The organism is Streptomyces sp. NBC_00075 (assembly GCF_045041225.1).
GTDB lineage: Bacteria > Actinomycetota > Actinomycetes > Streptomycetales > Streptomycetaceae > Streptomyces > Streptomyces adonidis.
The window spans coordinates 1-57,671 of sequence record NZ_CP108243.1; the positions used below are offsets into that span (position 1 = coordinate 1).

Annotated in this window: 46 protein-coding genes and 3 pseudogenes (1 of these 49 running past the window's edge); 22 read left to right on the forward strand and 27 right to left on the reverse strand. The window is 68.6% G+C overall.

From position 1 onward, the window contains the following. Positions 1-494: 494 nt before the first annotated feature. Positions 495-1,203: pseudogene (locus OG787_RS00005) on the reverse strand (IS256 family transposase); the annotation flags it as partial. A gap of 244 nt (positions 1,204-1,447) precedes the next feature. Beyond that, a complete protein-coding gene (locus tag OG787_RS00010; protein ID WP_405533848.1) occupies positions 1,448-2,062 on the reverse strand; it encodes an alpha/beta hydrolase family protein in 615 nt (204 codons plus the stop codon). A 1,266-nt stretch (positions 2,063-3,328) separates the two neighbouring features. On the opposite strand from OG787_RS00010, the gene OG787_RS00015 reads away from it, so the two are divergent. After that, the gene (locus tag OG787_RS00015; RefSeq protein ID WP_405533849.1) at positions 3,329-3,604 is read left to right on the forward strand and encodes a hypothetical protein; all 276 of its coding nucleotides are present in this window, start codon (positions 3,329-3,331) and stop codon (positions 3,602-3,604) included. After that, on the forward strand, positions 3,601-5,268 hold the full coding sequence (locus OG787_RS00020; RefSeq protein WP_405533850.1) for a sodium:solute symporter family transporter: 1,668 nt from the start codon (positions 3,601-3,603) through the stop codon (positions 5,266-5,268). Before OG787_RS00015 ends, OG787_RS00020 begins: the two co-directional genes overlap by 4 nt. A gap of 79 nt (positions 5,269-5,347) precedes the next feature. On the opposite strand, the gene OG787_RS00025 is transcribed toward OG787_RS00020, so the two are convergent. Genes OG787_RS00025 through OG787_RS00060 form a run of 8 tightly spaced genes read right to left on the reverse strand, consistent with a single transcriptional unit; the run spans position 5,348 to position 11,057 of the window. After that, positions 5,348-5,605, reverse strand: coding sequence for an ATP-binding protein (locus OG787_RS00025; protein WP_405533851.1), 258 nt, complete (start codon positions 5,603-5,605; stop codon positions 5,348-5,350). Beyond that, a complete protein-coding gene (locus OG787_RS00030) occupies positions 5,496-6,875 on the reverse strand; it encodes a sensor histidine kinase (protein WP_405533852.1) in 1,380 nt (459 codons plus the stop codon). Before OG787_RS00030 ends, OG787_RS00025 begins: the two co-directional genes overlap by 110 nt. Continuing rightward, a complete protein-coding gene (locus tag OG787_RS00035) occupies positions 6,872-7,615 on the reverse strand; it encodes a response regulator transcription factor (RefSeq protein ID WP_405533853.1) in 744 nt (247 codons plus the stop codon). The genes OG787_RS00030 and OG787_RS00035 overlap by 4 nt, the downstream gene beginning before the upstream one ends. 28 nt (positions 7,616-7,643) lie before the next feature. Further along, positions 7,644-8,222 carry a hypothetical protein gene (locus tag OG787_RS00040; protein WP_405533854.1) on the reverse strand — a complete coding sequence of 193 codons (579 nt, stop codon included), beginning with the start codon at positions 8,220-8,222 and terminating at the stop codon, positions 7,644-7,646. Further along, positions 8,209-8,940 (reverse strand): hypothetical protein, encoded by a 732-nt coding sequence (locus OG787_RS00045; RefSeq protein WP_405533855.1) that lies wholly within the window; start codon positions 8,938-8,940, stop codon positions 8,209-8,211. Before OG787_RS00045 ends, OG787_RS00040 begins: the two co-directional genes overlap by 14 nt. A gap of 30 nt (positions 8,941-8,970) precedes the next feature. After that, on the reverse strand, positions 8,971-9,831 hold the full coding sequence (locus OG787_RS00050) for an ArnT family glycosyltransferase (RefSeq protein WP_405533856.1): 861 nt from the start codon (positions 9,829-9,831) through the stop codon (positions 8,971-8,973). Positions 9,832-9,877: 46 nt separating this feature from the next. Then, positions 9,878-10,792 (reverse strand): GtrA family protein, encoded by a 915-nt coding sequence (locus OG787_RS00055; RefSeq protein WP_405533857.1) that lies wholly within the window; start codon positions 10,790-10,792, stop codon positions 9,878-9,880. 19 nt (positions 10,793-10,811) lie between these two features. Continuing rightward, complete coding sequence (locus OG787_RS00060) at positions 10,812-11,057, reverse strand: glycosyltransferase (protein ID WP_405533858.1); 246 nt, start codon at positions 11,055-11,057, stop codon at positions 10,812-10,814. A gap of 745 nt (positions 11,058-11,802) precedes the next feature. On the opposite strand from OG787_RS00060, the gene OG787_RS00065 reads away from it, so the two are divergent. Further along, positions 11,803-12,162, forward strand: a complete 360-nt coding sequence (locus OG787_RS00065) for a hypothetical protein (protein ID WP_405533859.1) — start codon at positions 11,803-11,805, stop codon at positions 12,160-12,162. 270 nt (positions 12,163-12,432) lie between these two features. Here OG787_RS00065 and OG787_RS00070 read toward each other — a convergent pair whose 3' ends face one another. Beyond that, a complete protein-coding gene (locus tag OG787_RS00070) occupies positions 12,433-13,872 on the reverse strand; it encodes a carotenoid oxygenase family protein (protein ID WP_405533860.1) in 1,440 nt (479 codons plus the stop codon). A 253-nt stretch (positions 13,873-14,125) separates the two neighbouring features. Between OG787_RS00070 and OG787_RS00075 the strand changes: the two genes are divergently transcribed. The 10 genes and pseudogenes from OG787_RS00075 to OG787_RS00120 all read left to right on the forward strand — a co-directional run bounded on the left by OG787_RS00075 (position 14,126) and on the right by OG787_RS00120 (position 24,049). Beyond that, positions 14,126-15,358, forward strand: a complete 1,233-nt coding sequence (locus OG787_RS00075) for an aromatic ring-hydroxylating dioxygenase subunit alpha (protein ID WP_405533861.1) — start codon at positions 14,126-14,128, stop codon at positions 15,356-15,358. Next, positions 15,358-15,711, forward strand: coding sequence for a hypothetical protein (locus OG787_RS00080; RefSeq protein WP_152772607.1), 354 nt, complete (start codon positions 15,358-15,360; stop codon positions 15,709-15,711). The genes OG787_RS00075 and OG787_RS00080 overlap by 1 nt, the downstream gene beginning before the upstream one ends. A gap of 41 nt (positions 15,712-15,752) precedes the next feature. Beyond that, positions 15,753-17,102 (forward strand): Rieske 2Fe-2S domain-containing protein, encoded by a 1,350-nt coding sequence (locus OG787_RS00085; RefSeq protein WP_405533862.1) that lies wholly within the window; start codon positions 15,753-15,755, stop codon positions 17,100-17,102. Continuing rightward, positions 17,099-18,334 (forward strand): M24 family metallopeptidase, encoded by a 1,236-nt coding sequence (locus OG787_RS00090; protein ID WP_405533863.1) that lies wholly within the window; start codon positions 17,099-17,101, stop codon positions 18,332-18,334. The genes OG787_RS00085 and OG787_RS00090 overlap by 4 nt, the downstream gene beginning before the upstream one ends. A gap of 121 nt (positions 18,335-18,455) precedes the next feature. Next, complete coding sequence (locus tag OG787_RS00095; RefSeq protein ID WP_405540371.1) at positions 18,456-19,847, forward strand: aldehyde dehydrogenase family protein; 1,392 nt, start codon at positions 18,456-18,458, stop codon at positions 19,845-19,847. A 262-nt stretch (positions 19,848-20,109) separates the two neighbouring features. Further along, a complete protein-coding gene (locus OG787_RS00100) occupies positions 20,110-20,577 on the forward strand; it encodes a DUF6069 family protein (RefSeq protein WP_405533864.1) in 468 nt (155 codons plus the stop codon). A gap of 308 nt (positions 20,578-20,885) precedes the next feature. Next, positions 20,886-22,088: an MFS transporter gene (locus OG787_RS00105; protein WP_405533865.1), complete on the forward strand. Its 1,203-nt coding sequence runs from the start codon at positions 20,886-20,888 to the stop codon at positions 22,086-22,088. A gap of 687 nt (positions 22,089-22,775) precedes the next feature. Then, positions 22,776-23,015, forward strand: a complete 240-nt coding sequence (locus OG787_RS00110; protein ID WP_405533866.1) for a hypothetical protein — start codon at positions 22,776-22,778, stop codon at positions 23,013-23,015. 251 nt (positions 23,016-23,266) lie between these two features. Next, a pseudogene (locus tag OG787_RS00115) lies at positions 23,267-23,407 on the forward strand (helix-turn-helix domain-containing protein); the annotation flags it as partial. Between the two features lie 69 nt (positions 23,408-23,476). Further along, a complete protein-coding gene (locus tag OG787_RS00120; protein ID WP_405540372.1) occupies positions 23,477-24,049 on the forward strand; it encodes an IclR family transcriptional regulator in 573 nt (190 codons plus the stop codon). A 556-nt stretch (positions 24,050-24,605) separates the two neighbouring features. On the opposite strand, the gene OG787_RS00125 is transcribed toward OG787_RS00120, so the two are convergent. From OG787_RS00125 to OG787_RS00145, 5 genes are all read right to left on the reverse strand, one after another. Beyond that, on the reverse strand, positions 24,606-27,230 hold the full coding sequence (locus tag OG787_RS00125) for an MMPL family transporter (RefSeq protein ID WP_405533867.1): 2,625 nt from the start codon (positions 27,228-27,230) through the stop codon (positions 24,606-24,608). A 121-nt stretch (positions 27,231-27,351) separates the two neighbouring features. Further along, positions 27,352-27,972: a TetR/AcrR family transcriptional regulator gene (locus tag OG787_RS00130; RefSeq protein ID WP_405533868.1), complete on the reverse strand. Its 621-nt coding sequence runs from the start codon at positions 27,970-27,972 to the stop codon at positions 27,352-27,354. A 762-nt stretch (positions 27,973-28,734) separates the two neighbouring features. Further along, a complete protein-coding gene (locus tag OG787_RS00135; protein ID WP_405533869.1) occupies positions 28,735-30,177 on the reverse strand; it encodes a carotenoid oxygenase family protein in 1,443 nt (480 codons plus the stop codon). A 687-nt stretch (positions 30,178-30,864) separates the two neighbouring features. After that, positions 30,865-31,167, reverse strand: a complete 303-nt coding sequence (locus tag OG787_RS00140) for a hypothetical protein (protein ID WP_405533870.1) — start codon at positions 31,165-31,167, stop codon at positions 30,865-30,867. A gap of 61 nt (positions 31,168-31,228) precedes the next feature. After that, entirely contained in the window at positions 31,229-31,507 is a 279-nt protein-coding gene (locus tag OG787_RS00145; protein ID WP_405533871.1) for a hypothetical protein, read from the reverse strand. On the opposite strand from OG787_RS00145, the gene OG787_RS00150 reads away from it, so the two are divergent. The 9 genes and pseudogenes from OG787_RS00150 to OG787_RS00190 all read left to right on the forward strand — a co-directional run. Continuing rightward, a complete protein-coding gene (locus OG787_RS00150; protein ID WP_405540815.1) occupies positions 31,391-31,705 on the forward strand; it encodes a hypothetical protein in 315 nt (104 codons plus the stop codon). The genes OG787_RS00145 and OG787_RS00150 overlap by 117 nt on opposite strands. A gap of 545 nt (positions 31,706-32,250) precedes the next feature. Further along, entirely contained in the window at positions 32,251-32,745 is a 495-nt protein-coding gene (locus tag OG787_RS00155) for a VOC family protein (protein WP_405533872.1), read from the forward strand. Between the two features lie 43 nt (positions 32,746-32,788). Next, positions 32,789-34,561, forward strand: coding sequence for a bifunctional 3-(3-hydroxy-phenyl)propionate/3-hydroxycinnamic acid hydroxylase (locus OG787_RS00160; RefSeq protein WP_405533873.1), 1,773 nt, complete (start codon positions 32,789-32,791; stop codon positions 34,559-34,561). Continuing rightward, positions 34,558-35,400, forward strand: coding sequence for a fumarylacetoacetate hydrolase family protein (locus tag OG787_RS00165; RefSeq protein WP_405533874.1), 843 nt, complete (start codon positions 34,558-34,560; stop codon positions 35,398-35,400). The genes OG787_RS00160 and OG787_RS00165 overlap by 4 nt, the downstream gene beginning before the upstream one ends. A 44-nt stretch (positions 35,401-35,444) precedes the next feature. After that, the gene (locus OG787_RS00170) at positions 35,445-36,233 is read left to right on the forward strand and encodes an IclR family transcriptional regulator (protein ID WP_405533875.1); all 789 of its coding nucleotides are present in this window, start codon (positions 35,445-35,447) and stop codon (positions 36,231-36,233) included. An 828-nt stretch (positions 36,234-37,061) separates the two neighbouring features. Continuing rightward, the gene (locus tag OG787_RS00175; RefSeq protein ID WP_405533876.1) at positions 37,062-38,525 is read left to right on the forward strand and encodes an aldehyde dehydrogenase family protein; all 1,464 of its coding nucleotides are present in this window, start codon (positions 37,062-37,064) and stop codon (positions 38,523-38,525) included. Between the two features lie 85 nt (positions 38,526-38,610). Next, on the forward strand, positions 38,611-40,170 hold the full coding sequence (locus OG787_RS00180) for a carotenoid oxygenase family protein (protein ID WP_405533877.1): 1,560 nt from the start codon (positions 38,611-38,613) through the stop codon (positions 40,168-40,170). 876 nt (positions 40,171-41,046) lie between these two features. Then, positions 41,047-41,796 carry a sensor histidine kinase gene (locus tag OG787_RS00185; protein WP_405533878.1) on the forward strand — a complete coding sequence of 250 codons (750 nt, stop codon included), beginning with the start codon at positions 41,047-41,049 and terminating at the stop codon, positions 41,794-41,796. 623 nt (positions 41,797-42,419) lie between these two features. Further along, a pseudogene (locus OG787_RS00190) lies at positions 42,420-42,801 on the forward strand (family 43 glycosylhydrolase); the annotation flags it as partial. Between the two features lie 34 nt (positions 42,802-42,835). On the opposite strand, the gene OG787_RS00195 reads toward OG787_RS00190, so the two are convergent. The 11 genes in view from OG787_RS00195 to OG787_RS00245 are tightly spaced (at most 56 nt apart) and all read right to left on the reverse strand, a layout consistent with a single transcriptional unit that may run on beyond the window. Further along, complete coding sequence (locus OG787_RS00195; RefSeq protein ID WP_405533879.1) at positions 42,836-44,047, reverse strand: glycoside hydrolase family 1 protein; 1,212 nt, start codon at positions 44,045-44,047, stop codon at positions 42,836-42,838. Positions 44,048-44,103: 56 nt separating this feature from the next. Further along, the gene (locus tag OG787_RS00200; protein WP_405533880.1) at positions 44,104-45,711 is read right to left on the reverse strand and encodes an FAD-dependent monooxygenase; all 1,608 of its coding nucleotides are present in this window, start codon (positions 45,709-45,711) and stop codon (positions 44,104-44,106) included. Further along, positions 45,708-46,565, reverse strand: a complete 858-nt coding sequence (locus tag OG787_RS00205; protein ID WP_405533881.1) for a fumarylacetoacetate hydrolase family protein — start codon at positions 46,563-46,565, stop codon at positions 45,708-45,710. The genes OG787_RS00200 and OG787_RS00205 overlap by 4 nt, the downstream gene beginning before the upstream one ends. Beyond that, positions 46,562-47,455 (reverse strand): dioxygenase, encoded by an 894-nt coding sequence (locus tag OG787_RS00210; protein WP_405533882.1) that lies wholly within the window; start codon positions 47,453-47,455, stop codon positions 46,562-46,564. Before OG787_RS00210 ends, OG787_RS00205 begins: the two co-directional genes overlap by 4 nt. Continuing rightward, entirely contained in the window at positions 47,452-48,381 is a 930-nt protein-coding gene (locus OG787_RS00215) for an alpha/beta hydrolase fold domain-containing protein (RefSeq protein ID WP_405533883.1), read from the reverse strand. Before OG787_RS00215 ends, OG787_RS00210 begins: the two co-directional genes overlap by 4 nt. Then, positions 48,378-49,301 carry an alpha/beta hydrolase fold domain-containing protein gene (locus OG787_RS00220; RefSeq protein WP_405533884.1) on the reverse strand — a complete coding sequence of 308 codons (924 nt, stop codon included), beginning with the start codon at positions 49,299-49,301 and terminating at the stop codon, positions 48,378-48,380. Before OG787_RS00220 ends, OG787_RS00215 begins: the two co-directional genes overlap by 4 nt. Next, positions 49,298-51,973 carry a family 78 glycoside hydrolase catalytic domain gene (locus OG787_RS00225; protein ID WP_405533885.1) on the reverse strand — a complete coding sequence of 892 codons (2,676 nt, stop codon included), beginning with the start codon at positions 51,971-51,973 and terminating at the stop codon, positions 49,298-49,300. The genes OG787_RS00220 and OG787_RS00225 overlap by 4 nt, the downstream gene beginning before the upstream one ends. Beyond that, positions 51,970-54,399 carry a beta-glucosidase gene (locus tag OG787_RS00230; RefSeq protein WP_405533886.1) on the reverse strand — a complete coding sequence of 810 codons (2,430 nt, stop codon included), beginning with the start codon at positions 54,397-54,399 and terminating at the stop codon, positions 51,970-51,972. Before OG787_RS00230 ends, OG787_RS00225 begins: the two co-directional genes overlap by 4 nt. Positions 54,400-54,447: 48 nt before the next feature. After that, the gene (locus OG787_RS00235) at positions 54,448-55,446 is read right to left on the reverse strand and encodes an oligopeptide/dipeptide ABC transporter ATP-binding protein (RefSeq protein ID WP_405533887.1); all 999 of its coding nucleotides are present in this window, start codon (positions 55,444-55,446) and stop codon (positions 54,448-54,450) included. Continuing rightward, on the reverse strand, positions 55,443-57,410 hold the full coding sequence (locus tag OG787_RS00240; RefSeq protein ID WP_405533888.1) for a dipeptide/oligopeptide/nickel ABC transporter permease/ATP-binding protein: 1,968 nt from the start codon (positions 57,408-57,410) through the stop codon (positions 55,443-55,445). Before OG787_RS00240 ends, OG787_RS00235 begins: the two co-directional genes overlap by 4 nt. Next, positions 57,407-57,671 carry the 3' portion of an ABC transporter permease gene (locus tag OG787_RS00245; RefSeq protein ID WP_405533889.1) on the reverse strand. 677 nt of this gene lie beyond the right edge of the window, so 265 of the gene's 942 nt are visible here — the last part of the coding sequence; its start codon lies beyond the right edge, outside the window; its stop codon occupies positions 57,407-57,409. The genes OG787_RS00240 and OG787_RS00245 overlap by 4 nt, the downstream gene beginning before the upstream one ends.

Sequence of the window (57,671 nt, forward strand, 5' to 3'; positions counted from 1 at the left end):
GTTGATGGATCGTCACCCGTGACGATCGGCCGAATTGCTCCGCAATTGTCCAGGGAATTCCGCTCCGCGAATTCCACAAAAGCGCACCTGTTGGGTCCGGTGCGGTCTGGTGTGACGACTGGTCAAATGCTCTCGTATCCGCTTCCGTTGAAAACGTCTCATTTCCTCGGGGCGGATTTCCAAATCCCCTTTCTGAACTCTAATCTGCCTTTCCTTCAATTCCATCCGCTATTAAAATGATGACGCGCCATACGAGTCAGGCTCGTCGCGCCTTCCGGAAATCCGTGGCCGGAACCCCTTCGCATTGAGGATGGGATCCCGTGTCGAAAGAAGTGGACGTATCCACTACGGCGACCCCGGTTTCGCCGCACCCGAACACACCTCCGTCCACGCACTGCACCAGGCAGGCCTGCCGACTCAGCCGTCCAAGGTGCTCCGTCGAAGGAACCACCTGCCGGCGTCACCGCTGACGGGAGTGTAAATCTAACGGCGGATCCGACGATCATGGGAGAGACGTCAAGCTGGACGTTCTCCAGGCCACGGGCCCGCAGGCTGCGCAGGAACTTCGTCCAGAACGGCTTCGACTCGCTGTCGCCGACCATCACACCGAGGATCTCGCGGTGCCCGGTGGCGGAGATGCCGGTCGCGATGACCACGGTCTGCGAGGCGATCCGGTGATTCACGCGGGCCTTGCAGTAGGTGGCGTCCAGGAAGACGTAGGGGAAGACGGTGTGCTCCAGCGGCCGTTGCTTGAACGCGGTCAGTTCCTCGTCCAGCTCACCGCAGATCCTGGAGACCTCGGACTTGGAGATCCCGCTGTCCGCGCCGAGTGCTTTGACCAGGTCATCCACGCTGCGGGTGGAGACGCCGTGCACGTATGCCTCCATCACCACGGCGAACAAAGCCCGGTCGATCCGCCGCCGGCGTTCCAGCAGCGACGGGAAGAACGACCCGCTGCGCACCTTCGGGATCTTCAGGTCCAGGTCACCGGCCTGCGTGGTCAGCACGCCTCTCCCGGTGCCCATTGCGCCAGGTCGTGCGCGTCTCGGTGTGTTCACGCGGCCAGGCACCGATCACATCGGTGGCCTCGGCCTCGATCAGCTCCTGCAGAATGCGCTCGCACACCACCCTGATTGCTTCAACTCCGTCGGCCCGACGTAGTGACTCCAGCAGCCGCATCAGCTCAGACTGGGACAAGGCCATCACGTGCTCCTCAGGTCGAACTGCCCGTTCACCAAGGAGACTTGCGCGATGGCCTGCCCTTGTTTCAGGGAGCACGCCCCACCAGCAGACGCACGCCCCGGGCAGACACCCGCGCGTTCCGGGACCCTGCCCGGCTACACCACTTCATGAGACGCGATCCCTTGAAGCAGGGCAACTACTCGCAACACTGCGGGCAACCGCAAACAGGGGCTATGGACGCACGGCCAGGTCGATGTCCAACACGTCACCTGCCCGCAGACGACAGCTGGTGGCGGTCGATCCATTCGAACATCAACTCAAGCACCTGGGGCATCTTGGAAGCGGCGCAATGTCCGGTGTCCGGAAGCAAGTGGACTTCCGTGTCCCGACGGCCAACGAAGACAAGGGTGTCCTGCTGTGGAACATGGACATCACCGGCACCATTGATGACCAGCATCGGCACGTTCGCGTTCAGGTTGAGCAGCGGGCGCAGGTCGAACGGCGGCCAGATCCGGGCCAGTTGCACATCATTCGGTTCATGTTCGAACCCCAACGCATTGCCGACGCTGCCTTCCATGCCATACGCGAAGGTCCGATCCCGGGCGAATGCCGCTTCGATGGGACCGCCGATGACGATCGCCGCGTCGACGTCCCCCGCCAGGCCCGAGCAGGCCGAGAAGTGACCGCCCATCGATATGCCGAGATGCAGGACGCGCCCGTTGCCCAGCGCCCGTGCCTCGATGGCCAGGGCGCGCACCAGGTCAGCGCCGTCCTCCGAGTCCATGGGGCCGGCACATTCACCCGTGCCCGGAATGTCGAAGGCCAGCACGCCCATACCGGTTCGCAGGGCGACCGCCTCGAAGAGCCCGTGGAGATCCATTTTCCAGGTGTCCACTCCACCGCTGGCGAGCAGGACGGGGGCATCACCTGACCAGCCCGGCGGAGTGAGAAAGTGCGCGGGTACAGCGGTGACCCCTCGCCGCAGGGCAGCTGGACGGCCCGGCGCTGAAACCCGACCTTGAAACCTGGAGCGGCAAGCAGGTATTGCTTGAGCTGCCGCTCCAGCGCCGTGCGCTTGGCGTCGTCGGCCAGCGTGGGAAATTTCGCCCATCCGTAGGCCAGCGCCGCAAGCTGATGCTCACCAAGCTCCGCATATCCGGCGGCCAGTCGCGACCGCTCGTACACCCAGCCGCCCGGCTCGTCGAGCCACATGTCAGTGACCGTCGATCGGACGGTGTCGACGTCCGCGGAAGGCAAACCGTTGTTCACCATCTGCCAGTACCGCTCGACGAACAGGTCCTCGGGGGCGACCTTCCACCGGTAAGGCATGCGGAAACCTACTTCCCAAACAACACTGATACAGGACCTTTGCTTTGGATACCGCAGGGAGCACGCCGCTGGCCCAGTCGGGACAACGACGTCAAGCCTGCTGAACCGTCGGCCGGTCGGCGACCGAGACACACGGGTGAGGGGTGACCTCCTGACGGAGAAACACGCATGCGCCTGACCGGGAGCGGCCTGCTTCCCCCGCCTCGGCGATAGCGGGCCTCCGCCACGACACCCGGCGTCAGCAGGAAGTGCCTCCGATCCACCCATGACGAAGAGGCCATCGCCGCCGCGGACACGGGAGCGGAAGGGGTCAGCACGGTGAAGCAAGTAGGAGCCCGAGGTTGCGGCTCGGACGAAAGCTGCCGCTCTGTCACACAGGTCCTCCTCACCCCGGCCAAGGGCTGGTTCCACGCATCCGACCGGCTCACCGGTCCTCGACAGGGGGGCTCAGCTCTCAGCGCTGGTGATACATCCACTCCACATCACCAGACACTGTTGTCCCGCTTAGCAGAACTCAAGTTTCACATCAGAGGACATTGACAAACGCTTCCGGTATCGTCTGCGCCTGCGTCGACACCTCGCCGGCGGCTCTCCGCCGCGTTTGCCGCCGCCCCGGCCGTCCGGCCACCAGGCGCTGCCGCCCGTTATCTAAGCGCTGCCCTGCGGCTCGGGGTCGGCTTCCAGAGCGGCCGCCGACCGACCCACACCCGACCAGCACGTGAAGGTAGCGATGCGACTCTCGGCTCAGCCACCAAAGCACCACAGGTTCCCCGATCACACCGCCCAGTCGCCGCTGTCTCAAGCGCGTCGACGGGCAGTGCACCTGGACTTGGCCTACCTCGTACCCAACGCCCTGTGCTTCGGCACTGCGGTGACCCTGATCGCGCTCCCTGGCGATCTGCTCGCCACGCGACTGTTCAGCACCGACATGACTGCGGGCCTGTCGCTGTATCTGCTCCAGGCAGTGGCCCTGCTGGCAACGGCCCGCCGCTTCGACCATCGCTGTGCACGCCTGCTGGATCCGCTGCAGCACGCACCCGCCGAGGCGAACGCGACCGCCGTGCCCGTCCAGCAGATCGGAGGGTTCAGATGAATCACAGCAGCACCTTCCTCGCGGCGGCGGCCGATGATCCCTACGCCTTGGTCCTCAGCTCCTTCATGCTCTTCATGGTTCTCGCCCTCTTCGGCTCGGTCTTCGCGGGCCTGCGCGGAGACTCTCCGTCGGAGTTCTACATCGGTGACCGGCAGGGTTCGGCATTGAAGAACGGCCTGGCCTTGGCGGGATGCTATGTCTCCACATCTTTGCTGCTCAGCGTGACCGGTGTGGTGGCAACCGTCGGCTTCGACGGCATCACCGCCGCGACCAGCGTGCTTCTGTCGATGGGTGTCCTCCTTCTGCTGGCACGCCCTCTGCAGCTCAGCGGCTCCCTGACACTCGGCGACCTCTTCTCGCTCCGGGCGCCGGGCACCGCGCCTCGGGTGGCCGCCGCGGTGGCCACCCTCGCGGTCACCGCTCCGTACCTCGTGGCTCAGCTCATGGCCGCCGGAAACGTCACCGCGGCACTCCTCGGGTTTTCCGGCATCGAGGTGCAGCAGATGTGCACCCTGATCATCGGAGGCCTGGTGGTCACCTGCGGCATGCTCAGCGGCGCCAAGGGACTCACCGTGATACAGGTGATCGCCGCTGCTGTCACGCTCGCGGCCATGACCTTCGCGTCCCTGGCCGTGCTCCGCCTCTTCCACGGAGATGTCGGCTCCCTGCTCACCGCTGCCGACGCGCACAGCACCCGTCCCGGCCGGTATCTGAGTACCGGTGGCCTCTTCAACGTCGGACCGACACCACGTCTGGACATCGCCGCGGGCCAGGTCATGACCGTCCTCGGCGGCGTCTGCATGCCTCACGTCCTCAGCCGCGTCTCTGCGGCAAAGGACACCGCCACAGCACGCCGCTCCGTCCGGTACGCGACCGGTGTCGTCGCGCTCGTGTGTGTCACCGTGGTCATTCTGGGCATGGGAGCGTCGGCCCGAGTCGGTGCTGACACCATTCTCTCCGGACAGTCCAATGCGGACGACTCACTGATGCTCGTGGCCAGCAGTCTGGACGACCGGCTGGGAAGTGGCACTAGCCGTCTGCTTTTCACCGCGCTCGCCTGCGCGATCTTTCTCAGCGTGCTCGCCGTCGTGGGCGCCACCACGCTGGCAGCGGCCGCCGGCCTGGCCCGGGACACGTACCACCATCTCGTTCAGCGCAGGCAGTCCGACCCCACGCGTGAACTGATGGTGGCGCGCATAGCCGTCCTGCTCTTCGGTGTCCTCGGCATCCTGCTCGCCGTACTGGCGCAGGGACGCTCCGCCGCTTTCCTGGCTCAGCTCGCCACGGCAGTGGCCGCGTCGACCGTGGCCCCGGTTCTGCTCTACACGTTCTACTGGGACCGCTTCAACCGAACGGGCCTGCTGTGGGCCGTGTACGGCGGAATCATCCTGAGTGGCGGCCTGGCGGTGTTCTCGCCCTCCGCCTCAGGCAGCTCTCAGGCCTTCTTGCCGAACGCCGACTTCGCCTGGTTCGACCACAGCACCCCGGTTCTGGTCTCCGTCCCGGCCGCCTTCCTGCTGGGATGGGCGGGCAGCCTCGTGGGGCACCGTCGAGCCCACAGACACCCGGCAGAGGACGCATCGGTGACCAGCGCTGTCCTGCTCGTCGGGCGGACGGCCGCCACAGCGGTAGCAGCTGGGCGGCGACCCGAGCGAAGTGACTGAGCAGGGGCCTGGGTACATCAGGGTGACCCTCTTCGCCACCCACCTGCGGGCCGGCGCACAGTGGCAGGACCGGCGGCGATCAGCCGGAGACGCCGCTGGATCGCCCGTCCGAACGCCCCGCGGGGAGGACGAGGCGGAAGGTACATCCCCTGCCCGGCGCGGTGTCGAGTTCGAGGCGGCCACCGTGGCCTTCCGCGACCGCGGCGGCGATGGAGAGGCCCAGGCCACTACCACCGTGGGTGCGAGAGCGGGAAGGGCCAGCACGGTAGAAGCGCTCGAAGACGTGCTTGGCGTCCTGGGCCGTGAGCCCGGGCCCGTCGCCCGCCACTTCCACCACGCCGGCGGGCGTGCCGTCCGGCAAGGGCGGTGACGACCCCCGGGCGGTCGGTTCCGCAGGTGTCCACGCCCACCCGGGTCTCGCCCACCCTGACGTGGACCGCAGTGCCGGCCGGGGTGTGGACACGGGCGTTGGACAGCAGATTGTCGACGATCTGTCTCAGTCGATGGGGGTCGCCGACGGCCTCGACCACATCCAGTTCGCCGTTGCCCGCCGGGTCGGACAGGGGGCCCAGATCGACCGGATGGCTCGCTCCGTGCAGGGCGGCGGTCCGCACGGCGTCCGCCGCCAGGGAGAGCAGGTCCACCGGGTTTTTGTCGTACGACGGTTCCCTGTCCAGCTGGGCGAGAAGTTGGAGGTCGTCGACGAGGAGGCCCATCCGCTCCGCGTTCTGGGCGATCAACTGGTGGGCCTCGTTCTGCTCATGGGCCGACAGACGCTCCCGGCGGAGTGCGAGCTGTGCGTAGCCCTGGATGGCGGTGAGCGGAGTGCGCAGTTCGTGGCCGGCGTCGGCGACGAAACGCCGCATGCGCGCCTCGGATGCCTCCCGTTCACGGAGCGCCAACTGCAGCCTCTCCAGCATGGAGTTCAGCACCCGGCCGAGCCGGCCGATCTCGGTGCGCGCATCGATGTCGGGGAGTCGCAGATCCAGTTGCCCCGCTCCGATGCGCTCGGCGGTGTGCTCCATGCGAGTCAGTGGGAGCAGACCCAGTCGTACCACCCAGCGGCCCAGCGCGAGCAGGGCGGCAACGGTGACGACCAGCAACACCGCGTTCAGCCAGAGAATCTTGGACGTGGTGGCGTCGACGGTGTCCAGCGGCAGAGCCACGACGGCGTGCATGTCCTCCGGACCGGAACTCAGCAGAACTCTCCACCGGCTGTCGCCGCTGACGGAAGCGACCGTCCCTGGACGGCCGACGTGCAGACCGAGCTGCGCCACCGAATCCCCGATCCGTGGACCCGGCTTGCCGTCGGCACCGAGCGACATGACCATCCGCCGACCGGAGCCGTCGTAGAAGTAAACACGGAAGTCGGAGGGCAGGACGTCGGGACGGTCCCCGGGGTTGTTCTCCTTGAGAGCCTCGCAGTAAGCCGGTCCGGGTGGGTGGAAGTCCGCCAGTTGCTGGTCGACCCGGTCCAACAGCCATGAGCGCAGCACCACGAACCCGATGACCTGGGAGACGACGACGGCGACCGTCGCCAGCAGCGCCGCCGCCAGGATCAGGCGCCGCCGCAGGGACCCGGGGATTCGGGGCAGCAGCCGACTCACTGCTCCGCCGTCCCACCCGGCTCGCGTGGCAGCCGCAGGCAGTAGCCGATGCCGCGCACCGTGTGAATGAGTGGCGGCCCGAGGCGGTCGACCTTCTTGCGCACGTACCTCACGTAGGTCTCGACGATCCGGGCATCTCCGGCGAAGTCGTAGCTCCACACGTGATCGAGGATCTGAGCCCTGGTCAGGACCCTGCCCGGGTTGGCCAGCAGATAGGCGAGCAGCTCGAACTCGGTCGGCGGCAAAGGAACATAGTGCCCGGCGCGGTGCACCTCGTGAGCGCCCTCGTCGAGCTCGAGGTCGGCGTAGCGCAGCACGGTCTCCGCGATGAGCGGTTCCGAACCCTGGACGACCGTGCGGCGCAGGATGGCCTCGATGCGGAGCAGCACTTCGTCGATGTGGAACGGCTTCGTGACGTAGTCGTCGCCGCCGGAGCTGAGCCCCTTGATGCGGTCGTCGACGTCGATGCGGGCGGTGAGGAACAGCACGGGTACGTCGTTCCCGGCCGCCCGCAATCGTTGTGTGACCTCGAAGCCGTCCAGGTCGGGGAGCATCACGTCGAGCGGTACCAGGTGCGGCTCCCGTCGTTGGATCTCGACGAGGGCGGACTGGCCGTTCTCCGCGGCGCTCACCTCGTATCCGGTGAGCCGGAGGGTGGACTCCGACAGGGTGCGGATGCTGGGTTCGTCCTCGACCACGAGGAGCCTGTATCGCGCCCTGTCCGCGGGCTGCTCTGTCATCGTGCGGTGCGGTCCGTTCTGTTGCCGTTCACCGAGCGGCACAGTCGTAGAGCATCGAGGCGCCGAAGGGCGCCGCACTGCCCGTCTTCTGCTGAGACGTCTTGCTGCCTCCGTACACCGACGCCGCGACCTTGGTGCAGCTCTTGGAGATCCACTCCGAGCGGTCAGTGGCGTTCTCCTGCGACATGCCGGGCCTCGTCATCGCTCCACCGCCGGCGTTGTCCGATCCAACGACGTATCGCAGCTCACCGTTCCCGGTCCATTTCTTCAGCTGGTCGACCGAGGGCGCGTCGTCGGCGCCCATGAAGCCGCCCATGCCGATCACCGTCTCGTCACTGTTCAGGATGAACGCGTTGGTGGCCATGGCGCCGCCTGACACAGCGAGCTTGATCCGGGCCTTCGGTGAGTGCTTGACGGCGTAGTTGAGCATCTTGCGCTGGTCGGAGGTGAGTGCCGAGCCGCTGGAACCGCCGAATCCGCCGGACATCGCGCCAGGTCCACCGGGGAAGGCGGGCAGACCGCCGGAGGCCGAGCCTGAGCCACCGGACGCACCGGGCATGCCGCTGGGGAGGCCGCTCGGCATACCGCCCTGGTCACCACCGGGCATCCCCGACGGCATCCCCGACGGCATTCCCGACAACCCCCTGATTCCCAGACGAGCCCTGCCCAGGTATGCCGGACATTCCGAAGGCCGACAGCGAACTCCTCAGTCCCGCTGTCGGGTTGGCGCCGCCCATGAGATTCGACGAAGCCGACACGTTCGCCGCCCACGCCCCCGGTGCCACGAGCATGGACACCACCGCGGCAGCCGCCCCTGCCAGGAGCAGGTTCCCACCGCGCCGGGGCAGAAGGAGTGCGATCGCCGCGCAGCCGATCAGCAGCACGGGCCAGATCAGCCACCCGTTCCAGTCCGGCGTACGGCGGACGAGAACCATCGCCCAGCCGGCCGTCACCGCCACGGCCGCCGCGCCGACCCAGGGAGCCCACGTCACGCCGGCTCGGTGGACACGGATCAGGGTGGCCAGCATCCCGCCGCACAGGGCGGCGATCGCCGGGGCCAACTGGGTGGTGTAGTACGGGTGGAAGATGCCTTTCTGCGTGGAGAACACGGCCACGCACACGAACAGCCAGCTCCCCCACAGCAGCCAACCCGAGGCGGGCAGCACACCGGACTGGTCCAGTCGCCCGCGGCGGTACAGGACTGTGCACACCACCGCGAGCGCCAGGGCTACGGCGCAGGTCGGCAGCAGCCAGCTGATCTGTCCGCCGACCTGGGTGTTGAACATGCGGCCGAGACCCGCCTCGCCGCCGAATCCCCCACCCATACCGGCCATGGCCTGCGACGAGCCGTCGCTTCAGCCGAAGACCCGGCCTAGCCCGTTGTAGCCGACCACCAGGTCCCAGGCCGACCCATTCTCGCTGCCGCCGATGTAGGGCCGGCCCCCCGGCCAGAGCGCCACCATCACGACCCACCACAGTGAGGACACTGCCAGCACGGCGCCCGCGGTCAGCAACCTCCACACCCGTGCGGCCCATGCTCCCCCTCCCCCCCCACGAGCCAGGCGAGGGCGAACGCGGGGACGACCATCCAGGCCGCGAGCATCTTGGCGAGGAACCCGCACCCGATCAGGAACCCGCTCGCGCACAGCCACCAGGTCACCGCCCGGCCCTCGGCCTGCAAGGGCACGGGTGAGCGCGTACGCCGCCGACACCAGCAGCAGGACGAGCAAGGTGTCGGGATTGTTGTCCCGATTGATGGCCACGGTGATGGGGGTGAGGGTGAGCACCACGGCGGCCAGCAGTGCGGCCTGCTCCCCCGCCCAGCGGCGCACGGTGCGGTGCAGCACGAACACGCCGGCCACGCCCTCGATCACCTGCGGAAGGATCAATGCCCACCCGTGCAGCCCGAAGATCTTGCTGGTGATGACCTGGGGCCACAGCGCGGCGGGCGGCTTGTCGACCGTGACGACCCCGGCCGGGTCGTAGGAGCCGAAGAGGAAGTAGGTCCAGCTCTTCCCCATCGACTTCACGGCCGCGGAGTAGTAGCTGTTGCCCCAGCCCAACGAGCCGAGCGCCCAGCCGTACAGCACGGCTGCGACGAGCAGGATCGCGCCGAGAGCGGCCGGCGCCGCCCAGGCGGGCAGGGAGCGAGGAGGAGTTTGCGAGGGACCGCCAGACACCGGCGTGACGGACAGGGTCCGGTGGGACTCGTTCATGGACGGGATTCAGCTCTCGTCAGAAGTCTCGGTGGCGGGGCCTGGGTCAGGCGGTGGTCTTGCGGCGGAAGACAGCGAGCCGCAGCACGGCGAAACGGACGGCGGTGACCGCGACGGACGCGGCGGCCAGGACGGCGCTCTCGGCGGCCGCCGAGGCCCCGGGGTCGGTGTGCTTGAACCACAGCACCGCTCCGGAGGTGACCATGTAACCGAGTAGGAACAGGGCGCCCGCGCCCAGATGGGCCCGCGCGGGCCGGGTTCCGGCCTGCCGGAAGGTGAGACGGCGATGCGCCTCGGTGTTCAGCCCCGTCAGGATCAGCAGCGACACCAGGTTGGCGGCAGCGGGCTGCCACCAGCCGCGCAGCAGCCAGTACAGCAGCGCCTGCCCGATGGTGGAGGCGATGCCGATCGCGATGAAGCAGCCGATCTCCCACGACAGCACGCCCCGCCCCGTGGGCGGTGCGAGGACGGCGTCCGGGTGCTCGGCGGCCGGTGCGGGGCGGCGGGGCAGTTCGACGCGGGCGGCGCCGGAGGCCTTGAGCCGCGCCATCCGCCACAGGCCCTTGAGGTCATCGGTGGCCGTGCTCACCACGTCGACCCTGGTGTCGACGTCCTCCACCCAGTCGACCGGCACCTCGTGGACGCGCAGCCCGTTGTGCTCGGCGAGCAGCAGGAGTTCGGTGTCGAAGAACCACGCGTCGTCCCGGGTCACTTTCAGCAGAGGGCGCAGCACCTCCGTACGGGCGGCCTTGAATCCGCACCGGGCGTCGGTGAAACGCACCCCGTGGGTGAGCCGGATGATGCCGTTGTAGCAGCGGGAGACGAACTCGCGGCGCGGCCCGCGCACGGTACGCGCACCCGGCGCCAGCCGACTGCCGATCGCGATGTCGGAGTGCCCCGTGGCGAGCGGGGCGACGAGCGGCAGCAGCCCGTCGAGGCCGGCGGACAGGTCCACGTCCATGTAGACCACGATGTCCGCGTCACTGCACCCCCACACGCTGCACAGGGCAAGTCCACGGCCCCTTCCGGTCCAGGTGCACGGCGTCAACGCCAGGCAGTTCCTCCGCGAGGCGGCGGGCGACGGTGAGCGTGCCGTCTGTGCTGGCGTTGTCGGCGACGGTGACGCGCCAGGGGAACGGAAAGCCCTCGGTCAGCCGTGCATGCAGGGTACGCAGGCAGCCGGGCAGAGCGCGTTCCTCGTTGTAGACGGGCACGACGATCTCCACGCTCGCCGTCCCGGAGCCGGCGTAGGCGGGCCCACCAGGGGATTGGAAAGAGACGGTCCGGCCGGGGCTGTGCGTGAAAGCCGTGCTGGGGGGGCGAATGACATGGCTTCCTCAGGCGAGACGGGACATGGGGTGCGGCTCCATGGGTCTGATCGCGAACAGAGCCCGACTCTCACCCACTCCACTGGGAGACCCGGGAGAGGAAAGCGAGAACTGACAGAGAGTCAGGTATCGGTGGCCAGATCACAGCGCTACGGCACGCATTCGCAGCCCCGGTCGGCGCCGCCTCTGCCCCCTTGCTGTCCCACAGGCCCACGGCACGGCGCCCGACCGCCAGTGGCTGAATAGCTCTGGGCTGATCATCGGTCTGGAGATGTCACGTCAGGCCGGCGAACGGCAACTGGAGGCGGCAGCGGCCCCAGGACCACGCCAGTCCTTGTCTCGGTACGGATCAGACGGCCAAGGGGCGGCACCCACGAGGAATGGCGGCACGGTGAGCGTGCGCACACCCAGGAATTCCCTGCCGCCGCCGTTCCACCTCTCGGCCAACTCCCACGGATCTCCAGGTGAACGACCAGCAGCAGCTGCCACTCTCGGCTGTCACTCCCGTACCGCCTCGTCCATCCGGACGAAGGTGCCCTGCACGGCCTCGATGAATCCCGGCCCGTCAGGCGCCGTTCGGTATGGCCCGGTCCCCGGTCTTCGGAGGAGCGGCCTGGTCGTCCTGCTGAGTCTCCTGGCCCGTGTGGGCTACCCGGCCGCGGCCCGCACCCCGGTGCGCACGGCACGCCAGAAAGCTGCCGCACTGCTGCGCCGCCACGTGAAGCTCGTACTGCGTTCGGGTATCGCGGTCGGCATGGCGACGATGCTCCTCTGCCTGACGGCACAGGGATCCGCTCGGATCGAAATGAGCATGATGGGCAGCGAGATGGGAGGCATGACGGCCGGGCTCCACTCGGCGGTCCGCCTGTCCGGACTCACCGGATTCGTACCGGCCGCCTCTTGCGCGTACGGCGGCAGTCGCCTGCACGCGCTGCGCGCCTCACGCCGCGCCCCGGCCGGGCGCCCCCTGCGCTCAAGGCCGACCGCGTCCGGCGAACCGTAACCCTGTGAATTCCCCGGCAAACAGGCAGAACAAGTTCCCCGCAGACTTTCGGCTCCGCCACTCCGACCGCACCGGACAGGGACCGCGGCGCTCGGGAGGGAGGGTCAGGACTGCATGAAGCAACCCGTCGAACCGTACCGCCTCCAGACTCAAGCGCGCCGGATGATCTGCCGGGTCTCCAAACAATCGTGCGGGCGAGTCAGGCGAGTGCGGGCATGCGATGGCCGACGGGGAGCCGTAGCACCCCGCCGACCAGGGATCACCGATGACTCAGGCGCCGCGCACCGCGGCGTCGAGCTCGGCCGCGTCGGACCAGCTGCCGTGGAAGCCCATGGGGACCCGGTGGTTGAGCTTGATCCGGGCGATGGGCGTGCCGGTGAAGTCCTGGGCTTCCTGGACGATGACCTCGCTGCGGTCGGTGGTCGGGTCCCACCAGATCGACAGCAGCCAGCCGTCGTCCTCGGCCTGGGCACCGGGGCGGGGCACGAAGACGGGTTCGCCGGGGGAGGTCAGGACACCGTCGAGTGTCTGCATCGACGTCTCGCCCGTGACGTAGTCGTGCTTGGCCAGGCCGTCGGTGAACCAGTCGCCGACTCCGCGTGACGTCGAGTAGTAGCCGTACTGGTGGGACAGTCCGGTTCGCTGATCGTTGATCCGGGGGAATTCTCCTTGAATATCGGTGACCTCGCCGTCCTTGCTCCTCCCCGTGGCGAGGTCGAGTTCCCAGCGCCAGGGGGTGGTGACGACCTCCTTGAACCACCAGTTCCAGTCCCCGCCCGGCGGCGGTGACTCCAGGTCCTTCAGGGTGGGGCCGAACTGGCCGACACGGTGCCCGTCCACGATGATCTTCGTGCCGTCCTGGTAGGCGTTGAGGAAGTGGGTCACGGAGAAGGCGTCGGAAGCCTCCACCCACGTCACCTCGCCAGTCCTGCGATGCAGGACAGCCCAGCGGCATGTGTCCAGTTTTTCCGGCTCCCAGACCGTCGAAGGCCGACCGCTGAGTATGCGCTCGAGGCTGGCCGTCGCCGGGCCGACCGAGAAGATCGCATAGTCGGTGGTGACGGCATAGTCATGGGTGAAGGCGGGGAATCCCAGATCGACCGAGTGACGGTCGAGGATGTTCCCGTTGCGGTCGGCTCGATACCACGTGACCGCGCCGTCCATGTTGCCGAAGGTGAGGAAGTCGCCGTTCGTCGGATCGACCTTGTGGTGCGCGGTCACGGGACCGACGACTCCGCCGCGGAAGTTGTACTGCTCGCTGACCGTCTCCAGGGTGTCCGGCCGCAACTCGTGCGGAGGGAGGCCCTCGCAGAAGACCAGCAGACGGTTGTCGTAGATCTGCACGTGCGTGTTGGCGGGGTTTTTCGGGAACTTGTCGGGCGGCAGGGGGGTGTCCCTGCCGTTCATGAAACCGCCGTAGATCGACCGGCCCAGTTCCATCTCCTCCTTCAGGCCCGCGGTCTGCACGTAGCGGTTGCGGTAGGTCGCCCGGCCGTCACGCAGGAAGATGGCGTGGACCATGCCGTCGCCGTCGAACCAGTGGTACCTGCTCGGATTCTGCGGGCGGTAGAGCGGGCTGGGGCCGACCCGGAACAGGGCACCGCTCAGCCCGTCGGGGAGCCAGCCCTCGATCTCCAGGTCAAAGGCCTCACCCTCCTCGCGCCAGGGTGCGTACGGCCCGTTGAGAAACATGTTGCTGGGGTCCCACATGGACGCCTCCTCCTTGCCATGTACCTGAGCGTGTCCTGATAGTCAGGAATTAAATCTGCATTCTTAGGACACTATGGGGACCGTATAGCCGCACCAAGAAGAGGTCAAGTCGGACTTGAGTGCAGTCCGGACGCCAGGCGCAGTCAACCTGCCTGCAGGAAAAGGCGTCCCGGGCAACTCTGCTTGCCAGGCGAGCCTCCTTTCCCATACGGTCCCATGTGACAGGACTAGCGTCCTAACTTATGGAGTTCATATGTCTGAAGCCGCTGTCAGCCCTGCTTCGCCACTCACCGGCGGGACCCCGCCCCCGCCCAACCCGTTCGCCGGCCTGCGTGACGTCGTGTCCGTCAAGGACAAATTGACGCAGGAGTATCACGACGCAGTCGTCGAGAAGGTCTTCCGTCCGTCCTGGTTCCTGGTCGGAAACGTCAACGACCTTCCCAAGCCGGGGAGTTACTACGTCCTGGACGTGCCCACCCTCAACATCTCGGTGCTGGTCCAGCGGGGCCGGGACGGGGAGGTGCGTGCGTTCCACAACGTGTGCCGCCACCGCGGCAAGAAGGTGATCCCCACGGACTGCGGTTTCGCCGAGGGGACGTCGTCCGCGCACACCTGCTGGCTCCACGGCTGGTCGTACACCGGCGACGGGAAGCTGCGCTCGGTGCCGGACGAGAAGCAGTTCCGCTCCGTCGACAAGTCCCGCCTCGGGCTGGTGCCGATCCGCGTCGAGGTCCGGTCCGGCCTCATCTACGCCAACTTCAGCGACAACCCCGAGCCGCTCGACGACTGGCTGGGGGAGCTCGCCGAGGGCTTCGACGGCTACTACAGCGAGATGGAGAAGGTCAGCTGCTGGTCCATCGACGTCCGGGCCAACTGGAACATCGCCATGGACGCCTTCTCGGAGGGGTACCACACCGTCTTCCTGCATCGGCGCACCCAGCCGAAGCTGGCCGGCAAGAGCAACCCGATGCGGCACAAGCCCGTGGTCGACATGTACGACCGCCACATCCGCTCCAGCAACCCCTCCAACCCCGACTACGTCAGCCCACCCGTCGAGGGTGCCCTGTACGGCCTCGGGTACAAGCAGACACCGGCGGTCGAGACCGACTTCTCCATGCTGCCGCCGGCGGTGAACCGCACCCGCTACCACCCCTGGTTCTTCGACATCGTGTGGCAGTTCCCCAACGTGGCCGTCCTCAACGGTTCGCACTGGTACAGCACCGTCACCGTCTGGCCGATCGACCGCAACCACTCCCGCGTCGTCTTCGACGTCTATGGCCGCAAGGCCCGGCACGCCGGCGACCGCCTGGCCCAGGCGTACAGCCGGGCCCTGCAGTACACGGTGTCCCGGGAGGACCTGGCCGCCATGGAGGACGTGCAGCGCGGCCTCGAGTCGGGTGCCATCAGCGATCTGTACCTCTCCCTGCAGGAGTTCGCGCTCCAGCACCGCTACGGACTCGTCGACGAACTGATCGGAGCCAAGTGATGGAGCTCTCCGCAGAAGCCGGACTTCCCGAAGGATTTGCCGACCTGGAGCGCTTCCTGGAGCGGTGGCGCCTGCGCGACGCACAGGAGCGGATGGAGGCGATGGTCGCCGCCGACATCGAGGAGCTGCGTGACCTGTGCGCCACCATGCTCCCCCGTATCGAAGCGGTGGTGAACCATCTGAACGCCTTCCCCCTCGACGACATGCCCCCGCGGGAGCAGGCCCTCTTCGAGCTCGCCCTGACCTTCGCCGAGGTCACTCACCCGGTCGACCTCGGATGGGCCACACCAGAGGTCAGCGACCTGTATCCGCTGGACGGGATGAACCTGGTCGGGCCCGCACGCGCCTGGTGATCCGGATGAACCATCGACCTCGTACAGAGATGGATCGCTCCATGACTGACCCCTTCGCCAAGCTGACACACGTCGGCCCCGGCAGTCCGACCGGAGAGTTCTTCCGCCAGTTCTGGCTGCCGATAGCCCGGTCCTCCGAGTTCGAGGCCGATGGTGCCCCGATCCGCCTGATGGCGCTGGGCGAGCGCCTCGTCGGCTTCCGCGACAGCGGCGGCCGGATGGGCATCTTCGACCACCGCTGTCCGCACCGCTGCGCCTCCCTGTTCTTCGGCCGCAACGAGAACGGCGGGCTGCGGTGCTCCTACCACGGCTGGATGTTCGACGTGGAGGGCCGCGTCACCGACATTCCGAGCAGTGCGGGAGGACGCGTGCCCACCCGTGTGCGCGCCAAGGCCTACTCGGTGCAGGAACGCAACGGCCTCGTCTGGATCTACATGGGGTCGCGCGAGACCCCGCCGCCGCCGCCCGTGATCGGCGTGGTCGCCGGCGACGAGGAGCTGGAGATCCAGATGTGGCTGCGCGAGTGCAACTGGCTCCAGGGCATGGAGGGGGACATCGACGCGGCCCATCTCGCCTTCCTCCACCACGGCGGCCATGACCCCGAGGATGTCGGCGAGCACTTCGTCCTCAAGTGGGTCACCAGTGGCAGGGCCGTGGAGACCAAGGTCGTCAACACGGCCGGGGGAACCATGGAGGGCTCCCGCAGGCCGGACAGCTTCGCCCCCGACTACTGGCACTACACCCAGCAGCTGCTGCCGTCCTGGACCATCCCCGGCCAGAACCCCTTCGAGGTCGAAGAGCCCGTCGTGCGGTTCTGGCTGCCGATGGACGACACCCACTCCATGATCTTCCAGCTCAGCCGGCCTAGAGCGCTGGTGGACGGCAGGTCGGCGTTCCACGCCGGCGTCGCGGAGCTGCCGGGCGTCAAGGTCCGCATGGCAGACCTGCTCCAGCCCAACAACGACCAGGACTGGTACGGCAGGTGGCGGCTCACTCCCTCCGAGGAGAACAACTACTTCCTCGACCGGGACGCCCAGGCAAAGGGCAACTACACCGGAGTGCAAGGCATCCAGATCCAGGACAAGATGATCACTGAAAGCATGGGACCAGTCGTGGACCGAACCCACGAGCACCTGTCCGCCTCGGACTTGATGGTAAGCCGGACACGGCGGCGCCTCCTGAAGGCCGTCGACGCATACGCAACAACCGGGGACCTTCCGGCCACCCTGGACGACACCGAGCTCACCCGCGGCCTCATGGCCGGCGGCGGTCATGTCCCCGAGGGCACCGACTGGTTGCAGTACTACCGGGACGTGGCAGAGGCGGCGGGCGCCGATCCGAGGATCCTCGAGAGCGATCTCGTCGAGGCGACCGAGGGGGTAGGGGCATGACCGCGAAACAGTATCCCGTCCTTCCCTTCGCCGCCCGCGAACTGCGCTGGCAGCGCACGCGTGACTTCATGCGGGACAAGGACCTCGACTGTCTGCTCGTCTTCGGGCTCAAGGGCCGCGAACGGTACGAGGGTTACCTCGCGAACGAGGTCCTCGACGGCGTCGTCGTCTTCTTCGCCGAACGCGACCCCGTTCACCTCACCTGGACCCACCACCGCTACACGCGCCGCCTGGCCGCGAACATGCGAGATGTGCGCTTCTGGATCGACGATGTACGCGTCGGTCCGTTCGGCCGCGGGGTGGTCCAGGCACTCACCGAAGAGGGACTGACGTCCAGTCGTATCGGTGTGGTCGGCATGACCGGGAGCTCGGCGGGGGAAATGGAGGGCCTCATCACCCACATGATGTGGGACTACGTCCTCAACAACCTGCCCGAGGCCGAATTCGAGGACATGTCCCTCGACTTCGCCCAGACGATGCTGCCCAAGACGCCGCAGGAACTGGAACTGGTCCGCTTCGCCGCCCAGGCGGCCGAAGAAGCCTGCCAGACCATGCTGGAGATGATCCGGCCCGGTGTGCGCGAGGCCGAGATCTACGCGGCAGCCGTGGAGGTCCTCCACCGCAACTCGTGCACCACCACCTACCCCCACGTCATCATGAGTGTCGGCGCGGACGACCCGGGTTGGGCGCCCCCCTACTGGACCTACGCCGGCGGCGCCTCCCGGACAGTCCAGCCCGGCGACCTGGTCCAGGCCGAGATCATGTCCTGCTACGGCGGATTCGAGACACAGGTCCAGATGTCCGTCGCGGTCGAGCCGGTACCGAAGGTGCTGCACACGCTCCACGACGTCGCCCGTGACTGCTACGACGCCGGCCTCCGGGCCCTGCGTCCGGGAGCGGCCTTCCTCGACGTCGCCCGGGCCATGAGCGAGCCCCTCCTGAAGGCCGGCCACTACAACATGACCCCCCTGGTGCACAGTCTCACTCCCGCGGCCTTCGCTGGGCACATCGCGCTGAACGCCGAACAGATCCCCGGCCAGGACAGCCGCCGTGTCTTCCGTACCGTCGAACCGATCTCCGACCTGGAACTCGTCCCCGGCATGGCGTTCGCTTTCGAACCCAACGCCTGTACGGGACAGCACCGTGTCAACATCGGCGGCACCGTCGTCGTGGGCGAGAACGGACCGGACGAGCTCAACACCGTTCCCTGCCGCATGCACGTCGTGTCCTGACGGACCTCCGACCCCGTTCAGGCCGCGGTACTCGCTGATCTCACCGCCCCGTTCCTCACCTTCCTGACGGCTCCGGCCGCCCCTCACTCCAGGAGACACCGTGTCCGAGCAAAACCACCCGATGACAGTGGGCGGCAAGGACGTCCACACTGTCGATACCTTCGGGGTGCACAACCCTGCCACCGGACGGGTGTTCGCCCAGGCGCCCGACTGCTCACCGGCTCAGCTGGACGACGCGGTGCAAGCCGCCGCCGACGCCTTCCCGCTCTGGCGCGACGACATGGACGCTCGCCGCAGCGCGCTGCTGGCCGCGGCCGCACGCATCGAGGAGAGCGCCGAGGAGCTCGCCACCTTGCTCACACTGGAGCAGGGCAAGCCTCTGGCCGACGCCCATTTCGAGGTCATGGTGACCGCGATGACCCTGCGGGGCACGGCCGCCCTCGAGGTGCCCCGGGAGGTGATCCGGGACGACGACGAGGAGCGGATAGAGGTACTGCACCAGCCCGTGGGCGTGGTCGCGGCGATCACCCCGTGGAATGTCCCAGTGCTCCAGGCCGCGATGAAATTCGCGCCGGCCCTGCTGGCGGGCAACACCGTGGTACTGAAACCGTCTCCTTTCACGCCGCTCTCCTCGCTCGCACTCGGAGTCGTTCTGCGTGACGTGCTGCCGCCGGGCGTACTGAACGTCATCAGCGGCCGGGACCCGCTGGGTGCGCAGCTCGCCGAACACCCCCTGGTCCGCAAGGTGACGTTCACGGGTTCGGTCGCCACCGGAAAGCACGTGGCGGCGTCGGCTGCGCCCGACCTCAAGCGCATCACCCTGGAGCTGGGCGGCAACGACGCGGGCATCCTCCTCGACGACGTCGACCTCGACGCCATGGCCGACAAGCTGTTCTGGGGCGCGTTCGTCAACTGCGGGCAGATCTGCATGGCGCTGAAACGTCTCTACGTACCACGCGCCCGGTACACCGAGGTGGTCGACGCCCTGGCGGACCGGGCACGGTCGGTCCAAGTGGGTGACGGCATGCTCCCCGGCGTCCAGATGGGCCCGCTCGCCACCGCGCCGCAGTTCGCCAGGATCCAGGAGCTGGTGTCGGACGCGCTGGCCGGCGGTGCCACCGCGGCCGCCGGAGGCCGGCGCCTGGACGGTGACGGCTACTTCTTCGCGCCGACCATCCTGAGGGATCTCGAGGACGGCGTGCGCGTCGTCGACGAGGAACAGTTCGGGCCCGTTCTGCCGGTGATCCCGTACGACGACGTCGAAGAGGCGGTGGCCCGGGCCAACAGTACGCACTTCGGGCTCGACGGCTCGGTGTGGAGCGCGGACCCGGAGCGGGCCGCGGCGGTGGCGGCCCGGCTGGAATGCGGGACCTCCTGGGTCAACACGCACGGCATGCCGGCGCCGGGCGTGTCTTTCAGCGGGCACAAGTGGAGTGGCCTCGGCGTGGCCGGCGGACCGGCCGGCCTGCTGTCCTACACCGAGACCAAGGTGCTGCACGTCGTGCGCGGTTGATGAGCACCGGCGTCCGCGTGTTTGCCCGATGCCCATGAGCAGCCGGCGCCTGTCAATCCCCTCGAAGCGTGGAGCCCTTCCTCGGCCAGTCCCACGGTGGGTCCGGCCCAGTCCTCGTTCCCGTAGTCGATCCAGCTCTTGAACCCACACATGCCCTGTAGGTGACGGGTGGTGCAGACAGCCGCTTCCGAAAACCGTCTGACGCCCGGGCAGAACACAGGGCCCCAAGCGGCCGACCGCCCGTCACCGAAGGAGTGTCCCCATGTCCACCACACCTTCCTCCGCCACCCCTGCTCCGACGCGGTCCATACGCTCCGCGCCCAGCCGGGCCGCCGCCGCGGAATGGCTGATCGCGGGCACCGTGGCCGCGATCATCGCCGCCGCGCTGATCGCCCTGGTCTCCCGGGCGGCCGGAGCCTCCGACGACTTCGAGCCCCTCCAGCCCGGGCCATACGTCACCTTCACTGTCCTGGGCATCATCATCGGCGCAGTCGGATGGGCGGTGATCCGCCGGTGGTCGGCCCGGCCGCGCGCCCTGCTGTCCTGGCTGGTCCCCGCCGTCGTGGTCATCTCCTTCGTCCCCGACCTGCTGATGCTCGTCAGCGACTACATTCCGCACGCCGACGCCGCCGGGATCATCGGACTGGTGCTCATGCACGTCGCGGTCGCCGCGGTGGCCGTCGCCACCTACCACCGCGCCCTGCCCCTGTACGACACGCCCCGAAGCTGACTCACAGCCGCCCATCCATCACCCCACACACCACTTGACCTCTTCAGGGTGCGGCCATACGGTCCAACATAGTCCCAATTAACAGAATAATGTCCTGCTTATCAGGACGTTCACTGGTGGGGCGCGAAGGCCCCCGGCGGCGCTCTCTGCTCTTGCAATAACCCGCATGATTCAGCGCCGGCGAATCATGGCCGGCGCACTCCCGGCGTTCGGAAGAAAAACATCCGACCGCGAGATCCCCGCAACCGCGGCCCCGGTTCCGTCCCGGGCGCTGGTCCCTTCCTTCCGTTCCCCATCTGGAGGCCGGCATGCCGTCCGACACCGTCACACCCCCTGTTGGCCGCAGTCTGGTTCCACTCGGACTGTTTCTCCTGGCCGCACAGAGTTACCAGCTCGTCGCGTTCCCCAACTTCCTTGATTCCCTGCAGACCGAGCCCGGCTGGCACCTGTCACCGAGCACTGCGGGACTGATCGGGAGCACGGCATTTCTGGGCGTTCTGGCAGGCGTCCACGCCGCAGTGGCGCTGGCCCGGCGCCTCGGGCTCCGGCAGGCGACGCTCGCCGCACTCCTGTGGCTCACGCTCTGGTCCGGGGCTTGCGCACTCGCGACCGCCCCTTGGCAACTGGGACTCTTCAGCATGCTCGCCGGAATCGGCACAGGCGTCGCGTTTCCACTGACCCTGAGTCTCGTCAAGGACTCCGCCACCAGGAGCGGGGCCGCGCGCCAAAACGCCGCCCCCAAAGGCAGGCGCGCCCGCGCGGACGCGGCCACCCGCGCCAGGCGTTCACTCGCAATAGCTCCGCTAGGAATACCCATCGCGGGATTCGTCGCCCAGAACACGGCCGTCGCGCTGCCGGTCGAGAACGCGTGGCGCCTGATCACGGCCATGGGAGCGGGCCTGGGAATCATCGCCGTTGCCCTGTGCCTGTGGCTACTGCCGCACGGCACCGACGTGTCCGTCCTGGCCCCTGGCCAGGACGGACACCACGAGCCGGGCCGGCGGGTCATCGCGTGGACGGGCGCCCTCGTGATCGGAGCGAACCTGATCGCCTGGTCAGGCCTCACCGGACTCGCCTCCGTCGACCTGCGCTTCAACGCCGCGCTGAGCGCGGGCGCGGTTGTGGCGATCTTCGTCGTGGCGTGCACGGCGATCCATCGGAACGGGACGTCCACCTCCCGCTCGGAGACCGTCCGAGCCACCATGGCTTTCATCCTGCTCTACCCGCCGGTCACGGTACTGACCGCGGCTGTGGTGCTGAGCCTCCTCGCAGGCCAGCCCCTCTCCTTCGTCATGCCGCTGATCGGTGTGTGGATCGCCGACGGCTACCTTCGGTCGCTGACGCTCTGTGCGGCACCGCGTGTGCTCGATGGCCGTCCCCACCCCGCCCTTCAGGAGCGCGTCGGCACCATCGCGGACGCCGGGCACATCACCCCGCTGCCACCGCCGTTTCACCCGGGCCCGGCATGTGACGGCGAGTTCACGACACCTCCCCGCCCGAACCTGCCGTAGTTGATGGAGATGCCCCCGCCGTGCCGCGCGGCCGGAGCGAGACCCGCCTTGTGTGTTCAGCCCACGAGATCCGGCAGCACTGCGGACGCCCGACAGGATTCCGCCCAACGACCGACCTGTACGACTCTGTCCTGGCCGGCCGCCGCCGAAGGCCGGTGTCGCGCGTACCTGCCCCAGCACGCCTCGACGGCCGTCCACTGACCGCGCGGGAACCCGCGCTCATCTCGATCTGTCGCTGGCCCACGACCTGGCGGATTCGAGTGTGTCGACACGACCACGCGGCCCGGAGCACGGTTACGGGCGGCCGATGTCCCGCCATTGTCTTCGGCCCGGACGGCGCGCCCGGGCCACTGCATAGTCTGCGGCGTCGGCGTCACATCGATCCTCCCCATGCTCGAAGCTGTCTCCTCGGCACCGTGCATCCTGCTCTACGGCAGGCGCTCCGCTTCGATCGGCCTGTGAGTGCGCGATTCGGTCCTCCGGGGCGGGTGCACAGTCCCGATACCGGACGCGGGCACACTACGCACATGCAGCTCCCCACCGAAGCCGTAGCCACCGCTGTGTTGCTGGGGCCACAAGGATCCGGAGGCCACAAGGATCTCCGGACTCCCGACAAAGCGCGGAGCCCCGTATCCCGGTAGGGCAGGCGCCCACTGGATCGGGAGCGAGGCGGCCGGCGTCCTGGCCTTGATCAAGGGTTTACCCGGCGGCGAGCAGCACCGCTGCGGCTTCTCGCCGGGCTGGAGCATCCGGGCGTACACGGACACTCTCGACCTGGCGCTGTTCCAGGGGGCGTTCTGCTTCAGCTGCCACGAAGTCCGCATGCATGGAACCGCCGTGCCACCCGCACTGGCCACGCAGTTCTTCGACGCTGGTGCCCCGCAGGCGCGCACCCTCCTGGCCCTCTCGCGCGAGGCAGCGCCGTAGCCGGTCGGCCCCAGTCACTCAACAGGTCGCTCATCCAGTTCAGAGACGAGAACGTGCTGATCGTCGTACGGTCCTGATCCCCGCGTTGTTCGCCAGGACGTGGGCATGCCCGAACGCAACAGGTGAACGAAGAAGGCCGAGCCCGTCAACCAGCAATGCCCGGTACGCGAGACGCCGTTGTCCCGCGCGGCAGTCGCATACTGGGCGAGTGACACCTGACGCGACACACAAGGAAGCCGCCGCACAGGACGGTGGCGAAGCCGGAATCAAGATCATCGGGCGGGCTGTCGCGGTGCTCCGCGCCCTCGCCGCGGGAGGGACTGAGCCTCTCCCAGCTCGCTGAACGCACCGGGCTCCCACACTCGACGATTCACCGGCTGGTCTCCGCCCTGGAGGTCGAGGGCGTGCCGGGCTCAGCCTCTGCTACGGGTCGCGTCCGCATCGGTCCCGAATTGGTGCGATTGGCCGAGGCCGGCCGACCGGAGATTCGTGCCCTGCTCCGGCCGGCGATGGAGCACCTTGCCCAGACCCTGGAGGAAACCGTCGACCTCGCGGTCCTGGAATCCGGCCGACTGAGAATCACCGATTCGATACAGGGGCAGCACACATTGCGTGCCGTACCGGTGGTGGGAAGCAGCTTGCCGCTGCACTGCACCGCCAACGGCAAAGCCGTCCTCGCGAAGTTGAGCGATGCCGAGATCGCGCGCCTGCTCCCGGCACGACTGACTCGGCTCACCCCCTCCACGATCACGCGACGACGGGCCGCCCTTGTGGAGGAACTCACGCAGGTTCGGCGGACAGGCATGGCCTTCGATCTGGAGGAGAGCACTCCCGGCGTGTGTGCCATCGCCATCGCCGTCCAGGACACCTACGGCACACTGGCGGCGCTCTCCGTGCCGATTCCCGCCATTCGCTTTCGTGGCCGCGAGCAAGACATCGTCGCCGCACTCAACACGGCACGGGAGCAGGTCTCGTCGGTGCAGTCCGACACGCTGCCCGAATCCGACACATACGACGCACCGCCTCCCTCATGACGGCGAACAGCGCCTACCGACCCAGCAGTCACCAACCGTCACAGCGATCCGCGCCTGGGTGAACTCGCAGGCTCCCGCGGCTCGCCGAGGTCGAGCGACCGCACATTCGACGACGCGGGTGCGTGGGCGTCCGGGCGGCCCGGGTGGTCCAGGGCCATGGAAAGCCAACAGCCAGACAGTTTCGGCGGAGGCATGACCGAGCAGCGCACCGTCGCCACCTCCGCCGCATTTGACCGATAGCGCCGAGGTCCAAGCCCAGGGCCGAGACCGAGACCGAGCCACAGGTCAGCGCAGAACTGATCAGCTCTGATTCGGCCCTGTCGACAGTTTGGTCGGCGAGCTCAGCCAGGTTCGTCGCCCCACTTAAGCAGTGATGCAGCCAGGTGCAGCGGTAAGCCACTTCACCCGGGGACCGGTCCCCGGGTGAAGTGGCCTTTTGACGATCAGCAAGTGGCGTGCGGTGGGGTCACTGCCAGCGGTTCGCCGACGGAGCAGACAACCGGGTGACCGGACCTGACCGTCGCCGGCACATCTCCGCGCATATCGGTGACAACAATCAACGCGCCCTCGGCAGGCCCGCGTCGTCCGGCCCGCTGGTCCCGCCCAGCAGCACGTCGTACGCCAGCGGCCCGTCGCCCACCTCCAAGGTGGCGGCCCGCGGTTGATGGCCGTCGGCCGCCGCGGTCAGGATGTACGAGCCGGAGCCCGGCGTCGGCATCGAGTACCGGCCGTCGGACCGGGTGACGGTCCGGCCGAGCTGACGCCCGGTCAGGGAGGTCAGTGTCAGCGTGGCGCCGTCGACGCCCGTGCCCTCCGCGTCGCGCACCTGGCCCGCGATGGACGGCCCGCCCGTCGCGGGAACCGGGTCAGCGCTCCCGGTGGAGGCGTACGCGGCCTGCGGCTCGGCCTCCGTCGGCTTCCGCAGGGCACCGGTGCCCACCAGCACCGGCTGCCGCTCCGGCTGCGGCTCGTTGGACGGAGCCTGGGTGTTCTCGCTCTGGTGCTGGTCCTGTGTGCGTAGGCGCTCGCCCTCGACGTCCACATTGGGCAGGGCGCGGTCCAGCCACTTGGGGAGCCACCAGGCGCTCTTCCCGAGCAGTGCGAGGACTGCCGGGACGATGGCCATGCGGACGATGAACGCGTCGAAGCAGACCGCGGCCGCCAGCCCGACGCCCATCATTTTGATCATGGACGAGCTGGAGCTGATGAAGCCGGCGAAGACGCACATCATGATGATCGCGGCGGCCGTGACCACGCGTGCGCTGTGCTTGAAGCCGTTCACCACCGCCTGCTTCGGCTCCTCGCCGTGGACGTAGGCCTCGCGCATCCGGGTCACGAGGAACACCTCGTAGTCCATCGCCAGGCCGAAGACCACGCCGATCATGAAGATCGGCACCATCGACATGATCGGGCCGGTTTCCTCGACACCGAGCAGACCGGCCAGCCAGCCCCACTGGAAGACCGCGACCACGGCGCCCAGCGCCGCCAGCACCGACAACAGGAAGCCGAGGGCAGCCTTCAGCGGGACGAGGATCGAGCGGAAGACCAGCATCAGAAGCAGGAAGGCAAGGCCGACCACCAGCGCCAGGTAGGGGACCAGCGCGTCGGTCAGCTTCTGCGAGAAGTCGATGTTCATCGCAGTCGTGCCGGAGACCAGCACCCGGGCGTCCGTGTCGGCCTCGATGCCGTCGGCCTTGTCACGGATGGCGTGCACCAGGTCCTCGGTCTGCGTCGAGGACGGCTTGGAGTCCGGTATGACGGTGATCGTCGCCGTGTCGCCGGCCTTGTTGAACTGCGCGGGACTGATCGTCGCGACGTCCTTCAGGCCCTTGATCTCGTCGGTCACCGTGGTGGCGGCCGCCTTCGGGTCGCTGCTGTCCTTCGTGTCGACGACGATCATCAGCGGGCCGTTGAAGCCGGGGCCGAAGCCTTCCGAGAGGAGGTCGTAGGCCTTTCGCTGCGTCGTGGACTCCGCCTTCGTGCTGTCGTCGCCCAGCCCGAGCTGCAGCTGGGTCACCGGAACGGCCATGACCCCCAGGGCGACCACGCCCAGCACCAGGACGGCGGCAGGACGGCGGACGACGAAGCTTCCCCATCGGGTACCCATGTTGGGCTTGCCCTCGGTGTTCTCCTGCGCCTTCCTGCCGGCAAACCGCTTGCTCTTCTTGCCCGCCGGCTGGATCTTCCGGCCCACGTAGCCGATCATCGCGGGCATCATCGTGAGGGCAATCAGCACCGCGAGCACGACCGTGCACGCCGCCGCGATACCCATCTTGGTCAGCACCGGGACGTCGACGACCGAGAGGCCGACGAGTGCGATCACGACCGTCAGCCCGGCGAAGACCACCGCCGAGCCCGCCGTGCCCGTGGCCCGTCCGGCCGCGTCCTCGCGTTCGCGGCCCTCGGCCAGTTCGTCCCGGTAGCGGGAGAGGATGAACAGGGCGTAGTCGATGCCGACGGCGAGGCCGAGCATCATGGCCAGGATGGAGGTCGTGTCCCCGAGGTCGAGCGCGTTGGCGAGGGTCGTGATGCCCGCGACGCCGATACCCACCCCGATGAGGGCGGTCAGCAGCGGCAGCCCGGCCGCGACGAGCGAGCCCAGCGTGACGACGAGGACGACCGCGGCGACTGCGACACCGATGACCTCTCCGATACCCGACTCTGGCGACTCGTCGAGCACGTCACCGCCGATCTCGACGGTCACCCCGGAGTCCCGGGACTCCTCCACCGTCTTCTCCAGGAAGTCCTTGGTGGAGTCCTCCAGTTCCTTGGCCGGGGCGATGTACTTCACCTGCGCGTAGGCGATCGTCCCGTCCTTGCTCACCGCGTTCCGCTGCGTGAACGGGTCGGTGACGGAATCGACCTCGGGCCCCTTGCTGAGTTCCTTGACGGTCTGCTCGACGAGGGCCTTGTTGTCGGTGTCCGTCATCTTCTCGCCCGCGGGAGCCTTGAAGACGACGTTGGCGCTCCCTCCGTCGGCGCTCGAGCCAGGCGAACGCTGCGCCAGCAGGTCGTAGGCCTTCTGGGACTCGATGCCGGGGATCGAGAAGGACGATGAGCCTGCGGCGGGCGCGTTGAAGGCCGCGACGCAGGCGGCGGCCAGGAGGGCCGCCCAGAACAAGGCGATGTAGTGCCGTCGCCGGAAGGCGAATCGGCCGAGTTTGTACAGGAAGGTAGCCACGGGACGTGCTCCCGGTCAGTCGTGGATGGTTCAGGGCAGAGGGCAGGCCCGACGACGGTGGGGACCCTCCCATGCCCTAGAGGCAAGGGTGAGGTTGTGCCAGGTACGGCTGGAGAGCGGCTTACTGCTGGGGACTGGAAGGAGGGGAGAGTCCGACGCCGAGGGCGGGGAAAAGCACGGCGTCGGCATACTCAGCCAGGAACGCCCGCGTCGGCGGGCGATCGTCGATCAGAATGCGGGCGAAGAAGCCGCCGATGAGCATGTGCGGCACGTAATCCAACGCAGGGTTGTCCGTACGGATCTCGCCTCGGGCGACGGCACGCTGCAACACCCGGTTGAATTCGGCCCGTTCCGGTTCGATGAGCAGTTCCCGGAACGCCCGCCCGAGGTCAGGGTTGTGGTGTATCTCCATGATCAGGCCGCGCATCAGCGCGGAGTTCCGTTCCATGGCGGAGTCGTCCTCGATGGACAGCGCAGCCAGGAAGTCTCCCCGCAGCGATCCGGTGTCGACGCCCCTGACGCTGGCGGGCTTCTTGTGACGCATCGCCTTGACGATCAGCTCGGCCTTGCCGCCCCACTGGCGGTAGAGCGTCACCTTGCTGGAGCGGGTGCGTGCGGCCACGGCGTTCATGGTCAGCGAGCCGTAGCCGACCTCGCGAAGCAGATCGAGCACAGCCGCGTACAGCTCGGCCTCGCGCTCGGGCGTGATCCGACCGCGACTCGACGTTGCAACCTCGACCACCACACCCCCTCGTGAACGAAACGGTTTCGTACGGATCGCCGCCCAGTCGTGACCATACCGCCAATACGAATGAAAACGAAACAGTTTCGTACGTTAGAACCCGCGGCCAGGCTTACGCGAGCCATGGCGCCCGTCCCGACCGACCGCGAGGCCAAGGCTTCTTCGACGTCCAGGACCTGCGGCCCATCTGCGGCGCCACACCCGAGACACTCAACGGCACGCTCTACCGGGCTCGAGACCACGGGGCCGCCTGGCGGAGGGTGCGTCGGTGTTGGGACCGGCGTGCACAGCCGCGTCGGGCAGGTTGGGCGCCTGGAAGCCGAGGCCGTCGCGATCACGCTCGCCGAGGTCGCTCGCAGCGGAGATCCGGTTGACCGGAGTTCGCATCCACACCTCGGCAACACACTTCGCGGATTCACCTCACTCGCACTCAACGGGGAACGACGTAAATACACATAGTCGCCAGATCGGCTCCGGCCCTTGCGCCTGCCGGTGGGGATGATCAGGTCGGGCTGGATCTGCTCGACCGACTCACCGTTCGAACAGTGGCGCAGCACGGTGTGCAGCATGTCGTCGGTGACGACCGGCGGCCGGCCGCCGTGCTTGCCCTTGCGGGCCGCGGTGTCGAGCTCCTCCGGCGTCGCCTCCCGGGCTTTCTCCCGCTCGGTCTCCGCCATCGCCGCGAAGAACGCGAACAGCAGCTTCCCCGGCCCTGTGGGGTCATAGATGCCAGGCACCGGGGCGGCCGTGGATGCCGGGGACTCAGGAGCCGCGTACGGCGGCGTCGAGATCAGCGGCGTCCGACCAACTGCCGTGGGTTGTCAGGGGAACTCGGTGGTTGAGCTTGATCCGGGCGATGGGCGCGGCTGTGAAGTCCTGGGCCTCCTGAACGATGACCTCACTGCGGTCAGTGGTGGGGTCCCACCAAGTCGACAGCAGCCAGCCGTCGTCCTCGGCCGTGGCTCCGGGTCGGGGCACGAACTCAGGTTCGCTGGGGGAGGTCAGCACACCGTCGGCTGTCTGCATCGACGTCTCGCCCGTGAGGTAGTCGTGCTTGGCCAGGCCGTCGATGAACCAGTCGCCGGTTCCCCGGGTCGTCGCGTAGTAGCCGTATCGGTGGCGCTGGCCGGTCCGCTGATCGTTGATCCGGGGGAACTCACCGAGGATGTCGTTGACCTGGCTGTCCGTCGTCTTCCCGGTGGCGAGGTCGAGTTCCCAGCGCCAGGGGGTGGCGACAATGTTCTTGAACCACCAGTTCCAGTCGCCGCCCGGCGGCGGCGACTCGAGCTCCTTCCAGGTGGGGCCGAAACGGGGCGTGCGGTGCCCGTCGACGACGATCTTGGAGCCGTCCTGGTAGGCGTTGAGGAAGTGGGTCTCCGTAAAGGCGTCGGGCGCCTCGACCCACGTCACCTCGCCTGTCCTGCGATGCAGGACAGCCCAGCGGCACGTGTCCAGTGTTTCCGGCTCCCAAACCGTGGACGGGACACCCTTGAGATAGTGCTCGAAGCGGACCATCGCCGGATTCACCAGGAAGATCGCGTAGTCGGTGGTGACGACATAGTCATGGGTGAAGGTGGGGACGCCCAGGTCGACCGTGTGAAGGTCGAGGACCTGCCCGTGGCGGTCGGCCCGGAACCAGGTGACAGCACCCCCCCTGTTGCCGAAGGTGAGGATGTCACCGTTGGCCGGATCGATCTTGTGGTGGGCCGTCAGGGGGGGTCCGCTGAACCCACCGTGGAAGTCGTAGCGCTGACTGACCGTCTCCAACGTGTCCGGCCGAAGCTCGTGCGGAACGTCAGCCTCGCAGAAGACCAGCAGGCGGTTGTCGAAGAGGGTCACGTGCGTGTTGGCGAGGTTTTTCGGAAAGGTATCGGGCGGCAGAGGGAATTCACTGGGGTTCATGAACCCGCCGTGGAGGGACCGACCCTCCTGCCTCTCCCGCTGTAGGCCGACGGTCTCCACGTAGCGGTTGCGGTAGCTCGCCCTGCCGTCGCGCAGGAAGAGGGCGTGGACCATGCCGTCACCCTCGAACCAGTGGTAGCGGCTCGGATCCTTAGGCCGGTACATAGGGTTCGCACCCACCCGGAACAGCGCACCGCTCAGCTCGTCCGGGAGCCGGCCATCGATCTCCAGATCGAATGCCTCACCCTCTTCTCGCCAAGGTGCGTAAGGCCCGTTGAGAAACATGTTGCTGGGGTCCCACATGGACACCCCTCCTTGTCATGAACGACGCGATCCTGAATGTCAGAACATCATTCCTACATTTGGGACTGATAGTGACCGTATAGCCGGTAGCTCGAAATGGTCAATCCCTGCGCAGCCGCAAGGCTCGAGGTGGAGTGAGTAATTTCTGAGTGATTCCCGAGTAATTCCTGTGAGTGTGAATCGAGTAGCCGCGCCTATTGTCAGGTGCCGCTTTCCGGGCCTACCGTCCCTCTCGGCAGGGCCATCGTCCCGATCTGTGGATTCCCTATGACTGATGCCACTGTCGGCGCCGCCTCCGCACCCCCGGCAAGACCTTGTCGTGACCCACTCCGTTCGCCGGCCTGCGGGTATCCGTGGGTGCCGTAGAAGTGGATCTCAACAAGTGCGTCCTGAGTAGGCCCTAGGACGGAACCGGTATGAGACCGGCCCGAAGTCGGCCTTGAAGGCCGGGTCCAGAACCAGCTTCAGCGCGGCCTGGACGACCCGGTCGGCGATCACGGGAATCCCCAGCCGCCGAACCTTTCCCGACCCACCCGGTTTGGGAATCTTGCGCTCCCGCACAGGTAACGGCCGGAACGAGCCCTGCTTGAGCTCTGCCCGTAGGCCGTCCAGCACTACAGCAGCAGATCTTGTGACGGCCATCGCTACGGGCCGGGCGGCAGCCGCCAATCGGATTGCCGCATGCCGCTACGCGGCGGCCCGGCGGCCGCTGAACGGCGTTTTGGGAAAGAGTCCGGCCTTGGCGTGGCCGGAGATCTCGTCTCCGTCGACCTTGGCGGTGAACGTGACTTTCATGGCCACCGGCTTGGCCGCGTCGACCTTCCACGCCGCCTCGTCGCCGTTTACCGTGCCGTCCTGGATCTCGGTGCTCTCGCCCATGGACGACTGTGTTCCGGTCAACGTTTGACCGTCAGACCGCAGTTCCAGCTGCAGCACCTGGGTTCCCATCGGGGTCTTCATGGTAATTTCCCAGCTTCCATTGACGCTCATTGTCCGGCAACCTTTCTCAATCTTCACTGGATGACGCGAACGAAGGTTCGCAAATGAGCACTCAGATTCGCGGCTTGCCGTGGCTGGTGTTCGAAGCCGCCCGGTTCAGTCGGCATGCACACTCAGCTCTGGCGAAGCGCGGTTTCGTTCGGTGGCCCTCCGCGGATGGTGTGCAGGACCTTGGTGTTGGTGGTTGACCCAGGACGCACCGCAATCCAGTCGGGTGGCGAGCGCCGCGGCCCGTTCCGGATCCGCGCTCCACACCGCACACCGAGCCGTTCAGTCCGAAGCGGGTGTCATCGGCCCGCGCGAGCGCGTCCTCGACATCGCCGTACGCCATGACCGGCAGTACCGGCCCGAACTACTCCTCAGCGACGACCCGCATCCACCGTGGCTGCTGCAGGTGGGTCCCATCCGTGTCGCTGCGGCCCGGACCGTCCCTGGGCCCTCGCATGAGCTGGAGCAGGCCGCAGTGGCCGAAGGGAACTACGTCAAGCTCCACAGGGAAGGCCTCGTCGGCGTTCCGGTCAGACCGTGAGCAGCCCGACCTGGACCCTTACTTATTTTCCGTACAACAGGACTACCGTCTCACAAGAGAGGACAGTAACGCTCCTGCGGTAGCGAGGTCAACAAGCCGCCAGCAGCTCAACCGCCACCCCCGGGACCAGGACCGAGCAGGCGGCCCGCTCGAAGTGGGTCCGCGGACGACAGCCCGCCGATCACTTCGCGTCCACCTCGGCCTGGAACCGGGCGAGGATCCCCGCCCAGGCGCCGTCCCGCTACCGGCGTCGGAACAGGTGATAGACCCGGTCCCACGGCCCATAACGTTCGGGCCATAACGTTCGGGCGCGGCCCGCCAGGGAGCACCGGTCCGGGTTCGCCACCGTATGCCGTCCATCAGCCGCCGCCGCGTCTACACCTGCGGCCACCCCGGCTTGATGCCCGTCGGCAGCAGCGGCTCAAGCCGGGCCCACTGGTCGTTCGTCGGATCCCCACGCCCCACCGTCGACAGTTGACGTCCAGCTCGGCATCCACCTATCGTCCTGTAAAACAAAACTATAATCCTGAAAAAGGAGACACGCCATGGCGATTACTGGTCTCGGCCACACCGGTTTCTGGGTTCACGACCTCGACGCGATGCGCGACTTCTACACGCGGGTCCTCGGCCTGACCGTGACCGACGAGGACGAGGAGCTGGGCATCGTCTTCCTCTCCTCCTGCCCTGAGGAGGAGCACCACGAGTTCGTCCTGCAGCGCGGACGGACCGCCCACGACGGCGCCAAGCTCACGCATCAGGTGTCCTGGCGGGTGGACTCTCTGGAGTCGGTCATCGAGTTCCACCACCGGTTCCGCGCCGAGGGCATCGAGGTGCAGCAGGAAGTCACCCACGGCAACGCGATCGGTATCTACTTCTTCGACCCCGAGGGCAACCGCAACGAGGTGTATCTGCGGGTGGAGCGCGACGTGCGACAGCCGTTCCGCAAGACCCTCAACCTCGACCAGGAGCCCGCCGACGTCATGGCCGACGTGGAGCGGCTGCTGACCGGGGGCGGTCCCGCCTATCAGCCGGTCCAGTAGCCCACCGCGCCCTCACACGCCGCCGACCACTGGAGTCCCACCCATGAGCAACCCCCAGCCACCGCATCCGGAACCGCGGCGAAGATTCGCTTCGGCAGCCCCGGTGCAAGCCGACGTACTCGTGGTCGGCGCCGGTCCGACGGGGCTCACGGCCGCCCATTTGCTCGGCTCACTCGGCATACGCGTCCTGGTCGTCGAGCGCAATCCGACAACGAGCGACGACGCCAAGGCGATCAGTCTGGACGACGAGTCGCTGCGCACGCTGCAGTCGGCCGGCATCGACCGGGCGGTCTACCCGATCATCGTGCCCGGCACGGGAACGAAGTACTTCGACGTCGGTGGCCGACCCCTCGTGCACGCCCGCGGCCTCGGCGACCAGCGGTTCGGGCACCCGTTCAAGAACCCCTTCGCCCAACCCGACCTGGAGCGGGTACTGGTCGAGGAGTTGCGCCACCGCCCCGATGTCGAAACCCGTTTCCACACACGGCTGTTCTCGCTGGAACAGCACTCCGACCGGGTACGGGTCGGAATCGGGCCGAGCGATGGCACGGAACCGGTCGAGCACTTCGACGTCTCGTACGTCCTCGGATGCGACGGCGGACGCAGCACCGTCCGGGAACTGCTGTCCATCCCCATGCAGGGGCGCAGCTTTCCCGACGTGTGGTTGGTCGCCGACACAGTGGGGGATCCCCACGACCAGCGCTACGGCATGCACATGGGAGACCCCAGCCGCCCCACGGTCATCGTTCCGGGGCGCGACGGCCGGTGCCGCTACGAGTTCCTCCTGCATCCCGGGGAGGGCCTGCCCGGCGACCCTCCACCGTTCGAACTGGTACGCCAGCTGTTGCGGCCGTATCGCGAGATCACCCCGGACCAGGTCGAGCGCTCCGTGTCGTACACGTTCCACGCACTGCTGGCCGACCGCCTGCGCGACGGACGCTGCTTTCTTCTGGGCGACGCCGCCCACATGATGCCGCCCTTCGCGGGCCAGGGACTCAACTCCGGCGTGCGAGACGCGGCCAACCTCTGCTGGAAGCTCGCCGACGTCCTGGCCGGACGGGCGGGAGACACCCTCCTCGACACCTACGACACCGAACGCCGCCCACACGCCCAGGCCGTCATCGACCTCTCGGTCCGGCTCGGCCGCATCGTCATGACGACCAGCCGCAGCCGCGCGCAGCTGCGCGACCTGCTGGTGCGCATCGCCATGCACACCCCGCAGGGGCGCCGGTACCTCACCGAGATGCGCTACCGGCCGAACACCCGCGTTCGTTCGGGCGCCATCGTCCCCTTCGACGGCAAAAAAGGGTCACCGGTGGGCACGTTTCTTCCGCAGCCACGCGTCCTGCACGGTCCGCAGCTCCAGGTGACCCGGCTCGACAATGTGCTCGGCCGTGGCTGGAGTCTGCTGGGCGTAGGCCTCACCGACGCCGACTGGAACACTGCCGCACACGCCGGTCTGCCCGCAGGCAAGCGGGTGTCGGTCGTCCTCGACGACCGCTACCCCCGCGACCGCCCGGGGCGCACCGCTGTAGCCGACGCCGACGGCCGACTCCAGGCGCTGTTCGGCGGGCTCACGGGACACTTCCTGCTGGTGCGCCCTGACCGGCTGATCGCGGCCGTGTTCCCAGCCGACCAGTCAGAGCGTGTCTCGCACAGCCTGCGTCGTTTCGCGCCCGCTCCAGAGCCCGATGTCTCCCTTGCCGCCTCAGACGGTCCGGCGGAGATCAGTCACGAGGTCGTCCGACCGCGGCCCGCACCGACCGCACACCCCGTCACCAAGAGCGTTTCCAAGACCCAAGGAGGGCCCCGATGAGGCTCAGCACCGTCCGGCTGCACGACGAGCGCGGCACAGTCGCTGCCCGCCAGGAAGGGGACGAGCTCGTTCTGCTGCCCTATTCCGACGTCGGCGAACTGCTGTCGAGCGGCGACGACTGGCCTGAACGCGCGGCCGCCGAGGACGGCGACCGCATCTCCCTGTCGACCGCGTCCCTCGCTCCCGTCGTCCCTCACCCGAACAAGATCGTGTGTCTGGGCCTCAACTACGCCACGCACATCAAGGAGATGGACCGCGCGACCCCAGCCCATCCGACACTGTTCGCCAAGTACGACGGCTCTCTGATCGGACCCTACGACGACGTGCACATTCCGCCGGTCAGCGACGACCTGGACTGGGAGGCCGAGCTCGGTGTGGTGATCGGACACCGCGCACGTCACGTGTCGCCGGACCAGGCGCTGGCGCAAGTCGCGGGCTACACCGTCCTCAACGACGTCACCGTCCGGGACTGGCAGCATCGCACCCGTGAGTTCCTGTCCGGCAAGACCTTCGAGGCCACCACCCCTGTGGGACCCTCGCTCGTCACACCGGACGAACTGCCGCGCGGTGCGTCCGGGCTGACGATCAGCTGCCTCGTGGACGGCACCACGATGCAGAAGTCCAACACGGCGGACCTGCTCTTCGACGTCGCCGCGATCATCGCGTACGTCAGCACCATCATCACGCTGCTGCCGGGCGACCTGATCGCCACGGGTACGCCGGGAGGCGTGGGTGCCGGCCGCGATCCCAAGGTCTTTCTCCGGCCGGGGCAGGAACTCGTCACGGTCGTCGAGGGGATCGGCGAACTGCGCAATACAGTGGTCAAGGACCGATGGTGACGCCTGGTGCCCATGAGGCCCCGACACCCGTTACGATGTCTCGCATGTCAGGAACAGCGTCCACCAGCTATCGCGAGCGTAACTCCACGGCCGACCGGGCCCTGGACATCCTGCTCATGTTCACCGACACCCACCTCGTCGTCTCCGGCACCGCTGTGGCCGAGCGACTCGGCGTGGCTCGCTCGACCGCGTACCGGTACCTCCAGAGCCTCGTGAGCAGCCGCTTCCTCGAGGAGGCGCCGGGTGGAGGCTTCCGGCTGGGACTGCGCGTCATGGAGATCGCACGGCTGGCACGCCGCAGCTACGGCCTGTCCGAAGTCGCCCTCCCGGCGATGACGACGCTCGCCGAGGACGTGCGGGAGACGGTCCTGCTCACCAGGCGGACCGGAGAGCTGGTCGTGTGCGTCGATCGGGCCGAAGTAGGGACGGGCGCCGTGCGCATCTCCTACGAGAGGGGCAGCGCTCTCCCCCTCAACGCGGGTGCGGCGGCACTCGTCCTGCTGGCCTGGATCCCCGACGAGGAAGCCCGACGACTTCTTGAATCAGCAGACCTGCGCCGTTTCACTCCCGCTACCCTCACGGACGTCGACACTCTCATGCAGCGACTGGCCCACATCCGGCGCGCCGGCTACTCGGTCACTCGTGGCGAACTCGACGCCGACGTGATGGGTGTCGCCGCTCCCGTCCGCGACGAGCAGCAGCAGGTGGTGGCAGCGGTGAGCATCGCGGCCTTGGCCTCTCGTGTGTTCCCCGAGGCGGAGGCGGAGCTGGCCCGGAAGGTTCAGGAGACGGCACGGGAGATCAGCGAGCGACTGACTGCCATCGGGGGCTGACACCCGGGCGGTGCCGAACGAGACGTACGGACGCTGCGGTGGTTCGGGCTCGAGCGAAGGAACCAACGGGGGTCTTTCCCTCGTTGGCGATGCACACCTTCCCAGGCGTGGCGGCCTCCTGCCTTCGCTGAAGGAAGTGTCCCGCCCATGGCGGATACCGGGGCCGCCGGCAGCGGTCCCGGTATCCGGCGGTTGCCTCCGGGCCGAGGCGTCGACCGTGGCCACGCCGCCGGAGAGTCCCCGTCCAGGCCGCAGTCGCAGGCCACCATCCCATGGCGCCGGGCACCCTGTCGTCCCTGGCAGGCGTTGAAGAAGTGCGTCGGGGCGAAGCCGTCGGACGCCTCGATCCACTGGACCACGCCGGTGTGGCAGTTGAGCACCACGCGGTGGGGAGCCCGAAGCGTGGGCCCAATGCGTCGTCGCCCATGGGCATCCCAGGGCCGTCCGCCCTCGATCTGTGGATCAGCGGGTGAGACTGGCCCCTGACTCACCTTCATCATCATGCAATTCGCCATATTTCATGCAAATACAGTGCTTGCTGCAAGCTTGCCGCGTTCCGGCGCCCCTCCAGAGCCGACACTGCAAGCACCCTGGGGGTGCCGGCACGACGACCCGTCGCCGCCGCCTTCGACATACCGCTTGACATTCAACAGCAATGTCCTGTTAATCAAGATGCGAGTCCTACCCAACGGGACATCCCAATATTCCCGAGCGGGCCGAAGCCGGGTTCCGACCGAGTGACCAGCGCCGCCTGGCGCGATGCCTCCGGGACCGAGGGGCGGCGCAGACGGTGCGCCTTCCTGTGTCACCTACGCAGAACGGAACACCATGACCCTTCTCGATGCAGCCGACTGGCAGGAGCGGATCTTCTCGGGCGGATGGGTCAAGGGCTCGGGTGAGCCGTACGACTCCACCGAGCCGGCGACCGGAAAGACGCTGGGCCGCGTCGGCGCAGCCTCTCCCGCCGATCTGGACCGGGCCGTGGCGCACGGGCAGCAGGCCCAACACGCATGGGCGGCGGTCCCGTACCTGGAGCGTGCGCAGGTGCTGCGGCGCGCCGCGGCCCTGTTCGAGAAGCACCAGGCGGAGATTGCGGAGTGGATCGTGCGCGAGTCGGGCGCCCCGCGGCTGTTCGCGGACACCCAGGCGACTGATGGTGGGGCCGAGGAGTGCTACGAGGCCGCCGCACTCGCTGCGGCTCCCTTCGGTGAAGTGCTCCGGTCAGCCCAGGACCGTCTGTCGTTGTCGCGGCGGCGCCCGGTGGGCGTGGTCGGTGTCATCTCCCCGTTCAACGCGCCGATGTTGCTGGCCATGCGTGCGGTGGCCCCGGCACTGGCCCTGGGCAACGCGGTCGTCCTCAAGCCCGATCCGCGCACCGCGATCTGCGGCGGTGTCACCATCGCGCGGGTCTTCGAGGAGGCAGGGCTTCCCGAGGGCGTCCTGCATGTCCTGCCCGGTGGCGCCGCAGTCGGCGCGGCGCTGGTGGAGCACCCGCGCGTGCCCGTCATCGCCTTCACCGGGTCCACCCGGGCGGGGAAGGCCATCGCGGCGGCAGCCGCGCAGCGGCTCAAGCGGGTCCACCTGGAGCTGGGCGGCAACTCGGCCCTGGTCCTCCTGGACGACGCCGACCTCGACAAGGCCGTGTCCGCGGGCGCTTTCGGCTCCTTCTTCAACGCCGGGCAGGTCTGCATGGCCGCCGGCCGTCATCTCGTGCACTCGTCGATCGCCGAGGAGTACACAGCCCGTCTCGCCGAGCACGCCGACGCCACACCCGTGGGTGATCCGATGACCGGCACGGTCCTCATGGGCCCCATGATCGACGAGGGTCAGCTGCGGGCCGTCCATGCCGTGGTCTCCGACAGTGTCACCACGGGAGCACGGCTCGTTGCCGGTGGTACCCATGAAGGCCTGTTCTACCGGCCCACCGTCCTGGCCGACGTCCCGCTCACCGCCCGCGCCTACGCGGAGGAGATCTTCGGCCCTGTCGCGCCCGTGGTGACCTTCCAGGATCTCGACGAGGCCGCCCGGCTGGCCTCCGACAGCGAGTACGGGCTCTCGCTCGGCATCCTGACCCGCGATGTGGCCAAGGGCCTGGCGCTGGCCGACCGCATCCCGACCGGCCTTGTGCACATCAACGACCAGACCGTGAACGACGAGTCGACCATCCCGTTCGGCGGCGTCGGCGACTCCGGCAACGGCTCCCGCCACGGAGGCGCCGCCGCCAACCTCGAGGCATTCACCGAGCAGCAGTGGGTCACCGTCCGCCAGGAGATCCCCTGCTACCCGTTCTGACCATGGCCTCCCAGACAAGGCGGCCCGACCAGGGCCACCCCCGCTCCCGCAGACCGACTCTCCCACCCGCACCTGGAGCACTCCGATGACCTCAGTCACCTCCGGCCCGGGCCTGGTCCCACCCGACCCGATGACGATCGCGCCGCGTGCCGTGCTCCGGCCGCAGGCCCCGCGGCTCGCACCGGACGCGGCTGGCTGGGCGCACCACAACAAGTTCCTCGACGGCCCCTTCACCCCCTGGACGGAGGAGACCGAGGCCTACGACTTGGAGGTGGACGGGGAGATCCCGGCCGACCTCGCAGGGGCTCTGTTCCGGGTCTCGTCCAACCCCCGTTTCCAGCCTCGCGATCCCGGCCGCTATCACTGGTGGGAGGGCGACGGCATGGTGTGCGGAATCTATCTGCGCGAGGGCCGGGCCGCGTTCCGCACCCGCTGGGTGATGACCGATTCCATGAAGTTCGAGGTCGAGCAGGGCAAGGCCGTCTACAGCGGATTCGCCAACGGCGGCACCCCCGGTCCGCTCCCCCAGGGCGCTCCACCCGCGAAGAACGTGGCGAACACCAACGTCGGTGTCTTCGGTGACCACCTGCTCGTCTACTACGAGGGCGGTCTGCCGTACGCGATGCACCCCGAGACCCTGGAGACGTACGGCACCCACGATTTCCACGGTGGCATCGACGTCCTGTGCACCGCGCACTACAAAATCGACCCTGACAGCGGCGACATGCTCTTCTTCGCCGCGACCGGGCCGGTCATCACCTGGTACCGGGCGGACGTGAAGACCGGGCACGTCGTGGAAAGCCACAGCATCGACATCAAAGTGCCCGTGCTGATGCACGACTTCGCCGTCAGCGACCATTACGCGATCTTCTTCGTCACCCCGGCCCAGTTCCGGCTGGACCACATCATGCAGGGAAAGCCGGGAGTCGTCTGGGACGAGGCATCGCTCCCGCACGGCGTACAGATCGTGCTCATGGACCGCCGCACCCACACCGCCACCTGGCACGAGGTGGGCGGCCACTGGGCCAACACCCACTTCTACAACGCCTACGAGCGCAATGGCCAGGTCATCGTCGACGGGCACCGCATCACCCGCCTGGGCACTCCGGCCGACCGCGTCGACACCCCCGTCACCTCCCACTCCTGGTTCCCGCCGTCCCTGCCCCACCGCTGGCGCGTCGACCTGGCCACCGGCTCGGCGACGGAGGAGATGACCAGCGGTGTCGCCGGTGAGTTCCCGCGGATCAACGACGCGTACACCGGCCGGGAGCACCGCTACGGCTACTTCGTCACCACGCGCGCGCTGGCCGAGGACACCATGAGCGACGGCCTGGCCAAGCACGACTTCCTGAGCGACGCCACGACCGTGATCGAGGGTCCCGAGGCGTTGACCAGCCCTGGTGAACCCGTCTTTGTGCCCCGCCAGAACGCCACCTCGGAGGACGATGGTTACCTGCTGACCCTGTGGTGGAACCGCCTCACCGGGTTGTCCGAGTTGCTCGTCCACGACGCCGCCGACCTGCGCCGTACTCCTCTGGCAAGGGTCAAGCTCCCGAGCCGCGTTCCCTTCGGCTTCCATGGCAACTGGGCCGATCACGCGACCCTGGACCGTGCCGTCTCGGCCTCGCGCAGCGACGTCGGCTGAGACGAACGGCACGGCCGTGTGACGCTCTGGACAATCAGTGTGAAGGAGAGTTGCACGCCCGGCGTCACGTGAAATCGAACCGTCCGCCGCGCGCCGTGATCCACACCGTGCTGGGGGCACTCGCCGACTGAACGTGGGCGCGGAGCGTGTGGGGCCGACGGCACGCTCCCAGACCTGAGCGACGAGCCGGCCGCGCAGGTCCTCCGGGGCTCGACATGCCGCGGGCGATCACCTCCCTCCCTGAGCCAGGTCCGCGCCATTTGCTCCGTGCCACATTTCTCATGGGCCCGGAATCGCTCGTGCGACGCCGTCCAGGAAAGGACTCTCCATGCGTTCCGAGACTGCCCGTCACGACCGCATACGTGCCTCGCCGCCTTCTTTACGTGTACGGCGACCATCCGCTGGTCCTGAGTTCCTCCACCCCTGACGGGAACTTCTCGACAGCAAGCTGTGAATTCGCCCGGAGTTCGCAGAGCCCTCGCTGATGAATCCCGCCGCGGCTGGTGCCCAGTGGTACTCGGATACCACTCCGACGCCAAAGATTCCCCCGTGGTCCCAGGGTTCGGCTCTGGCGCACTCGTAGCTTCGAACGCAGACACCGCGAGGGTCCACGACCGAGTTCGAGAAGGGAAGGGTCCACACCATGATCGAGGTACGTGAGCTGACGAAGCGGTACGGCGACACCTGGCCCCACAGCGAGGCGGTCATGCCTGGCCGGCCGGCAAACCCCCGGATCAGGCGAAGTCCGCCCACGGACCCGGAAGATGATCACTCATAGCGTGGAATCCGCCATCGAGTGCTCCCTCATCGTCCCTGGCCACCGAAATACATCGGAACCCCTCCATCGCCGTCGGCCTGACACTGCGCATCCGACGGATGTATCTGGCAGCGCTGGAGGACCATGCGAGACGGCTGGAGGTCGAGCAGGACCAACGCATGCAACTCACCGCGGCCGCCGAGCGCTCCCGGGCTACCGGTGAGATGCACGACATCGTCGGCCACAACCTCTCCGTCATGGTCAGCCTCGCCGACGGCGCCGCGATCCTGGCCGCCAACCGCAACGAGCACTCCACCGACGCCCTGCGCATCCTCGCCGACACCGGCCGACAGGCCATGAGCGAGCTTCGACGGGTGCTGGGCGTCCTGCACGAGGAACAGGACGAGGACAGGGCGCTCAGCTCTCAGCCCGGCATCCGGGATCTGGACCTCCTACTGGCCCGGGTCCGCGCAGCAGGCCTGCGCGTGACCTACCGGACGGTGGGCGGTCTCGACTCGCTGGGCAGCGGCGTACTGCTCACCGTGTACCGCATCGTGCAGGAGTCGCTGACCAACGCGCTCAGGCACGCGGGGACCGGCACAGCCGCGGAGGTCGACATCATCGCAGAGGCGGGAGAGGTACGGATCCGAGTCGTCGACACCGGCATACCTCACGGAGCTCCCTCACCACCAAAGGCGACCGCACATGAGCACGCGTCCGGCCACGGTCTGGTCGGCATCCGCCAGCGAGCCGCCCTGTACGGGGGCACCGTGATCATCGGGCCACGTGACACAGGCCATGGCTGGGTCGTGGACGTCGTACTTGAGGCAATGCCCGCGCCGGAAGCATCGGGAGAACTCCTGCGGTGACCACCATGCTGATCACCGGCGACCAGCCCCTGCAGCGCCTCCTGCATGGTCGGGGGATACCGGCGGATCGTGGTCCCTCACAGCTTGCAGCTGTCTGTTTGTCCGCTCCGATGTCGCCGTCGCGTAGGCGCGAGCGGCGTGCTTGTTCTCGACGGCGAGGACGGGCCGCACAAGGGTGCGAAACGGGGCATCCCTTGCGTCAAGTGATGGTCGTGCTCCGCGATGTCACATCTTCTACTACCCCTTGCACGCCGCGCGCTTGGGCGGTTGGTTTTTGGCGCGAGTCAGATGTGCAATTCACCAGTAGAACTCCGAGACGCCGCTTTGACTGCGGTGACGACAATCGCGCGCAATGTGGCTCAGCGGCCCGCCGTACGAGTTCCCTCAGGCCGACGTCACGGGCAGGGCTGACGGTCGGCGAGGCCAGCAACAACAGCCCCTGACCTAACGGAGTCCTACGACGGGACCCGGCGCGGATCGGGCGATGACGGCAGGACTCAACGACCGGGTGGGCTGGTCATTGGCATGGGCAGCTGGTCCGACCGTTCCTGGCTGCGCTTCAGCCGGCGCGTGGTCGGAAGCAATGGTCGGTTCCCACGTGCACCTCGCACGGCGTCCAGCTCATTCCCGGTTTCCACCCCGACCCGAGCGTCTGCCGAGTCAGCGACATTTACTACCTCGCCACGTCGTCGTTCGAGTACGCTCCCGGGGTCCCGATCTTCACGTCGACCGATTTGCGGTCGTGGACCCGGATGGGGAACGTGCTGAGCCGGCCCGCGCAGCCGGCGGTGGCCGGGGGCGAGGCATCGCGTGGCATCTTCGCCCCCACGCCGCGCCACCACGACAGCCGGTTTCTGGATGATCACCACGAACATCTCTGACGGTGACGGTCACCTGTTGGTCACCGCCGACGATCCCGCAGGCTCCTGGAGCGACCCCGTACGCGTCACAGGTGCCCCCGACCCCGACCTTGCGTGGGACGACGACGGCACCTGCTACCTGACATGGCCCCAATACGGACGTATCACGCAGGCTGTGGCTACGAGCCGGCCCGCGGCAGCATCCGGCTGCGGCCGAGGCCGCCGAGCCAGGCAGCTGACGGTTTGGGGGTGCGCTCGAAGGTGTGGGGGTCGATGGCGATGAGTCCGAAGGTGGGCTTGTAGGAGCCCCACTCGTAGTTGTCGAGGGCACTCCAGTGCAGGTAGCCACGTACGTCGAGGCCGTCCTCCAGAGCGGCCGTGACTTCCCGGAGCGCGCCGGTGGTGTAGTCGATGCGGCGGCTGTCGTCGTCGGTGGCGATGCCGTTCTCGGTGACGATCAACGGGACGGCGCCGACGATCTCGGCGGTGTGCCGCAGCGCGTGGCCAACGGCTTGGGGGTAGTACTCCCAGCCGGTGAGGGTGCGTTCGGCGTCGTCGGGCACGGGTAGGGGGCCGTCCGGGCCGATCCTGGTGCGGGTGTAGGACTGGACACCGATCCAGTCGTCGCCGCGGGCGGCCTCCAGGAACACGTCCTCGCGGGGGTGTCGGTAGGCCGCGGCCACGTCCTCGGCACCGGGCAGAGCCTGGTAGGACAGGTTGGCGACGGACCAGCCGACCTGGATGTCGGCGGAGAGGGCCTTGACTGCGACCCTGGCGAGGTGGTGAGCCTCGATCAGGGCGTCGCCGATGGCCTTGTCGGGCAGCGGGAGGCCCGCGGCGGGTACCTGGGCGCCCGACTCCGGGACAGCACCGAAGACCGCGGCGATGTTGGGCTCGTTGATGGTGCACACATGCCGGACGCCGGTGCCGATGACGGGCGCGGTCGCGGTGACGTACCGCTCGAAGAGAGCGGCGGCACCGTCCGCGGTCCAGCCGCCGCGCTCGGCGAACCAGCGGGGCACGGTGAAGTGGTGCAAGGTGACCATGGGGCGCAGGCCGCGTTCGAGGGCGCCCTCGACCATCCGCCGGTAGTGCGCGAGCGCTGCGCGGGAGAACTGTCCCTCGGCGGGCTCGATGCGGGCCCATTCGATACTGAAGCGGTAGTCGGTGAAGCCGAGTCCGGCGAGCAGATCCATGTCCTCGCGCCACCGGTGGTAGCTGTCGGCAGCGTCACCGCTGGGCTCGGCGACGCGCATGGTGGCGGAACCACCGCGCTGTTCGAACTCCCACCAGTCGCTGTTGGTGTTGTTGCCCTCGATCTGATGGGCGGCGGTGGAGGCTCCCCACAGGAAGCCGTCGGGGAAGGGAAGAGCGTGGGAGGGGGGAATCATGGATGGTCCTTTCCGGAGGTGCGCCGGCCGCGAGGGCCGGCAGGTGACGAGTTCACTCACGGCCTGCGGCTGCGGGCAGGCGAGCGCCTGGTGAGTGCCCCGCGTGCCGTGTCGATCACGCGGACGGCATCCGCCGCGGCGTCGCCGCGCCAGGCGATGTGCTGGTCGGGACGGATCAGGAGCAGTGGTGCGCCGTACCGGTCGGCCAGCCCGAGTGCCGAGAGGTCGACGGTGGTGAGCGGTACCCCACGGGTACGGGCCGCCTGTTGCAGCGGGGCGGGATCGGCGGTCTCGGACAGGCGCAGCAGGGTGAAGCCCTCGCCGAGCAGGTCGTAGAGGGAGCGTCCGTCGGGGAGCCAGGTGTGGGGAAGGCGGGTGCCGGGGCGTGCTGAGGGGTGGTACGTGGTGAGCTGGTGGGCCGGTGTCGGTGAGCCGTCGTCGACGATGACGGGGGAATCGGCGTAGTGGTAACCGAGTACAAGGCCTTCGCTGTGGAATTCGCTGCGCTTGGCCTGAAGTGCGGTGGCCAACTGAGCGTCGTCGGCGTCTGTGAAGGACGGGGCGAGCAGCCGCTCCTGGGCCGCGCTGTCGGCGATGGTCTGCGCGGCGACCGGCCGACGCTCGGGTTCGTAACTGTGCAGGAGCCCTGGGCCGCCCCAGCCATGGATGACGGCGGCGAGTTTCCAGGCGATGTTCACCGCGTCGCCCACGCAGGTGTTGTAGCCGTGACCGCCCCATGGCGGGTTGAGATGGGCCGCGTCGCCGACAAGGAAGACCCGCCCGCACTGGTAGCGGTCGGCGAGCATCATCCGGGCGACCCAGCGGTCAGTGGCGACGACCTCTACATCCAGATCGTCTGCGGAGCCTCCGATGAGCGAACGCACCAGCGCCTCGGGGGCAGGTCCGGACGCCCGCGTGTCGGCGTGTTGGACGATCGCCCACCACTGGTCCTCCAGATCGAGCCGGCCCATCAGCCCGGAGGCCTCGGGGCTGACGATCCAGTACTGCACGGCTGGATCCAGACTGATCCGCCGTGCCAGTCCGGGTGCGCGGAAGACGATGTTGAGGTTCGGGCGTTCTCCGGACGCCCCGGTGTACGTGGCGCCGATCGCCGGACGGCTGATCCCGCCCGAGCCGTCGCACCCCAGCAGGTAGTCGGCTTCGACGACGCTGGACGATCCGTCACCCGAGGAAACCGTGGCGCGCACTCCGGCCACGTCATGATCGACAGAGGTGACGGTGTGACCGATGAGCATGTCCACCGCGGCGAGTTCGGAGACCGCCTTGCGCAACACTCGCTCGACGATCGGCTGGGGCACTTGCTGACCGGCCTCCGCCCAGTGTTCGCTGCGGCCCTCATGGAGCCCGAAGGCGTTGCGGAAACGGGTGAGTTCAGTGCCGAGCAGGGAGGTGCAGAAGATGACGTCCTGGGACCATGCGACGGGCATCGGCGCTGCGGCACGCAGCCTGTCGGCCAGGCCCCAACGGCGCAGATGCTCCATGGTCCGGATGCTGGTCGTCTTGGCACGGGGCCTGCCGTCGTCGACGGTGATGCGCGGTTCCACCAGGCAGGTGCGTACCCCGCGCCGGCCGAGTTCGATGGCGGCCGCGAGTCCGGCCGGCCCACCACCCGCTATCAGCACCTGTGGTCTCGTGTCCGTCACGCGCTGGACCTCGCCGAGGCGTCGGTGACCGGGGTTCGCAGGAGGCCGAGCCGGTCGATCTCGACCTCGACGACGTCACCAGGGGTCAATAGACGCGGCGGCCTGCGGACGTAGCCGACTCCTTCCGGTGTGCCCGTGGCGATGATGTCGCCGGGATGGAGTGTCATGGTGCGGCTGATCCGGGAAAGCAGCTCCGGCACGGCGAAGATCATGTCGCGGGTGTTCCCGTCCTGCATGACCTCGCCGTTGACCCGGGTGACCAGACGCAGACCGTCGGTGAGACTGCCCGTCTCGTCGATCGTGACGATAGGGCCGAGCGGGCCGCTGAGGTCGGCGTTCTTGCCGAGAGTCCACTGGGCGGTGAGCTTCTGCGCCGTACGGGCGGTGAGGTCGTTGAAGGCGGCGTACCCCAGCACTCCTGCCTCCGCTTCGCTCTCGTCCGCATCGCTGAGCCGGGCGCCGACGACGGCCGCGACTTCGCCCTCCCAGTCCAGCCCCGGTTCGTTGGCGGGTACCGGCACCGGACGTCCGCTCACCGAGAGCGAGGCCGTCCAGCGTCCGAAGACGGTCGGATGCTCGGGCACCTGGAACGCGCCCTCGGCAGCGTGCGCACGGTAGTTGAGCCCGATGCACAGGACCCGTGCCGACGGCGGTACCGGCGGCTCCGGCATCACGTCCGCGAGCCGGACGGAGCCACGACGGACCCTGCGTGCCCGCTCCAGCCATCGCGGCAGGTCCTCGTAGAAGTCGACGGCATCCACGAGAGGAGTCACGCGGTCGTCCACGACGACACCGACCATGACCTGCTGTCTGCCGCGCCGTGCCGACGGCGGACGCAATCCGATCAGCTTCACTGGACGGGTCCTTCCGCCGCGAGCCGGATATCGAACCGGGCCTCCAGGAACGCACCTTGGTCGCCCATGCCGAACCGGTCGGCCGTCTCCGGGTCGGTGCACGGTACGAAGGGCGCAACGAGGGCGTCCTTGACGGCGAAGGCCGCGTCGGAGCCGAGATAGGGATCCGCGTCGACGAAGACGTGGGTGGTGAGCGGCCGGTGGCCGGGCGCCTCGACCCTGAGATGGACGTGGGCGGGGCGCATCGGGTGCCGGCCGAGGGCACGCAGCAGCTCGCCGACCGGGCCGTCGGTCGGCACCGGGTAGCTGCTGGGTCTGACCGTACGGAACCAGTAGGCGCCGTCAGGGCCGGTGGTGAGCAAGGCCCGCAGATTGCCGTCGGGTTGCTCGTCGTCCTGGCTGTCGTACAGGCCCGTGTCGTTGGCCTGCCAGATGTCCAGCACAGCGCCGGCGAGGGGCACTCCGTCGCAGTCGGTGACCCTGCCGTGCACGACCGCGGCCTCGCCGCGTTCCCGCTCAGGACCCCCCGCGATCCAGGCGCCCATGGGGCGCGGCGGTGCGGGTGAATGGAAGGGCCCCTCGACGGAGCTGGGTGTCATCGTGGGCGGCCCGGCATGGTTGACCTCGTCCACCGCGGAGGTGAGGCCCAGCATGTCGGAGAGCAGGATGAACTCGTTGCGGCGGTCGGTGCAGGCGGCTCCGGTGCGGACCAGGAAGTCCATGGCCCGCTGCCACTCGGCTTCGGTGGGCCGGGTTTCCCGTACGAAGGCGTGCACGTGGGTGACCAGGCCACCGGCCAGCTCGCGCAGCCGTGGGTCCTCGCCCTGGAGGGATCCGAGTACCTGGGCCAACAGCTCGTCGAGCTGCCGGTCGGGGGAAGTGGTCGTCATCGGTTTCCCTCCCGTAGGTGCGTGCTGAGGAAGGCGACGGTCTGCTGGAGCGGCGTGGCGAGTTCCGGTGCCCCGAACAGTCCGTGGTCGGCGTCCTCGACGGGTACCAACTGGACTTCGGCACCGTGGGTCGGCAGGGACTTTTCCAGGAGAAGACTCTGCTCGAACGGCACCAGCCTGTCGGCTGTGCCGTGGATCAGCAGGAAGGGCGGCGCGTCGGCGGTGACATGGGTGACCGGGCTCGCCGGAACGGCCAGTTCCGGGTCGGCGACTCCGCCGAGCAGTTGCTCGATCAAGTCCTCTGCCGTGTCCGCGGGCAGGGTGATGTCCGGGGGGAGCACAAACTTGGGCAGGGCGGCGAGATCGTAGATGCCGTACCAGACGACGGCGGCCACGACCGAGCTGTCGGGCCCGGTGACACCGATGTCGCCCTCCAGTTCCGCACGGTCTGCGGTGAGGGCGAGAAGCGGGGCGAGATGCGCGCCGACCGACTCTCCCCACATGGCTGTCCGGCTGCTGTCCAGGCCGAGTTGATCCCCGTGGCGGCGCAGATAGCGCACTGCGGACTTGGTGTCGTGGAGCTGCGCGGGGAAGATCGCCTCGCGAGAGAGCCGGTAGTCGATGGACGCGACGGCCAAATCGGCTGCCAGCAGCAGGTCGATCACGACGGAGATGTCCTGTGCGGGCAGCAGGTCACCGCGGTCGCCGAGCGCCCAGGCACCGCCGTGGACGAAGACGACGACCGGGTGAGGTCCGTCGCCCTCGGGCACCCACAGGTCGAGCTTGAGGGGGCGGTAGCCGGGCACGAAGGCGTAGCTGACCGCCGGATGGTGCCGCGAGCCGCCCGCGTGGCGGAGGGGTTCGGCTGGAGGCAGGAAGCGAGGTGGGGTCCACGCCTGTGGCTGGTCCTGGTGCTGCTCCGTCATCGCGCTCGCCCCTCCAGGTGCTTGGTCAGGAAGGCGACCGAGCGGGCGATGAGAGCGGGGATGTCGGTTGCGCCGACGAAGATGTGGCCGGCGCCCTCGACCGCCACCAGTTCGGATTGCACCCCCGCCGCGAGCAGCGCCGCGTGCAGAAGGCTGCTTTGTTCCAGTGGTACGGGAATGTCGTCGGTGCCGTGGATGAGCAGGAAGGGCGGTGCGTCGGCGCTCACGTAGGTGACGGGGCTCGCCGATCTGGCCCGCTCCGGGGTCGCGCCGCCCAGCAGTTGCTCGATCGGGTCGGCTGTGCCCGGCGGCAGGGACACGTCCGGGGGGACCTTAAACTTGGGCATGGTGGCCAGGTCGCTGACTCCGTACCAGTCCACGACGGCCCGCACCGAGTCGACGGGCTCGGCGACGACCGGGTCGCCCTCCTGCGTGGTGCGACCCGCGGTGAGGGCGAGAAGTGCCGCGAGGTGTCCACCGGCCGATTCGCCCCAGACACCGAACCGCTGGGCGTCCAGACCGAGTTGAGAAGCGTGCCGACGCAGATAGCGGACGGCGGACCTGGCATCGTGCAGTTGCGCGGGGAAGACGGCCTCGCCCGCAAGGCGGTAGTCGATCGAGGCGACCGCGATCCCGGCCTCCAGCAGCGCGTCGTGGACGGCGTCGGTCTCAAGGGTCGGTGGCAGACAGCGGCGATCACCGAACTGCCACGCTCCGCCGTGGATCCACACCACCACCGGATACGTGCCCCCTCCTGCCGGGACCCACAGGTCCAACTGGAGTGGGCGGTAGCCGGGCGGGAGGGCATAGCTGATCCCGGAATAGTGCAGCGAGCCGTCCTCGCGCACAACGGGGCCGACAGGTGGCAGGGACTCGGGAGGCTCGGAGCCGGTTGGTTCCCGCTCGGTGCCGTGGGTCATCGGGAGGCTCCCGTCGTGGTCAGGGCGGCGGGCGCAGCACAAAGGTAGGTGTGCGTGCCCGGATTGGCGGTGCGCCGCGTGCCGTCAGGCAGGGCGACCTCGGCGGTGGTGCCGGGTGGCACGGTGACGTCGAGCCGGAAACGGTCGCCGTCGACTTCCCAGGCGGATTCGATCCGTCCGTACGGGCAGTGGTGTTCGGCTCGTGCCCAAGCAAGGCCGCCGCCCGGGCGCGGTGCCACGGTGAAGCGCTGATAGCCCGGGAAGTCCGCGTCCGGTTCGATTCCGGCGGTGTAGCGATGCAGGAAGGAGACGACAGCGCCCTTGGAGTAGTGGTTGAGGGAGTCGCGTGGTGTGCCGTCGTCGGCCACACCCTCCCAGCTCTCCCAGATCGTGGTCGCGCCTCGGTCGATCATGTGCAGCCAGGACGGGGCGCTGTCCTGGAGCAGGAGTTCGTACGCCACGTCGAGGTGCCCGGTGTCGGCGAGCACAGGGAGAAGGTCCCCGGTCGCGAGGAAGCCGGTGCCCAGATGCGTTCCAGCGTCCCGTACGAGGTCGACGAGCCGATCCGCGGTCCGGGCTCGCAGTTCTTTCGGCACCAGGTCGAAGGCGAGGGCGCGCACGTGGTTGGCCTGGGTGCCCGGGCGCAGCGAGCCGTCGGGCGCGATGAACTCGGTGCGCCAGGCGTCGCGTATCCGCTCGCTCGACTCTTCGTAGGCCGCTGCCTCTTCGTCTCGGCCGATCACCCGTGCGATGCGCGCCGCCAGCCGGGTGGAGTGGGCGTAGTACGCGGTGGCGATGTCGGCCTTGTCGCGCTGCGCGTACTGGGGCAGGTCGTCGCCGATGTGCTCTCCGGGCACGAGCCATTCGCCCCAGTGGAACCCGGTGTCCCACAGATACCACTCGTGCGGGGCGGGTTCGGCGGAGCGCAGGACCCGGTCCGGGTGGCGTGCTTCGCGTGCCGCGCGCTCGGTCCGCCCGAGCCATGCGGTCATGGTCGGCCACAGCTCCTCCAGCACGGCCCGGTCACCGTAGGCCCGGTACATCTGCCAGGGCACGATGACCGCGGCGTCGCCCCAGCCGGCCGAGCCGTTGAGGTGGGCCACCGGGCCGTTCGGGCCTTCGGTACGGCAGGCGGGCGAGATGTTGGAGACCGTGCCGTCCGGCCACTGGTCGGCTGCGACGTCGCGCAGCCACTTGGCCGAGAACCCGGCGACGTCGTAGAGGAAGGCGGCGGTCGGGGCGAACAGTTGCCAGTCCCCGGTCCAGCCGGCGCGTTCGCGGGTGGGGCAGTCCGTGGGGATGTCGCAGACGTTGCCGCGCATGCTCCACACGGCGGCTTCGTGCAGCCGGTTGATCCGCTCGTCTCCGCACTCGAACCAGCCGGTGCGCCGCAGGTCGGTGTGGACCACCACGCCCCGCAGGTCGTCTGCGGTCAGCTCGCCGGGGTGCCCTTCGACACGGACATAGCGGAAGCCGTGAGTGGTGTGCCGGGGCTCGAAGGTCTCGCCCGGGCGGCCTGCCGAGACGACGTGGTCGACCTGGCCGGCCGGGAGGGGCTCGGGCAGGAAGGACAGGTCGACGCGGAGGTGGTCCGTCGTCACGTCACCGTCGTGGCCGAGTGATTCGCCGTGCGTGAGGGTGAGGCGGGTGTCTTTCGGGCCGAGGTCGCGCAGCCATACCCAGCCGTTGATGTTCTGGCCGAGGTCGAAGACCTGTCGGTCGGGGCGCGGCCGGGTCACCGAAACGGGGACGATTTCCTCGACGCGCCGCACGGGCGGGGCCGGTGAGGTGACCAGTCCGGAACAGCCGTGGTCGGCGACATCGACCGTCTCCCAGTCCTGGCCGTCGTACCCGGGTACGTCCCATCCCGTGCGTGTCCGGCGCAGGTCGCTGAACTGGCCGGTGATGAGGTCGGCTTCGACGATGTGCGCGGTGGCCGAGCGCCAGTGCTTCCCGGTGCACACGACGGTCGTGGTGCCGTCTTCATGTTCCAGATGCAGCTGCGCCAGGAACGACACCCGCTTCCCCCACTGGTCGTGGGCGCGGGTGATGCCGATCTGGCCGCGGAACCAGCCATCGGACAGGAGTGCCCCGAGGACGTTGTCGCCCTCCCGCACCAGTGCGGTGACGTCGTACGTCTGGACCTGAAGCCGTACGTCGTACTGCGTGAAGCCCGGCGTCAGTTCGGCGTCCCCGATCCTCTCGCCGTTGAGGAACGCCTCGTACAGCCCTTGCGCGGTGGCGTAGAGGCGGGCCCGGCGGACCGGGGACGTCGTCGAGAAAGGGGTACGCAACACATGGGCCGGGCGGTGTCCGGCGGGCGGCACCTCGGTCTCGACGGGCTCGATCCACAAGGCCTGCCAGTCGGAGGGGTCCAGCAGCCCTGTCTCGAACCAGGCCCACTCGGACCAGTCGCTCTCGCCGACGTCGGTCCAGACCTTGACCTGCCAGGTGATCCGTTCACCGGAGCCAGGCGGGGGGCCGCCGTACGGCACATGGACGCTGTCGGCCCCCTCGACGCGGCCGGAGTCCCAGCCCTCGCCTGTTCTGATCCGATGGGCCAGCTGCACGCGGGAGTCGGCCGGAAGCCACCAGGAGAGCCGGGGCCGACGCGTGCCGATGCCCAGGGCGTGTTCCAACTGTTCGGCACGCAGACAGGTGGGCGAGTTCATCCTGAGACCACCGTTTCGTCCGTGAGGATCGGCCGGCCGGCTGATCGACTGGCGGAGAGAAGGAACGCGCCGCTCTCGGTCCGCCACTGACGACGGGTCACCGACCAGTGCTGGAGGGCTCGCGCGGCGATGCGTACGGGGACGTCCATGGCCTCGCCCGGGCCGGCCTCGACGACGGCGAAGCCGGCCAGCCACAGTTCGGGGCGTTCGACGTCCGAGTCGGGCCGGGCGACGTAGACCTGTACGACCTCCTTGCCTCGCCGCTCCCCGCTGTTGCGCAGGCGCACGGTGACGGTCAGGTCCTCGCCGGGGCGCACGTGGGCGGGTACGTCGAAGGCCTCGTACTCCCAGGTGGTGTAGCCCAGGCCGTGGCCGAACCAGTACGCGGGTTCGGTGCCCGCGCGCAGGTAGGCGCGGTGGCCGATGTGCAGGCCCTCGGTGTACTCCAGCACTCCGTCCCGGGGGGTGGTGTTCCACACCGGGACGTCCTCGTCGCGGGCCGGCCAGGTGGTGGGCAGCCGGCCGCCGGGCTCCGCGACGCCGAGCAGTACGTCCGCCAGCGCGTTGCCCAGTTCCATGCCCGGGAACCAGGCCAGCAGCACGGCGGCGACGTCGTCCCGCCAGGGCATCTCCACGGGGGCACCGGAGTTGACCACGACGACGGTGCGCGGGTTGGCGGCGGCCACGGCGTGTACCAGGGCGTCCTGGTCGCCGGGCAGTCGCAGGGTCGTACGGTCGAAGCCCTCGCTCTCGACTGCCTCGGTGGTGCCCACGACGACGACGGCGACATCGGAGGCGGCGGCAAGTTCGACGGCGCGGGCGAGCTGCTGGTCGGCGGGCAACCTGGGTTCGCCGATCACCAGGCCGACCCAGAACAGCATGATGTCCTGCCCCCAGGTGAACCGCAGCCGCACGTCGACCTTCTGGCCCTCCCTCAGCCGCCGGGTGATGCACTCCTGCGGCGCGGCGCCGACCACTGAGCCGATGTCGAGCGGGTCGCGGACGATGTGTGTGTCGATGACCGTCTCACCGTCGAGGTCGAGGACGAACGCGCCGACACCCCTGATGCCGAGCTGCCAGTCGCCGCTGGTGTCGGCGGTGAATACGGTGCGCAGTTCGAGGGAGACGCTGCCCTCCTCGACAGATTTCAGGTCGCGCACGAAGTGCGTGCCCGCCGTCGGCTCCTCTTTCAGGCACGCTCCGGTCGCGTCGAGCCACCGGAGGGTGCCGGGCTGGGAGAGCTCTCCGGGGCGCGGGGCGCGCAGGTCGTCGCTGAGGGAAGCCCCCGGCGCGGTGACCAGTTCGACGCGGTCGCCAAGTGCCGAGCGCAGTCCTTCCAGCGGGCTGACGACATAGGGCGGGAAGACGGTCGCGCTGCCCCCGCCGAGCGGCCGGGCGTCCAGCGCTCCGGGGCCCAGCAGGGCGACGCGGGACAGCCTGTCGGTCGCGAGAGGCAGTAGATCCCCGTGGTTGCGGACGAGCACCATGGCGGCGGTCGCGGCCTCACGGGCCAGTGCCCCGCCCTGCGCGACCGTGCCGGGATCGGGGCGTCCGGCGGCGGCCCGGTGTCCGTCGAGAGCGCCGACGCGGGCGGCCAGCCGCAGCAGCCTGCGCACCTTGTCGTCGATGGTGGCCTCTGGGACACAGCCCTCGCGCACCGCGGCGAGCAGCGGCTCGCCCCACTGCTCCGACGGTCCCGGCATGGCCAGGTCGAGCGCGGCGGAGGCGGACTCCTCGGTGCCGTAGACGGCGCCCCAGTCGGAGACGACCAGACCGTCCCAGGCCCACTCGTCCTTCAGGACGTCACGCAGCAGTGGGCTCTCCGTCATGGGCGCGCCGTCGACGCCGTTGTAGGCGGCCATCACGGTCCAGGGGTCCGCCTCGGTGACGAGGTGCTCGAAGGGGGCGAGGTAGAGCTCGCGCAGGGTGCGTTCGTCCACCCGGATGTCGACCGAGGTGCGGTCGGTCTCGGAGTCGTTGGCGACGAAGTGCTTCGGGCAGGCGCCGACCCCGTTGTCCTGGAGGCCGCGGACATAGGCGGCCGCCATCCGGCCGGTCAGGAGCGGGTCCTCCGAGAAGCACTCGAAGTGCCGGCCGCCCAGCGGGGAACGGTGCAGGTTGACCGTGGGGCCGAGCGCCACGTCGACGTCCTTGCGTACCGCTTCCGCGGCGAGCAAGCCGCCCACGCGGTGGAGCAGTTCCTCGTCCCAGGTGGCGGCCAGGCCACTGGAGGAGGGCAGGTTGGCCGACCAGTCCCGCTCGTCCTCGACCGGGCCGCGGATGCCGACCGGCCCGTCGGAGACGCTGATCGGCCGCAGACCGATCTCCTCGCAGGCCTGCGTGGCCCAAGCGCCCGCGCCGGAGATCAGCCGGAGCTTGGTCTCAAGGTCAAGCTTGCGTACGAGATCGTCGAGTGTGGGGTCCATGGGAACAGCTCCTGGGTCGTGAGCGTCGGGCGGTCGTCGAGGGGGAGGTCAGTCGGTGGCGTGATGGCAGGCGACATCGCTGTCGCCGACCCTGCGCAGCGTGGGCCGCTCGGCGCGGCACACGTCGGTGGCGAGGGGACATCGCGACGCGAACGGGCAGCCGGCGGTGGAGGCAGTTCCGAGTCCGGCCGTTCCGATGCCCATCGCCTCGCGCGCGGCGCGCCGGGCCGCCTGTTCGGCGGGGCAGGGCACCGGTGCGGCGGCGGTGAGGGCCCGGGTGTAGGGGTGGCGGGGATGTTCGACCACGGCTGCCGCGGCACCGGTCTCCATCACCTGGCCGCGGTAGAGGACCACCACCCGCTGGGCGAGAAAACGGACCACCGCGAGGTCGTGGGCGACGAACAGGTACGACAGCCCCCGCTCGTCACGCAGGTCGGCGAGCAGGTTGAGCACCTGGGCCTGAGTCGACAGATCCAGTGCGCTCACCGGCTCGTCGCACACCACGACCTTCGGGTCGCACACCAGGGCACGGGCCACCGCGATGCGCTGCCGCTGGCCGCCGGAGAACTGGCGGGGCCTGCGGTCGGCGGCGGAAGCGGGCAGCCCCACCCGTTCCAGGGCGGTGCGCGCCCGCCGACCCGCCTCCGCCTTGCCGACGCCTATCAGTCGAAGCGGCTCGGCGAGGGTCTCGCCGATGGTCATGGCGGGGTTGAGGGAGGAGTACGGGTCCTGGAACACCACCCGCAGTTGCGCCGCGAGGGCGCGCCGCCGGACTGGGGCAGCATGGGTGATGTCTTCTCCGAAGAAGGAGATCGATCCCCCGGTCGCGGACTGGAGACCCAGGACCGCCTTGCCGATGGTCGACTTGCCCGAGCCCGACTCGCCGACCAGGCCGATGGTCTCGCCGGGCGCGATGGCGAACGACACACCGTCGACGGCTGGAGGCACCGGCTTGCGCCGGGAGCGGCGGCCGTAGTGGACGGTCAGCTCGCGCACGTCCAGGGCGAGGGGCTGCGCGGTGTCGGCCGGGGCCGTGGTGGTGCTCATGCCGGGGTCCTCTCGTCCGGGTGGGCGGCGGCCACCGCGAGTTCGTTGGCTCGGACGCAGCGAACGGTGCCGCCCCGGTCAGCCGATTCCAGTGCCACGGACTGCCCGCAGGCGTCTGTCGCGAAGGGGCAGCGGTCACGGAAGCGGCATCCCTGCGGCCAGTTGCCGGGCGTCGGCACCTGGCCGGGGATGGCCGTCAGCCGGTGCGAGGGCGTCAAGGCCTCACCCGCATGCGGGTTCGCCCCGAGGAGCGCCTTGGTGTACGGATGACGGGGAGCGTCCAACACCTCGGTCACCGTTCCGGATTCGACGATCTCGCCGGCGTACATCACCGCGACGTCGTCGCAGAGGTCGGCGACGACACCGAGGTCGTGGGTGACGATCACGACCGAGGTGCCCGACTGGCTGACGAGTGAGCGCAGCAGGCTGAGGATCTCCGCCTGTACGGTCACGTCGAGGGCCGTGGTCGGCTCGTCGGCCACCAGCAGTTTCGGGCCGCCGGTCAGGGCCAGGGCGATCGCCACTCGCTGGGCCATGCCGCCGGACAGCTGGTGGGGGTAACTGCGCATGACGGCCTGGGGGTCGACGATTCCCACCCGTTTCAGCAGGCTCACGGCGCCGTCCCTCGCCTCCGCGCGGGACAGTCCGCGCAGTCGCCGCAGCGGTCCGGTGAGCTGGTAGGCGACGGAGAACATGGGGTCGAGGGCGACCATCGGCTCCTGTGAGACGTAGGCGATCTCGCGTCCGCGGACCGGGCGTAGGTGTCGCTCGTCGAGGCCTGCCAGGTCACGGCCCTGCCAGTACAGAGCGCCGCCGGTGACCGCGACTCCGGCGGGCAGCAGTCCGAGTGCGGCCAGCGCGGTCATGGTCTTGCCGCAGCCGGACTCGCCGACCAGGCCGAGCACCCGGCCGGGTTCGACCCGGAAGGAGACACCGCTGACCAGCACCGGTCCGTCGTCGACGGCCACGGTCAGGTCGCGTACGTCCAGTACTCCCGATCCGTCGGGCTCGGCCGGCCCGGCGGAGGTCCCGCCCTTCCGCTTCCCGGCCCGCTGGGCGGCCCGGGGTGCTTCCTCCGGGTCGGTCAGGGCGTCGGCCACCAGGTTGGCTGCGATCACGGTCAGGGACAGCACCAGTCCGGAAGGCACCATCAGCCAGGGCGCGTCGTAGATGTGCTGTGAGGCCGTACCGATCATGGCGCCCCAGCTGGGCGCGGGCGGCTTCGGGCCGAAGCCCATGAAGGCGAGGCCGGACTGGATCAACAGGCCGATCCCGAACAGCAGGGCCGCCTGCACGGCCAGGACCGTCCGCATGCCCGGCAGCACATGGCGGAGGTTGACCCTCCAGGAGCCGAGGCCGTTGACCCGGGCCGCGTCCACGTACAACTGCTCCCGCAGGGAGCGCGCCACCCCCAATAGCACCCGGTACATCCCGGACGAGATCAACACGCCCAGCACGGTCATGATGAGCACGGTGTCCACGCCGAACACCCCTATGAACGCGAGGATGATCACCGTGCCCGGCAGGGCCATCATGATCTCGGTGGTGCGGCTGATGACCGTCTCCGTGTGCCCGCCGCGCTCGGCGGCGACGAGCGCCAGGGGGACGGCGATGGCGTAGGCCACCACCACGGTCAGCAGGGAGGCCCCCAAGGTGCTCGCCCCGGCGGCGAAGATCCGGCTGAGCAGGTCGCGCCCAAGTTCATCGGTACCGAGCCAGTGTTGGGCACTGGGTCCCTGCAACGCGGCCGCCAGTTGCTGGTCGTTCGTCCCGTACGGGATCCACCAGGACGCCGTGAGCGAGAGCATCACCAGCAGTGCCAGCCAGCCGAGTCCGAAGATGCCGCCCGGCCTGCGCAGCAGCCGGGGCAGTCGGTGCCGGGCGGGCTGCGACGCCTCGGTGACGGTGTGCTCGGGTTGTTCGAGCAGTTGTTGGGCCGGCTTCGCCTGAAGGTATTCGCTCATGCCGCACGCAACTTCGGGTTCAGCGCGCTGATCAGCACATCGAGCGCGACGTTGGTGACCACGACGACGACCGTCGCGATGATCACGACTCCTTGCACGGACGGGAAGTCGTGGGAGGTGACCGCGGCCTGGGCGACCTGTCCCAGACCCGGCAGAGCGAAGATCTGCTCGACGATGACGGTGCTGCCGAACAGCCCGACGAACTGCATGCCGAGCCCCGCCACTACGGGCACACTCGCGTTGCGCAACGCGTGCACGTAC

Coding starts and splice junctions, on each gene's coding strand:
- OG787_RS00215 (WP_405533883.1), bottom strand. CDS start 48,381: ATGACGGAGCAGCACCAGGACCAGCCACAGGCGTGGACCCCACCTCGC.
- OG787_RS00135 (WP_405533869.1), bottom strand. CDS start 30,177: ATGTGGGACCCCAGCAACATGTTTCTCAACGGGCCTTACGCACCTTGG.
- OG787_RS00220 (WP_405533884.1), bottom strand. CDS start 49,301: ATGACCCACGGCACCGAGCGGGAACCAACCGGCTCCGAGCCTCCCGAG.
- OG787_RS00100 (WP_405533864.1), top strand. CDS start 20,110: ATGTCCACCACACCTTCCTCCGCCACCCCTGCTCCGACGCGGTCCATA.
- OG787_RS00185 (WP_405533878.1), top strand. CDS start 41,047: ATGTATCTGGCAGCGCTGGAGGACCATGCGAGACGGCTGGAGGTCGAG.
- OG787_RS00210 (WP_405533882.1), bottom strand. CDS start 47,455: ATGACGACCACTTCCCCCGACCGGCAGCTCGACGAGCTGTTGGCCCAG.
- OG787_RS00035 (WP_405533853.1), bottom strand. CDS start 7,615: ATGACAGAGCAGCCCGCGGACAGGGCGCGATACAGGCTCCTCGTGGTC.
- OG787_RS00010 (WP_405533848.1), bottom strand. CDS start 2,062: ATGGATCTCCACGGGCTCTTCGAGGCGGTCGCCCTGCGAACCGGTATG.
- OG787_RS00180 (WP_405533877.1), top strand. CDS start 38,611: ATGACCTCAGTCACCTCCGGCCCGGGCCTGGTCCCACCCGACCCGATG.
- OG787_RS00195 (WP_405533879.1), bottom strand. CDS start 44,047: ATGATTCCCCCCTCCCACGCTCTTCCCTTCCCCGACGGCTTCCTGTGG.
- OG787_RS00225 (WP_405533885.1), bottom strand. CDS start 51,973: ATGAACTCGCCCACCTGTCTGCGTGCCGAACAGTTGGAACACGCCCTG.
- OG787_RS00140 (WP_405533870.1), bottom strand. CDS start 31,167: ATGAGCGTCAATGGAAGCTGGGAAATTACCATGAAGACCCCGATGGGA.
- OG787_RS00050 (WP_405533856.1), bottom strand. CDS start 9,831: ATGAACGAGTCCCACCGGACCCTGTCCGTCACGCCGGTGTCTGGCGGT.
- OG787_RS00145 (WP_405533871.1), bottom strand. CDS start 31,507: ATGGCGTACGGCGATGTCGAGGACGCGCTCGCGCGGGCCGATGACACC.
- OG787_RS00240 (WP_405533888.1), bottom strand. CDS start 57,410: ATGAGCGAATACCTTCAGGCGAAGCCGGCCCAACAACTGCTCGAACAA.
- OG787_RS00165 (WP_405533874.1), top strand. CDS start 34,558: ATGAGGCTCAGCACCGTCCGGCTGCACGACGAGCGCGGCACAGTCGCT.
- OG787_RS00070 (WP_405533860.1), bottom strand. CDS start 13,872: ATGTGGGACCCCAGCAACATGTTTCTCAACGGGCCGTACGCACCCTGG.
- OG787_RS00160 (WP_405533873.1), top strand. CDS start 32,789: ATGAGCAACCCCCAGCCACCGCATCCGGAACCGCGGCGAAGATTCGCT.
- OG787_RS00175 (WP_405533876.1), top strand. CDS start 37,062: ATGACCCTTCTCGATGCAGCCGACTGGCAGGAGCGGATCTTCTCGGGC.
- OG787_RS00230 (WP_405533886.1), bottom strand. CDS start 54,399: ATGGACCCCACACTCGACGATCTCGTACGCAAGCTTGACCTTGAGACC.
- OG787_RS00085 (WP_405533862.1), top strand. CDS start 15,753: ATGACTGACCCCTTCGCCAAGCTGACACACGTCGGCCCCGGCAGTCCG.
- OG787_RS00095 (WP_405540371.1), top strand. CDS start 18,456: ATGACAGTGGGCGGCAAGGACGTCCACACTGTCGATACCTTCGGGGTG.
- OG787_RS00040 (WP_405533854.1), bottom strand. CDS start 8,222: ATGCCCGGTGGTGACCAGGGCGGTATGCCGAGCGGCCTCCCCAGCGGC.
- OG787_RS00080 (WP_152772607.1), top strand. CDS start 15,358: ATGGAGCTCTCCGCAGAAGCCGGACTTCCCGAAGGATTTGCCGACCTG.
- OG787_RS00055 (WP_405533857.1), bottom strand. CDS start 10,792: ATGGACGTGGACCTGTCCGCCGGCCTCGACGGGCTGCTGCCGCTCGTC.
- OG787_RS00075 (WP_405533861.1), top strand. CDS start 14,126: ATGTCTGAAGCCGCTGTCAGCCCTGCTTCGCCACTCACCGGCGGGACC.
- OG787_RS00090 (WP_405533863.1), top strand. CDS start 17,099: ATGACCGCGAAACAGTATCCCGTCCTTCCCTTCGCCGCCCGCGAACTG.
- OG787_RS00105 (WP_405533865.1), top strand. CDS start 20,886: ATGCCGTCCGACACCGTCACACCCCCTGTTGGCCGCAGTCTGGTTCCA.
- OG787_RS00155 (WP_405533872.1), top strand. CDS start 32,251: ATGGCGATTACTGGTCTCGGCCACACCGGTTTCTGGGTTCACGACCTC.
- OG787_RS00045 (WP_405533855.1), bottom strand. CDS start 8,940: ATGGGTGGGGGATTCGGCGGCGAGGCGGGTCTCGGCCGCATGTTCAAC.
- OG787_RS00020 (WP_405533850.1), top strand. CDS start 3,601: ATGAATCACAGCAGCACCTTCCTCGCGGCGGCGGCCGATGATCCCTAC.
- OG787_RS00235 (WP_405533887.1), bottom strand. CDS start 55,446: ATGAGCACCACCACGGCCCCGGCCGACACCGCGCAGCCCCTCGCCCTG.
- OG787_RS00170 (WP_405533875.1), top strand. CDS start 35,445: ATGTCAGGAACAGCGTCCACCAGCTATCGCGAGCGTAACTCCACGGCC.